Raw genomic sequence first — 56,321 nt, 5'->3', positions numbered from 1 at the left:
GCCACGGCTACTCGGTGGAGGGCCGCATCCGCAGCACCGACGACGACCCGCCCGACAGCCAGACGCTGCACGTCGCGCTGGTCGCCATGGCGCTGTGCACCGACGCGGTGGTACGCGCCGCCGACGACGTGGTCGGCGACCCCACCGAGCTGGCCATGGTGGTGCTGGCCGAGAAGGGCGGGGTCGACGTCGCCGCCCTGCGGCGCAGGCACCCGCGGATCGCCGAGGTGCCCTTCGACTCCGACGACAAGTTCATGGCCACCTTCCACCGGGAGGACGGCCGGGTGCGCTGCTTCGTCAAGGGCGCGCCCGACGTGCTGGCCGCCCGCGCCGACCGCTATCTGACCGCCGACGGCCGCCGGCCGTTCGACGCGGCGGCCCGCGCGGAATACGCCGCCGCCAACGGCGAGCTGGCCGAGCAGGGGCTGCGCGTGCTGGCCGTCGGCGTGAAGGACTTTCCGGCCCTGCCCGACGACGCCGACCTGAAGTCCTCGCTCGACGGCATCGTGCTGATGGCGCTGGTCGGCATCGTCGACCCGCCCCGGCCGGAGGCGTCGGCCGCCATCGAGCAGTGCCACCGGGCGGGCGTCCAGGTACGGATGATCACCGGCGACCACGCGGTCACCGCCTCGGCCATCGCCCGCGAGCTGGACATCCCCGGCAAGGCGGTGACCGGCGCCGAGCTGGACGAGCTCTCCGACGAGGAGCTGGCCAGGCAGCTTCCGGACATCGGGGTCGTGGCCCGGGTCACTCCGCAGCACAAGATCCGGATCGTGCGCGCGCTGCAGGACAGCGGCGCCGTGGTGGCGATGACCGGTGACGGGGTCAACGACGCCCCGGCCCTGCGGCGGGCCGACATCGGCGTCGCCATGGGCGTCACCGGGACCGAGGTGAGCAAGGAAGCCGCCACGATGATCCTCACCGACGACAACTTCGCGACCGTGGTCGACGCGGTCCGCGAGGGACGCGGCATCTACGCCAACATCGTGAAGTTCACCCGCTTCCAGCTCTCGACCGCGTTCGGGTTCGTGCTCACGTTCCTGGCGGCGTCGATCACCGGGCTGGCGGGCGGCGCGCCGTTCACCGCCGTGCAGATCCTCTTCGTGAACCTCATCATGGACGGCCCGCCCGCGCTCTCGCTCGGCGTCGACCCGGCGGGGCCGGACGTCATGTCGCGCCCGCCGCGCCCGCGGGACGAGCGCATCCTCACCACCGCGCGGCTGCTGCGCATCCTGCTGGCCGGGACGGCGATGGCCGCGGGCACGCTGGCCGTGCTCGCGATGGCTCCCCCGCCGGTCGCCGCGACGATGGCCTTCGTCACCTTCGTCTTCTTCCAGGTCTTCAACCTGGTCAACGTCCGCAACGACCTGCGCAGCGCCTTCCACCGCGACACCTTCTCCAACCGCTCGACGTTCGTGGCGATCGGCGTCGTGCTCGTGCTGCTGGCGGCCATGGTGGAGTGGGACGGGCTGCACGCCTTCTTCTCCGTCACCAACCTCACCGCGGCGCAGTGGCTGACCTGCGCGGCTGTGGGCTCGGTGATCCTGTGGCTGGGCGAGCTGGTCAAGATGATCCTGCGCCGCGCCGGCGCCCGGCCCTAGCGCCTGAGTTCGACGATCACAGCCAGTTCTCGCGGGCGGCGTGCCAGGCCAGCTGCATCCGGGTCTGGGCGCCGGCCCGCTCCATCAGGTGGGTGATGCGGCGCTGGACGGTGCGCTGCGACACCTTCAGCTGCGTGGCGATCGACTTGTCGGGCACGCCGGCCAGCAGCAGCGACAGCAGGTAGAGGTGGTCGGCGTCGAGCGGGCTGCCCGGCGTGGTGAGGCTGACGGGGGTGGCCCGCTCCCACAGGCTCTCGAACAGCGCCTTGAGCGCGTCGAGGAGGCTGCTGGGCCGTACCAGGGCGGCGGTGAGCTGGGTCAGCCCGCCGGTGTGCTGGACCAGCGGGAGCACGCCCAGCTCGCCGTCGGCGATCATCATCCGCACCGGCAGCTCCGGGAACGCCCGCGCCTGCTCGCCGAGCGTGATCCCTTCGGCGAGGTTGACCAGCATGCCGGGTTCTTCGAGCAGCGCCCGCTCGTACAGCACCCGGAAGCCCACCCCGCGCCGCAGCGCGCCCAGCTCCTCGGTGTTCTCCTGCGAGGTCATCGCCACGTGCCCGGCCCGGCACAGGCTCACGACCTCGTGGCGGGCGTTGTCCTGCATCAGCCGCAGCTGCTCGCGCAGCACCGTCCTGCTGCTGATCACCTCGATCAGCTGCGCGGCCTCGCGCCGCCTGGAGTGGGCCAGGTACTCCCCCGTGAGCTGCTCCACGGCCTGCCGGGCCCGGTCCACCTCCTCCTGGCGCCGGTGCAGCCGCGCCGCGAGCGCGACGTCGGGGGCGACCGCGGTGAAGGTGTCGCTTTCTCCGGGTACGGCACGCGCCAGCCCCTTGGCCAGCAACGACCCGAGCGCCCGGCGCGCCGCCTCGTCCGCCACGCCCAGCTCCCCCGCCAGCTCGGCGACCTCGACCTCGGCGGTCCTGACGAGGAGCCGGTAGGCAGCCTCCTCCTCGGCGCCCAGGCCCGCGGCGCTCAGCACGTCGCCGGGGAGATCCGGCCGGTGATCTCCCACGTTCCAGCACGTCGCGCTTTATAGCCATATATCGGCAATATGCGGTTCACCTGGCCATTCTAGGGAGACGCCCGCTCCCGGGGAGGCATCCCGCTAGGTCGAGGTGTGACGCTGGCGGAAGACGCCGTACAGGCCGGCGGCCACGCACAGGCCGACGAGGGCGGCCAGCCGGATCGCGTCCAGGCCGCCCGACACCACCAGCTCACCGGCGGGGTCGATGAGGAAACCGGTGGCCATCGTCCAGGCCAGCGCCCCGGTCGCGGCGGAGGCGAGCAGGTCGGCGGTGAGGCCGGCGTAGAGGGCGGCGATCAGGCCCACGACGGCGAAGCGGATCTCGACCAGGGCGTGCGGGACGAGTAAAGCGGCGAGCGCGCAGGCGGCGATCACCACGAAGAACCCGATGGCGATCAGCAGACCGGTCGGTCGCGAGGAGGGAAGGCGGGGGCTGCGGAGAAACATGGGCCTCTCAGACGGCGACGGAGAAACGGCGTTGATGTTCATCAAAGTACGCCGGAATCACCATGTTGGCATCCGCCCCCTCTTGACATTGGGTCTTGCGCGTTTCCTCATCAGGAGTTAACTATTAGGAAACTTTCCTAAGCATTACACCCCCCAAGGAAGTGATCACGTGCGAAAACTCCTGGCCCCGTTAGCGGCGCTGCTGATGGCGATGGGCGTGCTGGCGGTCGTCCTGCCGTCCGCCGCCAGCGCCGCGGCCTGCGCCACGGCATGGAGCTCCTCAGCCGTTTACAACGGAGGCGCCGTCGTGTCCCACAACGGGCGCAACTGGTCCGCCAAGTGGTGGACCCAGAACGAGAGTCCGGGCAGCGCCGCCGTCTGGGCCGACCAGGGCACCTGCTCCGGCGGCGGCGGTGGCACCCAGTGCAACTACCCGAACTGGGCCGCCGGCACGTTCTACGCGGTGGGCAGCATCGTCCGCTACACCGATGGCAACCACTACATCGCCGTCCACGAGAACCCCGGATACGACCCGGTGATCAGCCACTGGTACTGGGACCCCTACACCTGCAGCGGCGGCCCCGGCCCGACCGACCCGCCGGACCCGTCAGGGTTCGTGGTGAGCCAGGCGCAGTTCAACCAGATGTTCCCGAGCCGGAACTCCTTCTACACCTACAGCGGCCTGACCGCCGCGCTCAGCGCCTACCCCGCCTTCGCCAAGACGGGCAGCGACACCATCAAGAAGCAGGAGGCCGCGGCCTTCCTGGCCAACGTCAACCACGAGACCGGCGGCCTCGTCCACATCGTGGAGCAGAACACCGCCAACTACCCGCACTACTGCGACAGGAACCAGCCGTACGGCTGCCCCGCCGGTCAGGCCGCCTACTACGGCCGCGGCCCCATCCAGCTGAGCTGGAACTTCAACTACAAGGCGGCCGGTGACGCGCTGGGCCTGCCGCTGCTGACCAACCCGTGGCTGGTCCAGCAGGACGCGTCCGTGGCCTGGAAGACCGCGATCTGGTACTGGATGACCCAGAACGGCCCCGGCACCATGACCCCGCACAACGCGATGGTCAACAGCCGCGGCTTCGGCGAGACCATCCGCAGCATCAACGGCAGCCTGGAGTGCAACGGCGGCAACCCCGGCCAGGTGCAGAGCCGGATCAACGCCTACCAGCGCTTCACCCAGATCCTCGGCGTCGCCCCCGGCGGCAACCTGTCCTGCTGAGGGTTCCCTCACCCCGCCTCCGCGCCGTCCGTTCCCCCCGGCGGGACGGCGCGGAGGCTATGGCCCGGGTGAGGGTCCCGGCCTCTACTGCTCGTACGGCGCCGGCGGCTGCAGCGACGCGCACCCGGCGAAGACCCGCTTCTCCGCTGCCGAGCCCGGCTTGACCTGCTTGAACCCGGCCGGCTTGGCCTCCTTGCCGAGCGGCTGCCAGACCCCGCCCTTCTGCAGGCACGTCGCCCAGGCCGCGAACTTGGCCTCCTCCTCGGGCGAGGCGGGCTCACTGCCGCCGAGGATGACCGAGTCCCACTCCTTGCACGCCTTCATGGCGGCGTCGAGCTTGGCCTGGGTGACCTTGGAGACCGCGCTGGTGTCGAGGTCCTGGCCCTTGACCGGGTCGGGGACGTCGATGCCGTTGTCCCGCATGCACGCCGCGAACTTCAGCGCGGTCTCGTGCCAGCTCGGCTTGGCGGACACGCTCGCCGCGGGGTCCGGGCTCGCCGCGCTGGCGAAGCTCTGCGCTCCGCAGGCCGCGCTCAGGGCCAGCGCGGGCAGGGCGGCCATGACGGCCAGACGTCGCCTGCTGATGATCACAAGTTCCTCCAATGAGTGGCTGCTGACTGCCCCTGAGACTCTGGCCCGTCCCTGTGCACAACCCGTCCGCACGATGTCATGAACGTGTAATAGCTCTTCAGACCGGACAAAGCGCACGTCAGCGCCGTCGATACTGGGACGCATGGCTCGCGTGTTGCTGATCGAGGACGACCCGGCCGTCAGGGACGGTCTGACGCTCGCCCTGAAGGGCCGCGACCACGAGGTCGAGGCGGCGGCCTCCGGCGAGGAGGGCCTCGACCGGCTGGCCGAGTTCGCCGCGGACGTGGTCGTGCTCGACCTGATGCTGCCGGGCATCGACGGCTTCGAGGTCTGCCGGAGGATCCGCGCGAGCGCCGCCACCTCGATCGTGATGCTGAGCGCGCGGGGCGACGACTTCGACGTGGTCGGCGGGCTGGAGGCGGGGGCCGACGACTACGTGGTCAAGCCGGTGCGCCCGCAGGTGCTGGAGGCCCGGATCAGGGCGGTGCTGCGCCGTACCGAGAGTGTGCAGTCGCCGGTCGAGACCTACGGCGCGCTCCGCGTGGACCGCGCCTCCCTCACCGTGAGCAGGGACGGGCGGAAGGTCGCGCTGCCGCCGATGGAGCTGCGGCTGCTGTTGCACCTGTCGGCCACGCCCGGCCGGGTGTTCAACAGGCAGCAGCTGCTGGAGTCGGTGTGGGAGCACGACTACCTGGGCGACTCCCGGCTGGTGGACGCGTGCGTGCAGCGGCTGCGCGCCAAGATCGAGGACGTGCCGGCCGAGCCCCGGTACGTGCAGACCGTCCGCGGGTTCGGTTACCGGTTCGGGCCGGTATGACCTGGCTGCGGGGCCTGCGGGCCCGGCTGGTGATCACGTTCGTGCTGGTCGGCGGGGTGTGCGCGGTGGCCGCGGCCGGGCTGACCTATCTCCAGGCGCGCAAGGACCTGGTGGCCGGGGTGCAGGACCGGCTGCTCGACGACTTCAGGAACCGGGTGCTGCTGCTGTCGCGCGACGTCGCGCTGCCCGCCGACGACAGCGAGCTGGCCCTGCTCGCCGAGGACCTCGAGGTGGGCGACCGCCAGGTGTACGTGGTCAGGGACGCCGCCGTCCCCAGCGACGCCCGCATCACCGCCGGGCTGCGGCAGGCCGTGGCGAGCCGGCCCGAACTGGCCTGGCAGCGGGTCAGCCGGGACGGCGTGCCGTACCTGGTGGGCGGGAGCAGGGTCATGCTGCGCGCGGGCGGCACGCCGTCCGGGATCACCGTCTAGCTCGTGGAGTCGCTCGCGCAGGCCGCGGCCGACGAGGCCGCCGTGCTGCGCGCGGCGCAGACGGCCGCGGCGCCGGTCGTGCTGGTGGCGGTGCTGGCCGGGCTGCTGGCCGCGCGCGGGGTGCTGCGCCCGGTCGCCGACCTGGACCGGGCCGCGCGCCGCCTGGGCGAGGGGCGGCTGGAGACGCGGCTGCCGGTACGCGGCGGCGACGAGCTGGCCCGGCTGGCCGGGCGGTTCAACGAGACCGCCGCCGCGCTCGAACGTTCGGTCGGCGAGCTGCGCGAGATGGAGGCCAGGTCGCGCCGGTTCGTCGCCGACGTCTCGCACGAACTGCGCACCCCGCTGGCCGCCGCGACCGCCGTCACCGACGTGCTCGAAGCCGGGGCCGACCGGCTGGACGCCGACGCGGGCACCGCCGCCCGCATGGTCAGCGCCGAGGTCGCCAGGCTCACCCGGCTCGTGGACGACCTGATGGAGATCTCCCGGTTCGACGCGGGCGCGGCGGTGCTCAACCTCAACGAGATGGACGTGGGCACGGCGGTCGCCGCCTGCCTGCGCACCCGCGGCTGGACCGGCGCGGTCACCGCCGACCTGCCGGAGGGCATCCACCTCCCGCTGGACCCGCGCCGCCTGGACGTCATCGTCGCCAACCTCGTCGGCAACGCGCTGCGCCACGGCGCGCCGCCGGTCACGCTCACACTGCGCGCCGGCGAACGGGAGCTCACGCTCGCGGTCGCCGACCACGGCCCCGGCCTGCCCGCCGACGTCCTGCCGCACGTCTTCGAACGCTTCTACAAGGCCGACGCCGCCCGTGCCCGCTCCGAGGGCAGCGGCCTGGGCCTGGCCATCGCCCGCGAGAACGCCCTGCTGCACGGCGGCGACCTCACCGTCGCCCCCGGCCCCGGCGCTGTCTTCACCCTCACACTGCCCAGGACCCGCCCGTGACCGGCCGCTCCCTGCTCCTGCTGCTCCTGCTCGCCGCCACGGCCTGCGGGACCGGGCCCACCGGCGTGGTCGGCGCCGGTGAACCGGCCCGCGGGTTCACCCAGGGCACCCGGCTGTACTTCGTGCAGAGCGGCGGCCTGGCCTCCGTCGGCCGGCCCGAGGGCCCGCTGGACGCCGCCGCCGCGGTCGAACTGCTGACCGGCGGCCCCACCGCCAAGGAACGCGAGCGCGACTTCGACACGGTCCTGCCCAGGAACCTGGCCGTCCGGGTGAGCGACGACGGCTTCGCGCTGGAGAAGGGCTCGTCGATGCTGGTCGGCGGCAAGTGGCTGCCGCCGGTCGAGCGGCTGTCGCGCCTGGCCACCGGCCAGCTCGTCTGCACGATCGCCGCCGCCACGGCCGCCGGGCGCGGCGTGGACGTGGACGAGGTGCGGGTGGCCGTACCGGAGAAGGGCGCGGTGCGCTGCGAGGACTACCGCTGAGACCAGCGGTGCTGGACAAAGGCCCGCGTTCATGGTCATCGTTGGCGGCATGCGACAGGAAGAGATCTGGGACGAGGACGCCGCGCGCGGCTATGACACGCCGGGCACCGGCATGTTCGCGCCCGAGGTCCTGAAGCCGGCCGTGGACCGGCTGGCGGAGCTGGCGGGCGGCGGGCGGGCGCTGGAGTTCGCGATCGGGACGGGCCGCGTCGCCCTGCCGCTGGCCGAGCGGGGGGTGGCGGTCACCGGCATCGAGCTGTCGAGGCCGATGATCGAGCAGTTGCGGACGAAGGCGGACGAGGCGGCGATCCCGGTGATCGCCGGTGACATGTCGGCCGCGACGGCGCCCGGGGAGTTCTCGCTCGTCTACCTCGTCTACAACACGATCTCCAACCTGCTCACCCAGGCCGGGCAGGTGGCGTGCTTCCGCAACGCCGCCCGCCACCTCGCGCCCGGCGGCCGGTTCGTGATCGAGCTGTGGGTGCCCGAGCTGCGCACGCTGCCACCGGGCAAGCAGGCCACCGTCTGGCACCACGAGCCCGGCTACATCGGCCTGGACACCTACGACGTGCTGGGGCAGCAGATCGTCTCCCACCACTTCAGGTTCGGCGAGGACGGGCAGGGCCGGGTCTTCCGCAGCCCGCACCGCTACATCTGGCCGAGCGAGCTCGACCTGATGGGGCAGCTCGCCGGGTTCGAGCTGGAGAGCAGGCACGCCGACTGGTCGGGGGCCGAGTTCACCGCCGAGTCGCGTTCGCACGTTTCGGTGTACCGCCTCCCGCCGCAGGCGTGAGCCGCGCCCGCCCGGCGGGCGGGCGCGGCCCCGGAGCCTAAGGCCGCCGTGCCACCAGGAGCAGCCTCGGGCTGCCCAGCCGGTACGGCGTGCCGTCAGGTCCGCCATACAACTCGGCGCCGGTGAACCCGGCCTCGGTGACCAGCCGGACGACCTCGGCCGTGGTGTACACGTGCTGCACCGAGGTCCCGCGGTGCTCCTGCTCGCCCCTGCGGAAGGTGAACGAGGTGAGCCAGCGGCTGCGGGCCACGTCGTACTCGTTGACCGAGACCGCCTCGACGCCGCCGAACGTCATCGGCTCCTCCTCCAGGCTCAGGCCGGGAAGCAGCGACTCGGCCACGAACCCGTAGTCCAGGACGAGCGCGCCACCGGGCACGACGAGCGCGGCCAGCCCGGACAGGAACTCCCGCGTGGCGTCGTGATCCAGGTAGCCGAAGGCGTTGCCCATGCAGATGGCCGCCTCGGCCACGACGTCGGCGGGCAGCGCCCGCATGTCGCCCCGGCGCAGGTCGAGGTCGAGCCCTTCGGCCCCGGCGGCGACGCGGGCGTACGCAACGGCCTCGGCCGAGACGTCGAGCCCGGTGACCAGGCAGCCGCGCCTGGCCAGTTCGAGCGCGTGCCGCCCGCTGCCGCAGGCCACGTCCAGCACCCGGGAGCCGGGCCGCAGCCCGGCCGCGCGGACGACGAAGCCGACCTCGTCGCCGGTCAGTTCCTCGGGTACGGCCGCGCGCCAGAAGGCGTTGGGCAGCTCGGTGAAGAAGTCTGCGTACCACGCGGACAACGAATCGTGTGACATTTCAGAATGCTCCAGATCAGGCGTATACGAGAACGTCTGGGTGACCCGGGGGCATGGCGAGGACACCTGTCCGTCCGCCCCGGGGTGTCCGGGGGGCGACCATGGCATCGCCTTCTCGTGATCGGCCGGGGTCTGGCCCCGGCGGGAGCATCTTCCATTCCAGGCTACAGGGCGCGGCCGTACGCTGGACAGGTGGAGACCGGTCGCTGTTACGGGTGCAAGCGGGAGTTCACCTTCGATCCGGCGGAGGTCGAGACCTTCCTGGTCGATCCGGAGACCGGCCTGCCGCCGGGCCTCACCGTCCTGGCCTCCCTGCGCCCGGCCACCCCGGAGGCCGTCGCCCGCTCGGTGGACCTGCCCGTCTGCCCCGACTGCATAGAGCGGGCGAAGCGGTTCCAGTTCTAGTGGCTCCCCCGTGAGGGGGAGGTGGATCGCCCGGCGGGGTGATCACCGGGCCGCTCGTGGGCGACGCCGTGGCCGTTGTTCGGGTTCGACCCGGTCAGCGACCGGGTGGTGGTGCTCATCTCCGGGATGGACGCGGCGACCAGGCTGCAGGGCTTCCTGATCGGCCTGGGCTCCGTGGCGGCGGTGGTGCTGACGTTCGGGCTGATCAGCCGGTGGGGTGAGGTGTTCCCGAGGTGGCTGCCCGTGGTGGGCGGGCGTGCGGTGCCGGTGATGATGGCGGTCGTGCCGGGCGTGGCCGGGGCGGCGGTGCTGTGCGTGTCGGCGCCGGGGGTGCTGGCGGGCGCGGTCCAGCACAGCGCGTGGCCGGACGGGCTGCTGTTCGTGGTGCTGTTCCCCTGTCCGGTCTGGGGGCCGCTGCCGGCCGCCGCCGTCTACGCCTACTGGGCGCGCCGCCGTACCGTAACTAAATCGCTTTAGCGGCGGGCGCGGTGCTCTCGCGGACGGTCAGGCGCGGCGTCGGCGTCTTGACGTCGCGCGGCCGCGACGGCTCCTCCAGCGTCTCCAGCAGGGTCTCGGCGACCTTCTCCCCCAGCGTGAACGTGTCGCGCGAGAGCGCCGTCAGCGCGGGGTGCACGATGCGGTTGAGCACCGAGTCGTCGAAGGCCACGATGGACAGCTCAGTCGGCACCTTGACGCCCATCTCGGCGGCCACGCCGAGGCCGGCCACGGCCATCACGTCGGAGTCGTAGACGATCGCCGACGGGCGCGTGGCGCGCGACAGCAGCGAGCGGGTGGCCGCGGCGCCCTCGGCGTCGCTGAAGTCGGTCGGCACCGACAGCACCTCGGCCAGCCCCAGCCGCCTGGAGGCGTCGCGCAGGGCGCGGATGCGGCGCTGGGTGTGGCGGAAGCCGGGCAGCCCGGCCACGTGCGCGACGCGGGTGTGGCCGAGGGCGGCCAGGTAGTCGGCGATCGACAGCATGGCCTCGCGGTCGTCGGCCCACACGCTGGACAGCGTGCCGTGCTTGCCGGGGCCGCCCAGCACCACCGCGGGCACGCCGAGCTCCTCGATGACCGCGATGCGCGGGTCGGACACCTGCAGGTCGACCAGGATGAAGCCGTCGACCCGGTGCTCGCGGGCCCAGCCCCGGTAGACCTCGATCTCGGCGGCGGTGTCCTCCACGACGAGCAGGTGCAGCGCCACGCTCCGCGCCGACAGGCCCGCCTGCAGGCCCGACAGCAGGTGGGCGAAGAACGGCTCGACGCCGATGGTGCGCGCGGGCCGGGCGATCACCAGGCCGGCCGCCTGCGCCCGCGCGCCGCCGAGCGCCCTGGCGGCGCTGTGCGGGCTCCAGTTCATCTCCTCCGCCGCCGCCAGGATGCGGGCGCGGGTCTCCTCGCTGACGCCGGGACGCCCATTGAGCGCGAACGACACCGCGCCCCTGGACACCCCGACCTTGCGCGCGATGTCGTCGATCGTCGGCCGTCCCACGGCCCCTCCCCTTGACACGATAAGTACACCGGGTAGATAGTCCCGAAAACTGAAGCGGTTTAGCAACCCGGCAGGAGAGTGCACGATGCGCTTCCCCTTAACAGCGCTGACCACGGCGGCGGTCCTGATGCTCGCGGGCTGCGGGCTCGGTGACGCCGAGACCCCCGCGAACAGCCCCGCGGCGAGCGCGAGCGGCGGAGTCACGGGGAAGGTCTCGCTGCAGACCTGGTCGTTGAAGCCGAAGTTCACCGACTACGTCCAGGGTGTCATCGATTCCTTCGAGAAGAAGTATCCCGGCGTCGAAGTGGAGTGGCTGGACCAGCCCGGCGAAGGATACGCCGACAAGGTGCTCAGCCAGGCCGCGAGCGGCACGCTGCCCGACGTGACGAACCTGCCGCCGGACTTCGCGCTGCCACTGGCCCGCCAGGGCATGCTGGCCGACATCGGCAGGTCCGACACCGCCGCGCTGGCCGACTACGTCGAGGGCGGCCTGGCCGCGTATCGCTTCGCCGGGCTCGACGGCGTCTACGGCTACCCGTGGTACCTCAACACCGACGTCAACTACTGGAACGCCGAGCTGATGAAGAAGCACGGCCTCGACCCGGCCAAGCCGCCGGCGAACCTGGACGAGCTCATCGAGCAGGCCCGCACCCTCAGGGACAAGTCCGGCGGCAAGGTCTATCTGATGAGCCGCAAGCCGGAGCTGGGCGACCTGACCAACGCCGGCGTGAAGGTCATGAGCGACGACGGCAAGAGCTTCACCTTCAACACGCCCGAGGCCGTGGCGGTACTCGACCGCTACCGGGAGGCGTTCAAGGAGGGGCTGATGCCCAAGGACGTGCTGACCGACGACTACGCCGGCAACGCCAAGCTGTTCACCGAGGGCAAGGTGGCCTGGACGACGGCCGGCGGCAACTTCATCTCCTCCCTGGCCGTGGACAACCCGTCGATGGCGCCCAAGGTGGTCTCCAGCAAGGCGTTCGGCACCCCGCCCCTGTACGTGCAGGGCGTGTCGGTCTCGGCCAGGAGCAAGAACCCGGCGGCGGCGACGGCGCTGGCCCGCTGGGTGACCAGCCCGGACAACCAAGCCGCCTTCGCGCACCTGACCGCCATCTTCCCGAGCACCAAGGCCTCGGCCGGCGACCCGTTCTTCAGCAAGAGCGACGGCACCAACGGCGGCGACGCCAAGGTGACGGCGTTCGCGTCGCTGCCCGAGGCCAAGATGCTGCAGCCGGTCGAGGTCGGCGAGGCGATCTCCAAGGTCGTCAAGCAGCAGTTCTCGCTGGCGATCAGCGGAGGCGCCACCTCCAAGGAGGCCCTGGACACCGCCGTGGCCAAGGCCGACGAGCTGCTCCAGCAGTGACCAGGACCTTCCAGGGCCGGTTCACCCCGTGGTTGTTCGCCGCGCCCGGCCTGGTGTGGCTGGTGGTGTTCAACCTGTGGCCGGCGTTCAACACCGTGGTGCTGGCCTTCACCAACGCCAAGCCGCTGGGCGGCGGCCACTTCACCGGGCTGGCCAACCTCGGCCGGGCGCTGAACGACGACCAGCTCGCCACCGCCCTGCTCAACAGCGTGATCTACATGCTGGTCTGCCTGCCGGTGCTGACCCTGCTGCCGTTGCTGCTGGCCGTACTGGTGGAGAAGAAGCTGCCCGGGATCACGTTCTTCCGCACCACGTTCTACACGCCGGTGGTGGCCTCGGCGGTGGTGGTGGCGCTCATCTGGGAGTGGCTGCTGGAGGACCGCGGGCTGATCAACGGCTTCGCGCAGTGGCTCGGGGTGATCGCCGAGCCGCTGCCGTTCCTGACCGACCGGTGGCTGCTGCTGCTCAGCGCGATCAGCCTGACGATCTGGAAGGGCATGGGCTACTACATGGTCATCTACCTGTCGGCGCTGGGGAACGTGCGGCGCGAGCTGCACGAGGCCGCGGCGGTCGACGGGGCGGGGGCGGTGCGCCGGTTCCGGTCGATCACGGTGCCGGGCGTGCGCAACACGATGCTGCTGGTGTCGGTGCTGATCTCGGTCTCGGCGCTGCGGGTCTTCTCCGAGCTCTACGTGCTCTCGAACGGCACCGGCGGCCCCGGCGGCCAGGACATGTCGGTCGTGATGCTCATCCAGATGTACTCGCGCGGCTTCACCGGCCATCTGGGGTACGCCTCGATGCTCAGCCTCGTGCTGTTCGTGGTGACGGTGGGCCCGATGCTCCTGCTGCTGCGGCTCAACAGGAAGGGGGCGTAGATGCGCGGCTTCACCGGCGAGAACGTGCTGCGTTACGCGCTGCTCCTGCTGGTGCTCGTGCTGACCGTGGGCCCGTTCGCGTGGATGCTGTCCACCTCGCTCAAGGGCAGCGGCGAGGACATCTTCACCGAGATCCCGGCCTTCCTGCCGCAGCAGCCCACGCTGAACAACTACGCGCGGGTCGCCGACAGCATCCCCGTGTGGTCCTACATCGCCAACTCGCTGATCGTGGCCGCCATGGCGGTGACCGGCAACGCCGTCGGCGCCACGCTGGCCGGGTACGCGCTGGCCAGGCTCCGCTTCCGCGGCATGAAGCTGCTGCTCGGGCTCACGCTGGGCACGCTCATCCTGCCGGGCGAGGTGACGATCATCTCCCAGTACGTCACCGTGCGCGGCATGGGCCTGGCCGACACCCTGCTCGGCGTGGCGCTGCCCGGCGCGATCGCGATGCTCAACGTGCTGCTCATGCGGACCGCGTTCGCCGCGATCCCGGACGAGATGGACGAGGCGGCGATCATCGACGGCGCCGACGCGTGGCAGCGTTTCGTCCGCATCGGGCTGCCGAACGTCAAGGGCATGCTGAGCGTGGTGGTGATCTTCTCGTTCATCGGCGCCTGGGACGACTTCCTGTGGCCGCTGATCGTGCTGACCAATCCGGAGAAGTACACGCTGACGGTCGGCCTGCAGTACCTGAGCGGCGCTTTCAGCTCCGACCCGCGGCTCATCGCGGCCGGAACCATGATCGCGTTCCTGCCGATCGCGGTCGTCTTCGGCGTGGCGCAGCGCTTCTTCTTCCGCGGTGTCGAGGAGGGCGCCATCAAGGGCTGAGGGTAGGTTTGCCCTGTGACGACCAAGATTCGCGTGCAAGGCGAGGTCCCGGCCCGGCTGGACGAGGGGTTCGAGCGGATCAGGCGGGAGCTGAAGCTGCCGGAGACGTTCGCGCCGGCCGCGCTCCGCGAGGCCGAGCGCGCCGCGGACGCGGACCACGGTGAGCGCAAGGACCTCACGGACCTGCCGTTCGTCACCATCGACCCGCCCGGGTCGATGGACCTCGACCAGGCCGTCCACCTGGAGCGCCGGCGCGCCGGTTTCCGCGTGTGGTACGCGATCGCCGACGTCGCCTCCTTCGTACGGCCCGGCGGCGCGCTCGACACCGAGGCCCACGCCAGGGGCGAGACCGTCTACCTGCCCGACGGCAAGGTCCCGCTGCATCCGCCGGTGCTGTCGGAGGGCGCCGCCAGCCTGCTGCCCGGCACCACCCGCCCCGCCGCCGTGTGGCAGATCGACCTGGACGCCGAGGGCCGCATGGTCGGCGCCGACGTCCAGCGGGCCCTGGTCCGCAGCCGCGAGCGCCTCGACTACGCCTACGTGCAGGCCGCCGCCGACACCGGCACCGCCGACGGCACCCTCGCGCTCCTGGAGGAGATCGGCAAGCTGCGCCTGCAGCTGGAACGCGAACGCGGCGGCGTCACCCTGCCGACGCCCGAGCAGGAGGTGGTCGCCGACGGCGACGGCTACCGCCTGGAGTTCCGCATCCCGCTGCCCGCCGAGGCGTGGAACGCCCAGATCTCCCTGCTGACCGGCATGGCGGCCGCCACCATGATGCTGGACGCCGAGGTCGGCGTGCTCCGGGTGCTGCCGCCGCCGCGGCCCGGCGACCTGGCCAAGGTGCGCCGGGTGGCGCAGGCGCTGGACGTGCCCTGGCCCGACGGCGCCTCCTACGGCTCGGTCGTGCACGGCCTCGACCCCAAGAACCCGCAGCAGGCGGCGTTCCTGCAGGAGTCGAAGGTGCTGCTGCGCGGGTCCGGCTACGTGGCCTTCGACGGCGAGCCGCCCGCGCTGGCCGAGCACTCCGCGGTGGCGGCGCCCTACGCGCACGTGACCGCGCCGCTGCGGCGCCTGGTGGACCGCTACGCCACCGAGGTGTGCCTGGCGGTGGCGGCAGGCGAGCCGATCCCCGCCGAGATCCGCGAAGCGCTGCCAGCGCTGCCCGAGGTCATGTCGGCGACCGGGCGGCGCGCGGGTGGGGTGGAGCGGGCCTGCGTGGACCTGGTCGAGGCGTTCCTGCTGCGCGAGCGCATCGGCCAGGACTTCCCGGCGGCGGTGATCGACGTGGACGAGCGCGGCACCGGCGGTCAGGTCCAGCTCGTGGAACCCGCCGTGATCGCACGCTGCGACGGCGCCCTGCCGTTGGGCGAGCGTGTCACGGTACGGCTCGCCAAAGCCGACCCGGCAACCCGGGAAATCCGCTTCACCCTCCCCTGACCCCCATCACCTCCAAGGCCACCAACCCCCGGAGACCGCCACCACCCCAAGTCCAGCGCCCCCGGAGACCGTCGCCACCCCCGACCAACGCCAGCCCGGAGACCACCACCACCTCTGAGGCGGCCGCCACCCCGAGGCCACCACGACCCAAGAGACCGCCACCCCGAGGCCCCCGGAGACCGTCGCCGCCTCTTGAGGCGGCCGCCCGAAGCCCGCTGGCGAAGATCCCCGCCAAGCCGTGCGTCTCGATCTCCCCCAGACCATGGGACTGGGCGTGAGAAGGGTGCTGGTGGCGCCCTGGCTCGGGTGTTGGGGCCTGAAACGGGGGCTCAGCCGGTGAGGGCTTGGGTGATCTGGCGGGTGGTCTGCTCGGCGACCCGGGGGTTGACCGCGGCGTAGGCGTTGTAGGCGTTCAGCCCGGTGGTGAGCGCCCAGCCCCGCCCCCGCAGCCAGGTGGCCTCGTCGACTCCGAGGGCCGTGCGGAAGGCGGCGCGGCTGCCGGGCGACATCAGGGTGTAGGCGATGGTCAGGTCGCAGGCCGGGTCGCCCGCGCCGAGGCCGCCGAAGTCGATGACCGCGCTGAGCCGGCCGCCGACGGTCAGCAGGTTTCCGGTGTGGAAGTCGCCGTGGAACCACACCGGGTCGCGTCCCCACTCCGGCGCCGCCAGCGCGTCCTCCCACAACGCGGTCATGGCCGCGCCGTCGAAGGCGCCGTCGGCCTGGGCGATCGCCGCGCGGGTCGAGCGGTCGCGGGCTTGCAGCGGCTGCCCGGACAGCTCGCCACCGGGGGCGGCGGCGAAGCCCTGGAGCGCCAGCAGGAACGCGGCCAGTTCCGTCGCCGCCTCGCCGGAGTCGGCCAGTGCCTCCACGGTGGCGACCTCGCCCTCCAGCCAGCGCGATACCGCCCACGGCCAGGGGTAGCCGAAGTCCGGCCGGCCCACCGCGACCGGCACCGGGATGGCCAGCGGCAGGTGGGGGGCGAGGCGGGGCAGCCACTCCAGTTCCTTGGCCGCCTGCTCGATGGCGCCGGAATGGCGCGGCAGCCGGACCGCGAGCTCCTCGCCCAGCCGGTAGATCATGTGGTCGGAGCCGCCCGGGTCCACGAGGTCGAGCGGAAGCCCGGCCCACTGCGGGAACTGGCTGTCCACCAGCCGCCTGCCCAGCGCGGCGTCGATGTGGGGTCTGAGCGACAAGAGCCCTCCTGGCGGTCACGGGATGCTGCCCGTGATTCTCGCCGCAAACCGGGCGAGCCGCACACCGGGACGTGTGCGGCTCGCCGTGAGAGGGCCGGGGTCACTTCTTCATGGGGCTCCAGCCGGCGCCGACGCCCATGAGGTGCAGGGCGACGCAGAGCAGGCCGGCGGTGCCGAGCGTGGCGACGGTGATCACGCCGCCGACGGCCACGTTGGCGATCTCGAAGATCAGGGCGAGGAGGAACAGCAGGGCGGCGACGAGGGCGAACATCTCAACCTCCTGGCAAGGAGCCGGACACCGCGTGGGGAGCGGGCCTCAGCGGGTGCGTCCGAGGGGCTGACGGGCTTCTGAGATGGGGATGTCCGCCGAGATCGCCAAGGAAACTGGCCCGGAGGTTACGAAGGGTGAACCATTGACGACAGCACCTTGACCGGGCGGTCAGTTTGCGGCGCGGGCCCGACATCGTGGTGGGAGAAGAGGCCGCGGTCAGGCGAGGTCGACGTCGTGGTCGGAGAAGAGGCGCCGCTGCTCGGCCGCCTTGCGCAGCCGTACCAGCGCGACTCTGCGCACGCCGGCGTCCTCGGGCTGCTCCTGACCCAGGAGTACGGCCAGCCGACGCAGGCACAGCAGCAGCCAGCCCCCGCACATGTGGTAGCCGTCCCTGCCCCGCGCCCGCATCCACGCGGCGGCACACGCGGCGGCGGCCTCGGCGTGCGCGCAGCCGGAGCGGCGGGCGCGGAAGAAGCCGAGCAGTTCCAGCAGCCGGGGCGCGTGCGGCCCCGGCAGCCCGTCCTCGCCGATCACCCGGGCCGCGGCGGCCAGGCCGTTCTCGCGCGGTGGCGGTGCGGCAGGCGGCGGCCCGAGCCAGGACAGTTCCGGCGGCACCGGCACGAACGGGTCCGGCGGCAGGTCGTCCTCGGGCACCGCGGGAGGCAGCTGGTCGTCGGCCAGCGCGCCCGCCACGGCGCTGTCGCGGCGCATCTTCTCCACGATGCCGACCCGGTACCCCGGCCCGCCGAGCGCGCCCGCCAGCGTCTCGACGGCATCCCCCGCCAGCCCCGCCGCCAGGCAGGCGAGCCGGGCGCTGGCGGCGGCGAAGGCATGCGGGTCCTCACGCGCGGTACGGCACAACTCGTGACAGACCGCCTCCCCGATCAGCAGATCGGCATAGGCATCCGCGAGCCGCCGCCCAAGCACGACCTCCCCTGCCACGGCGGGCTCCCCTTGGCGCGACGTGCCGGGCTCAAGCGTCCCCTCCGCGTACGGCAGTGCCGCCCGCAGGCAGGTGTCGAGGGCCCCGAGGGCCAGTGCAGCGACCAGCAGCCGTGCCACCGGCAACGTGCGTCCGGCCGTGGCCAGTCCCTGCCCGAGCCCGCCGACCACCTGCGCGTCCCCGGCGGGCACCCCGGCCAGGGTGAGCCGGCTGAGCGCGCCGCCGCGCAGGCCGTGCGCCTCGTGCGCGGGCTGGAACCACCAGTGCTCGCCGTCCCCGCGCAGCAGCAGAAAGGTCGTGGGCCCGTCACCCGTACGGGCCAGCACCGTCGTCCCGGCGGCGTGGCTGCCGTTGTCGATCAGCGACGTACGCCCGTCCAGCCGCCAAGCGTGCCGGTCGCCGAAGGCGGCGATCTCGCGGGCCAGGATGTCCACGCCCTGCTCGGCCTCGCCCACCGGCAGTCCCATCAGCTCGTGCTCACGCAGCAGCCCGGCCACGGCCCTGCGCTGCGACTGGCTGCCGTCGCGCCAGACGGGCAGCGCCGACAGGAAACTGGCCGCGATCGTGGTGGCGGCGGTGAGGTCGCGCCTGGCCAGCACCCTGAACAGGGCGAAGGCCTCCTCCAGCGAGGTGAGCCTGCCGCCGGAGACCGCCGGGATCAGGTACTCGGCCAGCCCCCACGCCAGCGCCGACCCGCACAGGTGCCGGGGGAAGCGGGCGTCGCGGTCGGCGCGGACGGCGGCGTGGAAGGAGGCGGGGTTGCGCTCGTCCATGGGGTCGGCCAGCGCCCGGTCGAGCTGGGCGGCGACCGCCAGCGCGCGGGTGATCGCCTCGTCCATGCGCTCTCCTCAGGGTCAGGCCGGCCGCGACAGTGACAGCGCGGACCGGCCGGCGTACTCCATGGCCAGCTCCAGGAACAGGCTCTCGACGTTCTCGGCGGGCAGCGGCGTGCCGGGGCGCAGCACGGCGGTGAGCGCGGGCGCCAGCCAGTGCAGCCGTTCTCCGGCCAGGTGCCGTCTGGCCAGGCAGAGCGCGGCGAAGACCCGGGCGTAGCGTTCCCCGGCGCGCTGGCCCCGCTCGCTGCCGGGATCGGCGGGCTCGCGGGCGTCGGCGCGCAGCCGGGCGCCTTCGGCCTGCAGCGAGGCCGCCGCTCCGGCCAGGGCGGGCTCGTGAGTGCGCAGCGCCGTACACACCTCGTCGAGTGCCGCCGTGACGGGGTCGTTTCCGCTCGCGACGGCGAGCGCGCGCAGCCCCGAGGGGTACGGCGGCGCCACGCACACGGGCAGGAAGGCCGGATCGGCGCGGCGCGGGTCGGCGGCCGGCCCGTCGAGGCAGGACAGCTGGGCGGCGAGCGTGCCGAGCATGTCGTGGGCGGCGCCGTGCAGCAGGACGAACAGCCGCGCGTCGCGCAGCAGCTTGTCGAAGATGCCCGACCAGTGGTCCTGGCGCAGCAGGTAGCGGGGGCCGAGGACGCCGGCCAACCGGCGCAGCCGCTGTTCGGCCAGGTGCGGGACCAGGTATTTGGCGACGGCGGAGGAGACGGGCGCGATCGCGGGCAGGCGCTGCAGGAGGCGGGCGCAGGTGCTCGCCACGGTCTCGGCGACGCGCAGGTCGAGGTAGGCGGCGGCCAGTTCGGCGCGTACGGGCGGCAGGTCGACGGCGCGGCCGCGGTGCACCCGCTGGTGGCGCAGGAAGTCGAAGGCGCAGCGCAGGCCGGTGTCGAGGGCGCCGAGGCCGAAGGCGGGCAGGACGGTCCTGATCGTGGCGAGCGAACGGCCGGTGAGGTCGGCGCCGCCGCCGGGACGGCCGAGCACCGCCGAGGCGGGCACGAACGCGCCGTGGAAGCGGATGCCGGCCACGTCGGCGCCGCGCACTCCGTGCGTGGACACGCGGGGCAGCAGCTCGTACCCGGCGGTGGGCAGCTGCTCCAGGTCGGTGAGCAGCATCGTGTCGGCGCCGGTCTCGGGCTCGCGGGCCTGCAGGCAGGCGAAGCGGGCCATGCGCACGTCGCTGACCATGGTCGCGGTGCCCTCAAGGCGGTAGCCGCCGTCGGCGCGGCAGGCGGTGAGCGTGTCGGCGACGTTCTCCTGCGGCCCGTGCGAGCCCGGCTCCCGCAGGGACAGCGCCGACCACTGGCCGCGCAGGGCTGCGTCGGCGTAGGCGCGCTGCTGGGCGGGGGTGCCGGCCTGCCAGACGGGGACGCCGGCCATCCAGGGCGAGGTGGCGATCAGGGCGGCGGTGGGGTCGCGTCTGGCGACGACGCGGGCCAGCGCGAGCAGTTCCTCCAGCGAGGTGAGGCGGCCGCCGAGCGCGGCGGGCACCAGGAACGCCGGGTAGCCCCAGCCGCGCAGGCGGTCCAGGGAGGCGTGCGGACGGCGTTCCGCGCGGTCACCGGCCATGGCGGCGGCGTAGGTGAGCGGGCCGTTCGGCAGATGGGGGTCGCCGAGGGTGTGCTCAAGGGCCTCGGCGGACGGGAAGGTGTTCAATGCCGCTCTCCTGACCCGCTCGGTGTTCTCAGGCGGCCTGCTCCTGCTCGCGCAGGCACAGCCGGTGGACCTCGTCGGCGAGCTCGCTCAGCGTGGCGGTGCGGAAGAGCACCTCGTTGTCGAGCTCGATGCCGAAGACGCGCTCGATGCGGCCGCCGATGCGCAGCAGCTTGATCGATTCGACGAGGCTGAGGTCGGTGATGCGCGAGCCGGACATGATGCCGCCCTCCTCGACCTGGAGGACGCGGGCCACGATGCCCTTCATCGTGTTGCACACGGCCTGCTGGGTGAGCTGGTCGCCCATTTCGGGTACACCTCCGCCTTCTTTTTCGCCTATATAGGCAGTAAAGCCAGGCGGACGGGGTGATCCAACCCCTGCCGTGCCGGGGCGACCCCTATCCACAGGGGGTCGCCCCGGAGCGGGCTTATCTGAGGCCGGCGTCGAGGGCGGTGGTCAGGGTGCCGGTGTCACCGGACATCTCCCAGATCATCGCGCCCAGCAGGCCCTTGCTCTTGATCCATGCGGTCTTCTTGCCGATCGACCAGGTGTCGTCGAAGCTCCACCACTGGCCTCCCGGCCCGGTGTAGCAGTAGGTGGCGACGGCGGCCTCGTCGTGCTTGACCGCGCAACCTGGCACGCCGGCGATGAGGTTGCTGTAGCCGCGGGTGCCGGCCTCCTCGGCGAACTGGCCGGGCGCGGCGCCGTTGGCCGACTGCCACTCGCCGGCCTTGCCGCCCTCGGCGACCTCCTTCCAGCCCCGGCCGTAGTAGGCCAGGCCGATGGTCAGCTTGCGTGGGTTGATTCCGGCGTTGAGGTAGACGTTGACCGCCTTCTCCACGCTGAAGTCGGGGTTGTAGGGGCTGTCGGCGTCCAGGTAGAGGTTGCCCTGGTGACCGGTGCGGAAGGGCTCCCACGAGTTGTCGCTGCCGGCGCCGTGGAAGTCGTAGCCCTGGATGTTGAAGATGTCGAGGTTCGGGGCGATGTTGGGCAGGTCCCAGCCGGCCGCGATCTTGGCCGGGTCGGCGGGGGTGAACGCGGTCAGCTGGTAGCGCTTGCCCGTGGTGGTGGTCAGGGCGTCCAGCTGGCGGCGGAACTCGGCGATGAGCAGCGTGTTGTTGGCCTTGTCGTTGGGGCTGACGTGGTTGCCGGCGTGTCCTTCGGCGCCGGGCCACTCCCAGTCGAGGTCGATGCCGTCGAAGACGCCCGCCGCCGCGCCGGGGCCGCCCGCGGCGTTGACCACCGGCAGGTTGCCCTTGATGTAGATGTCGATGCAGGAGGAGACGAACTTCTTGCGGGCGGCGTCGGTGGCGGCCACGTCGGAGAAGTACTTGGAGTAGGTCCAGCCGCCGAGCGAGATGAGCACCTTTAGGTGCGGGTGCTTGGCCTTGAGCTTCTTGATCTGGTTGAAGTTGCCGCGCAGCTTCTCCCAGCCGGTGTCGGCCACGCCGTCCACGGACTGGCCGGCGCTGAAGGGCCGGCCGTAGTCGGCCTCGGCGTCACCGGCGCCGTCGCCCTGGTTGGGGTCCTGCGGGTTGGGCGTGGTGCCCCTGGTGACACCCTGCAGGCAGGTCAGGTTGACCGGGTCGATGTTGGCGAAGGCGTAGTTGATGTGGGTGAGCTTGGCGGCGGCGCCGGTGGTGTCCAGGTTGCGGACGAAGTACTGGCGGCCGTAGATGCCCCACTGCACGAAGTAGCCGACGCGGGCGTAACCGGTCTCGACGATGTCGAGCGTGGTCACCGCGACGGGGGCGGTGGCGGCCGAGAGGTTGTCGTACAGGTCGCGGGCGCGCACGGTGAAGTTGTAGGCGGTGGACGGCGACAGCCCGGTGACCGTCGTGGTGGTGCCGGTGACGGTGGCGGCCAGCGTGGAGCCGGCGTAGACGTCGTAGTTGGCCACGCCGGTGTTGTCGGTGGCGGCGTTCCAGGCGAGCGTCACGCTGGAGGAGGTACGCGCGGTGCTGCGCAGGTTGCCGGGCACCGTCGGCGCCTGGGTGTCGTCGGCGGGGTTGTTGGTCGTGACCGTGACCGGGGCGCTGGCCGCCGAGAGCGTGCCCTTGCGGTCCTTGGTCTTGACGGTGAAGGTGTAGGACGTGTTCGGGGTCAGGCCGGTGACGGTGGCCTCGGTGCCGGTGACGCTGGTGGCCAGGGCGCTGCCGTTGTAGACCTCGTAGCCGACGATGGGCAGGCTGCCGGGGGTGGCGGCGTTCCAGGCGAGTGAGACGGTCTTGGTGGTCTTCACCGGCGAGCGTGGGTTGCCGGGCGCGCCGGGCGGGGCGTCGGCCGAGCCGTCGCAGTTGACGTCGTTGACGCGGCAGCTGGTGGGCTCGGCGTTGGCGCTGCTGACCGTGAACGTGGGGCTGTAGGGCTCGGTCGTGCGGCCGGCCGCGATGGTGGTGTTGTAGTGGGCGGGCGAGAGCGTCACCGTGCGCCCGCTCTGGCTGATGGAGCCGTGCTGGGCGTTGCTCGCGGTGACGCCGGCGGGCAGGTCGAAGACGACGCTCCAGCCGTTGAGCGCGGCGGTGCCGTTGTTGGCCACGACGATCTTGGCGGAGGTGCCGTTCACGTCGTAGGTGGCGGTGACGGGCGCGGGGGCCGGTGGCTCCGGTCCGGTGCCGTCGCAGTTCGCGCCGTTGACCTTACAACTCGTCGGCTGTACGGCGGAGCTGAGCGTGACCTTGGGGCTGAACGGCTCGGTGCTCTTGCCCGCCTGGAGGGTGTCGATGTAGTAGGCCGGGGTGAGCGTCACCTTGGTGCCGTTCTGGCGGATGGTGGCGTTCTGCGGATTGCTCGCGGTGACGCCCGAGGGTAACTCGAACACGATCGACCAGCCCGTGACGGCGCTTGTGCCGGGGTTGCTGACCACGAACGTGCCGGTCGTCCCCGACAGGCTGAACGCGGCCAGAAGCCGGCCGGCGGCGTTGGCGGGCAGGGTCGACAGGGCGAGAACCACGAGGACGGCGATCAGGGGGGTGAGTGATCGGCGCACGTGCCAGGCCTTTCTTTAAAGAAAGTTTCCTAAGAATTACGCGGATCGTAAGCCCGTCGGGACGGCCATGCAAGGGAATGACTGGCAATCCTCACCAGAACGGACCAGCATGGTCGTTAGGAATCTTTCCTAATAAACTCGGAAGGAGCATGGCATGGGCCGCTTATCGGTGCTTTCCTTATGCGTCCTGCTGCTGTCCCTGGTCGCGGTCCTCCCCGCCCAGGCCGCCACCACCCGCTACGAGGCCGAGAACGCCACCAACGTCCAGGGCGTGGTCGAGGCCAACCACCCGGGCTTCTCCGGCACCGGATTCGTCAACAGCGACAACGCGGCGGGGCCGTACACGGAATGGATCGTGCGCGCGCCCGCGGCGGGGACCGCGACCCTCGCCCTGCGCTTCGCCAACGGCACCGCCACGGCCCGCACCGCCGACGTCGCCGTCAACGGCACGCTCGTCTCGGCCGGGCGTTCCTTCGGCCCGACCGGGGCGTGGAGCACCTGGGCCACCTCCACCCTGACCGCGACGCTGCGCGCGGGCGACAACACCGTCCGCGTCACCTCGACCGGCGCGGGCGGCAACCCCAACCTCGACTTCCTCGAGGCCACCACCGCCGACGCGCCGGCCACCGAGTACCAGGCGGAGAGCGCCGTCCTGTCGCAGGCGAGCGTGGCCACCAACCACGCCGGGTACACCGGCTCCGGCTTCGTCGACTACGTCAATGCGCCCGGCGGGTACATCGAGTGGAGCGTCAACGTCGCCGAGGCCGGCGTGCACACGCTGACCGTCCGCTACGCCAACGGCACCGCCGCCGCCCGGCCCATGGACCTCGCCGTCAACGGCGTCACCGCCGCGGCCGGGGTGACCTTCCCCGGCACCGGCGCCTGGAGCACCTGGGCCGACAAGCAGGTCGCGGTGACGCTGGCCGCGGGCGTCAACACCGTCCGGGCGACCGGGACCACCGCCAACGGCGGCCCGAACGTCGACCGGATCACCGTCAGTGGCGCGGGCGGCCCCGACGGCCAGGCGCCCACCGCGCCCACCGGCGCGCGCGTCACCGGCACCTCGGCCACCAGCATCTCGCTGGCCTGGACCGAGTCGAGCGACAACGTCGGCGTCACCGGCTACCGCGTCTACGAGGGCACGGCGGTCGTGGCCACCTCGCCGACGCCCGCCGCCACCGTCGGCGGCCTGGTCACCGGCTCCACCCACACCTACACCGTCACCGCGCTCGACGCCGCGGGCAATGAGTCGGCCGCCAGCGCGCCGGTGACCGGCCGGGCCGACACCGGGACCGGCGGGCCCACGGCCGAGCAGCTGCTGTCCAAGGTCACCACCTGCCAGCAGATCTCCAACGGCCGCTACAAGACCGACGCCGACGTCGCCACCGGCACCATCCCGGTCTGCGCCAAGACCGGCGCGGTCCACTGGACCGGCGACATGGACATCGACTGCGACGGTGTGCGCACCGCGCAGTGCAACGAGGACACCGACTGCTGCTTCCAGCCCCAGACCTTCTGCCCCGCCAGCGGCGGCGGCTACCTCAACGCGGCGCGCCTGCCGTTCATGGTGGTTCCGAGCCCCAGCGGCACCTGGGACTACCGCACCAGGGGCATCGGCTGCGGCACCGTGGTCGCGATCGTCCACAACGGCCAGGTGGAGTACACGGTGATGGGCGACACCGGCCCGGCGGCGATCATCGGCGAGGCCTCGTACGCGGCCGCGGCGAACCTGGGCATCAACCCCGACCCCAAGAACGGCGGCACCGACGGCCCGGTGACCTACATCGTCTTCACCGGCACCGGGACCAAGGTCCAGACCATCGACAACCACGACCAGGCGATCACGCTGGGCAGGCAGCTGGCCCAGCAGTTCGTGCAGAACAACTAGGAACGAACCCGGCCCCCGCGGCTGCGCACGCACGGGGGCCGGGGGCTCGATGCTCGAATTTACAGGAAAGTTTCCTGCAAATTCGGGAGCGTAGGGTTCCGTCATTCATCCGTCAATCCCTTGCGTCAAACCGTACCTTCGGCGATAGTTGAACTCTTAGGAAAGTTTCCTAAAAGATACATCGGCTGCTGCGCGCTCCTCACCCCCCGTTCTCCAGGAGAGACAGTTGCGAACCCGAAACAAGGTGGCCCTCGCGACCACCGCCAGCCTGCCCCTGGCCCTGCTGGCCTCCGTCCTCACCAGCACCCCGGCCCTCGCCCACGGCACCATGTCCAACCCGCCCAGCCGCGTCTACACCTGCAAGAACGAAGGCCCCGAGACGCCCAAGTCCGACGCCTGCAAGGCGGCCGTCGCCGCCGGCGGGACCCAGGCCTTCTACGACTGGAACGAGGTCTCCCTGCTGGAGGCCGGCGGGCGCCACCGGCAGCTCATCCCCGACGGCAAGCTCTGCAGCGCGGGCCGCGACAAGTACCGCGGCCTGGACCTGCAGCGCGCCGACTGGCCCGCCACGCAGTTCAGCGCCGGCCCGCGCACCATCACCTACCACGCCTCCGCGCCGCACTCGAACAGCAACTTCGAGTTCTACATCACCCGCGAAGGCTGGAACCCGACGCAGCCGCTGCGCTGGTCGGACCTGGTGCACATCAAGACGTTCAACAACTTCAACCCGACGACGTTCACGAACTGGACGATCGACATCCCGCAGCGCACCGGGCGGCACATCCTGTACTCGATCTGGCAGCGGGTCGTAGGCAGCAACGAGGCCTTCTACACCTGCTCCGACGTGCAGTTCGGCGGCTCGAACCCGACGCCGACGCCGACCCCCACGCCTACGCCGACCCCCACCCCGACACCGACGCCCACACCGACCCCCACTCCCACGCAGCCTGGCGGTACGTGGGCTTCGGGCACCGCCTACCGCCCAGGCGACCGGGTCACCTACAACGGCGTCACCTACCAGTGCCTGCAGGCGCACACCGCCCTGCCCGGCTGGGAGCCGCCGAACGTCGCCGCCCTCTGGCAGCGCGTCTAGACAGCAGTCGGGCGCGCTCCTCGTCGGAGCGCGCCCGACCGGCTCAGGTCAGTGACGAGTAGGCCACCACGCCACGGCGCATCGCGTCCATCGCCTTGCCGGCGGTCGCCTTGACCTTGCTGTCCTTCGGCGCCGCCGCGCCGAGCTGGCTGAGCAGGTCCATGAGCTGCTTGATCCACCGTACGAAGTCGCCCGCGGCCAGCTCGCCGCCGTTGACGCCGTCGGCCAGCACCGCGTCCAGGCTGTGCCCCTTGGTCCAGCGGAAGGCCGCCCAGGCGAAGCCCAGGTCGGGCTCGCGGATCGTCTGCAGGGCGTGGTCGTTCTCGATCGCCTCCAGCTCGCCCCACAGCCGCACCATCTTGGTCAGCGCGTCCTGGGCGCGGCCCGCCGGGATCTTGGGACGGCGGGCGTCGTCGGCCTGGCGCGACTCGAAGACCAGCGCGGACACGCACGCCGCCAGCTCGGCCGGGTCGAGCTCCTCCCACAGCCCCTGGCGCAGGCACTCGGCCGTCAGCAGGTCGAGCTCGGTGTAGAGCCGGCCCAGGCGGCGGCCCTCCTCGGTGACGCTCTCGTCCTCCAGGTAGCCGAGCTGCTCCAGCACCGCGCAGATGCGGTCGAAGGTGCGCGAGATGACGTGCGAGCGCCCCTCGACCCTGCGGCGCAGGCCCTCGGTCTCGCGCAGCAGCTTGTAGTAGCGCTCGGCCCAGCGCGCGTGGTCCTCGCGCTCGTCGCAGCCGTGGCAAGGATGCTGGCGGATACGGCGCCGCAGCTCGTTGATCTCCTCGTCCTCCACCGCGTGGTCGCGGGCGCGCTGCGGCTTGCCCAGATCCCGGTCGCCGATCTTGGCCAGCAGCGTGGAGACGAGGTTGGCACGCTCCTTGGGCGCGCGCGGGTTGAAGTTCTTCGGGATGCGCAGCTTCTCGATCGGCTCGACCGGCACCGGGAAGTCGGCCGGGTCGAGCTTCTTGACCTGCTTGCCGATGGTCAGGACCAGCGGGCTCGGGCCGTGGCCGCGCGGGTTGCGCCCCGGGTCGAGCACGATCGCCAGCCCCGCCCGGCGCCCGCCGGGCACCCGGATGACGTCACCGGGCTGCAGGGCCTCCAGCGACTTGACCGCCGCCGCCCGCCGCGCCGCGCCGCGTTCCTTCGACAGCTCGGCCTCGCGGTCGGACAGCCGCCGGCGCAGCGCCGCGTACTCGGGGAAGTCGCCCAGGTGGCAGGTCATGGCCTCCTGGTAGCCGTCGAGCGCCTCCTCCTGCTTGCGCAGCTGCTTGGCCAGCCCGACCACCGCCCGGTCGGCCTGGAACTGGGCGAAGGAGGCCTCCAGCAGCGTCTTGGTGCGCTCCCTGCCGAACTGGCCGACGAGGTTGACGGCCATGTTGTAGGAGGGCTGGAAGCTGGAGCGCAGCGGGTACGTGCGGGTGCCCGCCAATCCCGCCACGGCCAGCGGGTCCATGCCCGGCTGCCACAACACGACGGCGTGGCCCTCGACGTCGATGCCGCGCCGTCCGGCCCGGCCGGTCAGCTGTGTGTACTCGCCCGGTGTGAGGTCGGCGTGGGTCTCGCCGTTCCACTTGTCGAGCTTCTCGATGACCACGCTGCGGGCCGGCATGTTGATGCCCAGCGCCAGCGTCTCGGTGGCGAAGACCGCCTTGACCAGGCCGCGGGTGAACAGCTCCTCGACGACCTCCTTGAAGGCCGGCAGCATGCCCGCGTGGTGGGCGGCCAGGCCGCGCTCCAGGCAGTCGCGCCACTCCAGGTAGCCGAGGACGGCGAGGTCCTCGTCGGGCAGGTGGGCGGTGCGCTCGTCGACGATCTGGCGGATCTCGTGCTGCTCGCGCTCGGTCGTCAGCCGTATGCCGGCGTAAAGGCACTGCATGACCGCGGCGTCGCAGCCGGCCCGGGAGAAGATGAAGCTGATCGAGGGCAGCAGGCCCTCGCTGTCGAGCTTCTCGATGACCTGGGCGCGGTCCGGCGGCCGGGAGCGCTGGGGACGGCCGTAGCCGCGCCGGCCCTTGCCCTGGGTGAGGCGCTCGGCGTCGCGGGTGACCCGCATGAGCGTGGGGTTGATGCGCGGGGTCAGCTCGTCGGTGATGAACAGGTCGTAGATCCTGTTGCCGATCATCATGTGCTGCCACAGCGGCACCGGGCGGTGCTCGTCGACGATCACCGTGGTGTCGCCGCGCACCTCGCCCATCCACTCGCCGAACTCCTCGGCGTTGGAGACCGTCGCCGACAGCGCCACCAGCCTGACCGACTCCGGCAGGTGGATGATGACCTCTTCCCACACCGCGCCGCGGAAGCGGTCGGCCAGGTAGTGCACCTCGTCCATGACGACGAAGCCGAGGCCCGACAGCGTGGACGAGCCCGCGTACAGCATGTTGCGCAGGACCTCGGTGGTCATGACCACGATCGGGGCCTCGCCGTTGACGCTGTTGTCGCCGGTGAGCAGGCCTACCTTGGCGGTGCCGTACCTCTTGACCAGGTCGTTGTACTTCTGGTTGGACAACGCCTTGATCGGGGTGGTGTAGAAGCACTTCATGCCCATTTCCAGGGCGATGTGCACGGCGAACTCGCCGACGACCGTCTTGCCCGATCCGGTGGGGGCGGCCACCAGAACCCCGTCGCCGGCCTCCAGCGCCCGGCAGGCGTCGAGCTGGAACTCGTCGAGCTCGAAGTCGTAAAGTCCACGGAACGACCTGAGGGCCGTGCCGTCGTCCCCGAATTTCTCGCGGAAGGCCGCGTAGCGCTCCGCTGGCGTCGTCATACCGATCAGCCTACCGAAACCGCCTTTCCGGTCAGGCCAGGTAGCCGGGGTGGACTCTCCCATGGGCGGAGAGCCCATGCTGGTCCTCATGATGCTCCACGACATTTCCCCGTACGGCACCGCCCACTGCGAGACCAGCGCCCTGGGCGTGCTGCTCCGCCACCAGGGCGCAGGGCTGTCCGAGCCCATGCTCTTCGGCCTGGGCTCCGGGCTCGGCTTCATCTACTGGCAGGGCTTCGTCGGCGGCCGGGTCAAGCCCATGGAGCTGACCAGGAACCTGGCCCAGAGGCTCGGCCTCGACCTGGTGGTGCGCGAGACCGGATCGGCCCGCAAAGGTTGGGAGAACGTGCGGGCGGCGCTGGAGTCCGGGCTGCCGGTGGGCCTGCAGCTCGACAGCTACCACCTGGAGTACTTCACCACCAAGGTGCGCTTCGGGGGCCACGTGGTGGCCATGTACGGCCACGACGACGAGCGCGCGTACCTGGTGGACACCGCGCAGCAGGGCGGCGCGGTGACGACCAGCCTGGAGAGCCTGGCGGCGGCGCGGGCCGAGCGGGGGCCGATGACCGCCCGCCACCTGTCCTTCACCCTCACCGGCCGGCCCGCCGACCTCGCGGCCGTGATCGGCCCGGCCATCCGCGCCAACGCGGCCGAGTTCCTGGCGGCGCCCATCGCCAACTTCGGCCACCGCGGGATCGCCAAGACGGCCTCGCTGGTGGAGGAACTGCCGCCGGAGACCGGGATGATGATGGAGCGGGCGGGCACCGGGGGAGCGTTGTTCCGCAACCTCTACCGGGACTTCCTGGCCGAGTGCCTGACGATCGCCGAGGACCCGGCGCTGCGGCGGGCGCACACGATGTACGCCGAGATCGCGCCGATGTGGACCGCGGTGGCCGAGCTGCTGACGGACGGCAAGGCGCAGGACGCGGCGGCGATCCTGCGTGAGCTGTCCGAACGGGAGCGCACCGCCATGGAGACCCTCGCCACCGTGGCGATCTGAGGGCACCGCCTTTACAAAGTAGATCAGGTGAGGACGTGGAGGGCGCCGGGCTCGATCCGGCAGGTGACCGGGGCCGGGCCGACGCGCTCGCCGTCGGCGTAGGCGACCACGTCCGGCGCCTCCAGCGTGACCGTGCGGACCCGGTGGATCGAGACGGCCGGATGCCGCACGTGCGTGCCCCGGTACACGCTGGGGAACACCCGCAGGAACTCCCCCTTCGACACCGCACGCAGCACCATCACGTCCAGCAGCCCGTCGTCGGGCCGCGCGTCCGGGCAGACCCGCATGCCGGCGCCGTAGGAGCTGGTGTTGGCCACCGACACCAGCATCGCCTCCCGCTCGATCACCTCGCCGCCGTCCAGCGTCACCCGGAACGGGATCGGCCGGAACGTGCGCAGCTCCTCCACCAGCGCCACCAGGTACTTGGCCATGCCCGGCGGCCACGTCAGCCGGTTGGCCCGCTCGTTCACCCGGGAGTCGAACCCGCAGCACACCACCCCGGCGAACCACTCCCCCACGCCGTCCCCGGCGGAGATCCAGGCGGCGTCCGCCCGCCGGGGGCGCATGCGCAGCACCACGTCGGCGGCGGCCAGCGGGTCCTTGCGCGGCAGGCCGAAGGCGGTGGCGATGTCGTTGCCCGTGCCCGCGGGGATGATGCCCAGCGGCACACCGGTCCCCGCCACCGCCTGGACCGCCAGGTGCACCAGCCCGTCGCCGCCGAAGGCGACCAGGGCGTCGGGGCGTTCGGCGGCAGCCGTACAGGCTCGGGCGAGGGCGTCGGCGGCGTCGTCGCCGACGATCACCGACACGTCGGCGCCCCCGTCACGCAGGCGGCGCACCACCGGCTCCAGCAGGCGCACGGTACGGCCGCCGCGCGCGGCCGGGTTCACAAGGAGGGCGAGTTGCACGGACACGCCCGGAACCTACCGGGGATTCGGGAAGGACACCAGATCAGCCTGCCTCCCGGCTTGAGACTGTCCGGCGCCCGACCTGCGCAAAGCGGCGAGAAGCCTCCGGGCCGCGTTCAACGACAGGCTGGAAGACATGGCAAACACCCCTGTTTTCCCCATGCCCCGCGCCGCGGGCTGCCCCTTCGACCCGCCGCCGGGACTGACCGAGCACGGCCCGGTCGCCCGCGTACGCCTCTGGGACGGCACGACGGCCTGGATGGTCACCCGGCACGCCGACGCCAGAGCCCTGCTGGCCGACCCGCGTGTCAGCGTCGACGTCGCCGCGCCCGGCTTCCCGCACACCAACGCCGTCAGCAAGGCCCGCGACGCCCGGATGAAGACGCTGATGCAGATGGACGCGCCCGAGCACGTCACCCACCGGCGGCTGCTGACCGCCGACTTCACGGTCAGGAGGATGGAGGCGCTGCGGCCCAGGATTCAGCAGATCGTGGACGGGCTCATCGACGCCCTGCTCGACGGCCCGAAGCCGGCCGACCTGTTCGAGGCGTTCGCGATGCCGGTGCCCTCGCTGGTGATCTGCGAGCTGCTGGGCGTGCCGTACGCCGAACGCGGCTTCTTCCAGCGTGTGGCCGGCGAGCTCGTCATGGACGAGGGCGACCCCGCGCGTGCCCTGGCGGCCAGCGAGGAGCTCCACGCCTACCTGGAACGCCTGGTGGACCGCAGACGGGCCGAGCCGGGCGAGGACGTGCTCAGCCGACTCGCCGTCGAAGGCGTGCTGAGCCGCGCGGAGATCGCGACGACCGGCCAGCTCCTGCTGGTGGCCGGGCACGACACGACCGCGAACATGATCGCCCTCGGCACCGCCGCGCTGCTGTCGAACCCCGCGCAGCTGGCCGCGGTCCGCGACGGCTCCGTTCCCCCGGCCGTCGCGGTCGAGGAGCTGCTGCGCTACCTGTCGATCACCCACACCGAGGCGCGCCGCGTGGCCCGCGAGGACATCGTGGTCGGCGGGCAGCCGATCCGCGCGGGCGAGGGGATCATCGTGGTGAAGAGCACCGCCAACCGGGACCCGTCGGCCTTTCCCGCGCCGGACGCCCTGGACGTGGGCAGGGAGAGCCGCCACCACATCGCGTTCGGCTTCGGCCCGCACCAGTGCCTGGGCCAGCCGCTGGCCCGCGTGGAGCTGCAGGTCGTCTTCGGCACGTTGTTCGGCCGCGTGCCGACGCTGGCGCTCGCCGTACCGCTGGAGCTGCTCGAGTTCAAGGAGCAGGCGGTCTTCTACGGCGTGCGTGAGCTGCCGGTCACCTGGTGAGGACCACGGTCACCGGGAGTCGGGGCCGGTCTCCAGGTCGGTGTCCGCGCTGACGTCGGCGGGCGTGGTGTCCAGCGGCGAGGCCTGGTCGTCGTCCAGCCCGGAGTAGTCCTCGGTCGCGGGCAGGCGCCGCTCGCGGATGTACATCACGAGCTCAGCCAGGGCGAACAGGACCAGCATCGGCACCGTCAGGGCGAGCATGGTGAAGACGTCGCCGCCCGGCGTGATGATCGCGCTGAAGACGAAAAGCAGGAAGACGATCAGCCGGCGGTGCTTGGCCAGCGTCGCCCGGGGCAGCACCCCGATGATGTTCAGGAAGACCATGAGCAGCGGCACCTCGAACGAGACGCCGAACACCAGCAGCATGATCACCCAGTAGCTGAGGTATTCGTCCATCTCGATCAGCGGCAGTGCGCTGTCGGGCATGAACCCCAGCAGGAAGCCGAGACCGGTGTCCATCACGAGGTAGGCGAAGGCGGCGCCGACGAGGAACAGCGGGACGGCGATCGCCAGGAACGTGACGGTGTACTTCTTCTCGTTGCGGTAGAGGGCCGGCGTCACGAACCGCCAGACCTGGTAGAGCCACACCGGGGAGGCGGCCACCACACCGGCCAGCGCCGCGACCTTCAGGTTGACGAAGAAGGACTCGAAGACGCCGCGCACGGCGAACGTGCACTCGGGCCGCAGCTGCTGGGAGATCTTCAGCGAGCAGTACGGCTCCGCCATGAACTTCCAGATCGGATCGAAGAAGATCAACCCGACGATGGTGGTCACGGCCAGGGCGAGGACGGAGATGACGACGCGGTTGCGCAGCTCACGGAGGTGATCCATGAGCGGCATGCGACCCTCGGAGTCCTGGGGTGCCTCCGAGCCCTCGGAGCCCTCGGAGCTCGTCCGTTTGAGCAGCGCCATGTGCGGTCCTCGTCCGTGTGGTGGGGGGGTCAGGCCTGCTTGTCGGCTTTGGCGTTGGCGCGCAGCCGGGCGGCCTCCTCCTCAAGGCGGCGAGCCTGCTCCTCCGGCGTCAGCGGGGGCACGGCCGGCGGGATCTGCTGCGGGCTGACGGGCGCCGGCGGCTGCTGCACGGTCTGCCCCTGTACCACCGTGGTCTTGGAGTCGTCGTCGTCTTCCTTGCGCAGGTCGCTGGTCTCAGCCTTGAAGATGCGCAGGGACCGGCCCACACCGCGGGCGAGGTCAGGGAGCTTCTTGCCGCCGAACAGCAGGAGAAGCACCACGATGATGACGATCCACTCAGGTCCGAAGGACATGGAAAACTTCCTTTAGTGCGAGCGAGAGGCTTTCTCAGCCACGATCGTACGCTGCTCGGGGCCCAGACTCATCCCTCCACGGCCTTGTTCATCCCGATTTGACCCCGGAGGCGTCCCTCCGCGGGCGAAATCCGGGCCTCGGCCAGCGTGAGTTCCCTGCTCAGCTCGCGTGCCGCGGACAGGACCCGCACCCCGGCGGCCACCAGGACGGCGATGCCCGCGACCCCGAGCCCGATCGCCACGAAGATCCACGTCATGACCGGTGAGCGTACAGGGCCAGGGCGCGCTCGGCCTCCTCGCGCACCCGCTCGGCCATCGCCTCGGGGGCGACCACGCGGCCGGTGTCGCCCAGCCGCAGCGCCAGCTTGAGCACCCAGTCCTCGTCACGGGCGCGCAGCGCGATGCGCAGCCTGCCCTCGCCCAGCTCGGTGACGCCTTCGACCGGGTAGTACTCGGCCACCCACCGCCCGGCCGCGCTGACCTCCAGCTCGACCAGCTCGTCGGTCGGCGAGGGCCGGAAGACGCCCTGGGTGACGTCGATCGGCTCGGCGTCGGCGGGCGGGTCGGCGGGCACGTCCAGCACGTCGACGCCCACGACCCGGTCGAGCCGGAACAGCCGCATCGCCTCGGCGCGGTAGCACCAGCCCTCCATGTAGGTGCGGCCGTCGACGACCATGACCCGGGTGGGGTCGACCTCGCGCGGGGTCACCTCGTCGCGGCCCGGCACGTAGTAGCGCAGCGACAGGCGGCGCTTCCTGTTGAGCGCGTCGCGCACCCGGGGCAGCGCGTCCGGGGCGGCGTCGACGTCCACGGCGACCTGGCTGCTGACGGCGGCGGCGCCCTCGCCCGCCGCGCGCTCCAGCTTGGCCACCACGCGCGGCAGCGCGTCGCCCGGCACCTCGGCGAACTCCGGCATCGCGCCGAGCATCCGCAGCGCCACCAGCAGGGCGCTGGCCTCGTCGATGCCCAGGCGCAGCGGCCTGGCGATGGTGTCGGCGTTGTCGATGACGATCTCGCCGCCGTCCCAGGAGACGTCGATGAGGTCGCCGGGGGTGTGGCCGGGCAGGCCGCACATCCACACCAGCTGCAGGTCGTCGATGAGCTGCTTCTCGCTGAGGCCGAACACCTCGGCCACCTCGCCGACCTGCGCACCCGGGTGCGACATCAGGTACGGCACCAGCGCCAGCAACCTCGGCAGCCGATCCGCGCTTCCGCTCACGCCCACGCCCCCTTCACCACGACCGACCCGACCACGCGGCTCACGCCCCCGCCCTCTTCACCACGGCCCAACGCCACCTCGCGGCTCACGCCAGCGCCCCCTTCAACCGCCGGATGACCGCCTCGCGCGCGTCGGGCGGGTCGAGCAGCTCCACGTCGGAGCCCATGCTGGCGATCCAGCCCGCCAGCCGCTCGGGGTCGGAGAAGCCCAGCTCCACCTCGTCCCATCCGCCGCCGCCCGCGCGGGTGACGGAGGCGAGCTGGCGCAGGCCCTCGCCCGCGCCCTGCCGTACGCGCAGGGTGGCCACGCGCTCCTCCATCGGCTCCTCGGGGAAGCCGATCATCTCGCGCACGTCGACGCCCGGCGGCACCTCGACCACGCCCGGCCTGCCCACGGCGGCGACCTGCCCGATGATGCGGCTGAGCCGGAAGGCGCGCGGCGCGTCGCGGTCGCGGTCGAAGCCCGCCAGATACCAGCGGCCGCGGCGGCTGACCACTCCCCACGGCTCCACGGTGCGGGTGCGCACGTTCTCGCTGCCGGCGCTGCGGTAGTCGAAACGGACCACGCGCCGGTCGCGCACGGCGTCCCAGAGCGCGGGGAAGGCCGGGTCGCGGGTGTCGACGCGCAGCTCCAGCGCGCCGCCGCCGGCCGGGTCGGTGGCCACGCCGCCCGCGCGCAGCTTCAGCAGCGCCCCCGAGGCCGCCTCGGCCAGGCTGGCGCGCTGCCACACCTGCGCGGCCAGGCCGAGCACCGCGGCCTCGTCGGCCTCCAGCGTGATCTCGGGCAGCTCGTAGGACTGGCGCTCGATGCGGTAGCCGGGCTCGTCCTCCCACGGGTCGCGCACGACGTCGATGGGGATGCCGATCTCGCGCAGCTCGTTCTTGTCGCGCTCGAACATGCGCTGGAACGCCTCGTCGCCGTCGCGGTCATAACCCGGCACGGCCTGGCGGATCTGCTCGGCCGACAGCGGCCGGCGCGTGGCGAGCAGGCAGATCACAAGATTGAGCAACCGCTCGGTCTTACGGCGCGACATCTGCCCTCACTCCTCCTGTGTTCGACGCTACCCTGCCCTGGTGATCAGATGGCGCATGGGCGAGGTGACGCGGATCCGGCGCGAGTGGCCTGGGGCGGTGGAGCTCGACGTCGCCGTTCCCGAGGGTGAGTGCCGGGCGCTGGCCTACCCTCCCCTGGTGGGCCGCCCGGAACCCGGCGACGAGGTGCTGCTCAACACGACGGCACTCGCGATGGGTCTCGGTACGGGAGGTTACGCCATGGTGGTGGCCGTCCCGAACAGATTGCCGGAAGATCCCACCGGTCCCGGTCACCTGGTGAAGGCTCGCTACACCCCGCTGCAGGCCACGGTGCTGGGCGCGGACGAGCAGGATTCGCCCTATCACGAGCTTCTGCGCGAGGCCGACTCGCTGGACGGCATGCCGGTCGTGGTGGCCGACCTGCACTCGGCGCTGGCCCCGATCCTGTGCGGCCTGTACGCCGCGCGCCCCGGCGTGCGCGTGGCCTACGTGATGCTGGACGGCGGCGCGCTGCCCGCCTGGTTCTCCATGTCGTGCGCGAAACTGCGCGAGATCGGCTGGCTGAGCGGGGTCGTGACCGTGGGCCAGGCCTTCGGCGGCGACGTCGAGGCGGTCACCACGCACACCGGGCTGCTGGCGGCCAGGCACGTGCTGGAGGCGGACGTGGCCATCGTGACCCAGGGCCCCGGCAACCTCGGCACGGGCACCCGGTGGGGTTTCTCCGGGGTGTCGGCGGGCGAGGCGGTCAACGCGGCGGCCGTGCTGCGCGGGCGGCCGGTGGCGGCGCTGCGGGTCAGCGAGGGCGACAAGCGCGAGCGGCACGTGGGGGTCTCCCACCACTCGCTGACCGCCTATGGACGGGTGGCGCTGGCCCCGGCGCAGGTGCCGGTGCCGGAGCTGCCGGGGGCGTTCGGGGAGCGGGTCAGGGACCAGGCCGAGGTGCTGGCCGTACGGCATGAGCTGGTGGCGGTGCCGGTCGACGGCCTGCGCGAGGCGCTGAGCGCCGCGCCGGTGAAGCTGTCGACGATGGGGCGCGGGCTTGAGGAGGATCTGGCCTATTTCCTCACCTCGGCGGCGGCGGGGCGGCATGTGGCAGGCCTTCTGGGGTAGGCGCGGGCTCCGACCTAAGGCGTAGACAGATCAGCCCTGAGTGTGATGACGCTCACGCCCTGACGCGAGAGCGTAAAGGTATGACACGCACACGCATCGGGGCGGGCGTTGTGCTGGCCGCCGCGGCAATGTTGCTGGCGGCCTGCGGGAGCGGACCGGCCCGGGGATCTGGCACCACCGCGACACCGTCGCCGCCGCCGTCGGCGACGGCTTCGCATGGAGGGCACGGACTTCACGGTTCTGCCACCCCGGCGCCGGCCGCCCCGCTGCGTGCGGGTGAACGCTTCGTGACGGCGACCATGCCGAAGCCCTACACGCCGAAGCCGCCCGCGGGCGGCACCGACGTCTACCGCTGTTTCCTGGTCGATCCGGGCCTGGGCGGCGCCGACGCGTTCCTGACCGGCACCCAGTTCGCCGCCCAGAACTCCGACGTGGTCCATCACGCGATCCTGTTCTCGGTGGCGCCGGAGGCGCTGGCGGAGGTGAAGCAGGTCGACGCCAAGGACGACGGCGAGGGCTGGACCTGCTTCGGCGACGCCGGCGTGGACAACGCGGCCTGGATCGGCCACTGGGCGCCGGGCACCAACGAGGTGCTGCTGGATCCGAAGCTCGGCTACCCGATGGCCAAGGGCGGCGCGCTGGTCATGCAGGTGCACTACAGCACGCTGGCGCTGGACGGGAAGCCGGCCGGCACCGACCAGTCGAGCGTGCGGCTGCGCCTGGCGTCAGGCAAGCGCACGCCGCTGGTGACGGCGCTGTTCCCCGCGCCGACCGAGCTGCCGTGCACCGCGAGTGAGAAGGGCCCGCTGTGCGAGCGCGAGGCGGCGATCCAGGACATCGGCAAGCGTCTCGGGCGCGCCTCGGCCACGCAGGCGGGGGCGCTGCTGGAGCAGTGCGCCAAGGGCAAGGTCAAGCCCGGCCCCACCCAGCACTGCGACCTGACCTCGCCTGCGGCCTTCACGCTGCACGCGCTGGCCGGGCACATGCACCTGCTGGGCCGTTCGATCAAGGTGGAGCTCAACCCGGGCAAGGCCGACGGGCGCACGCTGCTCGACGTGCCCGAGTACAACTTCGACAACCAGGCGCTGCAGCCGCTGCCCGAGCCGGTGGCGGTCAAGAAGGGCGACACGATCCGGGTGACGTGCACGCACGACGCCTCGCTGCGCGCCCAGCTGCCGCTGCTGCAGAAGCTGCCGCCGCGCTACGTGGTCTGGGGCGAGGGCACCCAGGACGAGATGTGCCTGGGCATCGCGGTCGCCTCGTAGAACTCCTTGAACGTGAACGCCTCGGGGCCGGGTCCCTCGGTCCTGAGGCGCTGTAGTCGTGCGAAGCCGTCCGCCGTCGTGGGCAGCTCCCCTTCGGGGATCCACCACATCACCGCGTACGGCTCCGCGATGTGCTCGAACCACTCCCGGCGCCGCCGCAGGTATTCCAAGTGGGCGGAGCGGTAGACGAAGTTCCACAACGTCTCGCGTGACTCCCACACCGACAGCGTGGTGGCCAGGTAGTCGTCGTGGTCGTAGCTCAGCAGTTCCCTGGGGTCGTCTTCGTTGGCCTGCATCCGCCAGACGAAGCCGGGCGCGGCGTCGGCGAGGGCGTTGATGGGCTCGAGTCCGTCGATGAAGTCGGCGATGCGGGGGTCGTCGGCGGGGGCGAGCAGGCGGGCGACGTTCATCTGTGCCAGGTGCATGGGCTTCACCTCACCATGCCCCACCTTCTATGTCAATCTTCATTTGTTTTAGAAGGTTCGGCGATGGTGACGCAGCACTCCCCCGGCCGGGGATCGAGCGCGGCCAGGCCGGGATCGCCGCCCATGCCTTCCAGCAGCCCCTGGCACAGGGCCAGGTTCATCGCGCACACCAGCACCGGCTGCTCCTGCGACAACGTGTGGAACGGGCAGTTGCGCATGCGCAGGACGCCGCCCTCGGCGTAAGGCTCGTAGCCCCGCTCGCGCAGCACGCCGGTGACCGGCGCGTCCCGGCGGTCCCGGCCCAGGCGCTCGCCCGCCCGGCGCGCGACCGTCTCGGCCCGGTCCTCGGCGCCCAGCGTGTCGACCACCTCGGCCAGCAGGCCGGCCAGCACGCCGTAGTCGCGCGGCGGCAGGCTCACCGAACGCTCGGTCTTGGCCCGCCGGTAGACCTTGGCCGGGCGGCCGCTGCCGGGACCCTTCCTCTCCGGGGCGCGGAAACCCGCCTCCAGCAGGCCGGCCTCGACCAGCTTGTCGAGGTGGTGGGCCGCCAGCGTGCGGGAGACTCCCGCGGCCTCGGCCGCCTCTCCCCTGCCGACCTCGCCGCCGCCGGCCACGACGTGGTCGTACAGGGCCCGCCGTACCGGGTCCTGCAGGTTGGCCAGCGCGTCGAGGTCGTCGTTCACGCCCGCGAGTCTAGGTCCCCGCGCTCAGCGGTAGGCGGCCAGCACGTCCACGACGAAGACCAGGGTGTCGGCGCCGCGGATGCCGAAGGCGGGCAGGCCCGCACTGCCGTACGCCATCCGCGGCGGGGCGACGACCAGCACGCGGCTGCCGACCGGCACGCCGGTCAGCGCGCGCTCCCACGCCTTGATGACGCCGCCGTCGCCGACCGTGAAAGCGCGCGGCCGCCCGCTCTTCCAGGTGGAGTCGAACACACTCCGCCGCGCCCACACCGCGCCCTCGTACTGCGTGACCACGAGCTGCCCCCGCTCCACCCTCGGCCCGTCACCCCTGACCAGGACCTTGGCGGAGTAGCGTGCGGGCGGCGGGGCGACCGGCAGCGACAGCTCCGGCCGCGCGCCGCCGCCCACCCTGATCCCCGCGTACGCGCTCGCGCGCCCCTTGACCGACTCGCCCTTGGCGTGCGCGCCCAGGATGTCGATCACGTAGAAGAGTCCGTCGGAAGGGCCGACGCCCTGCGGCGGGTTGGCGCCGAAGCCCTCCGACGGCGGGATGGCGGCGATCACCCGGCTGCCGACCGTCCGCCCGCGCAGCGCCTTGTCCAGCCCGGGAACGAGCTGCCCGACGGGGAAGGCGGCCGGAGCGCCGCGGGTGAAGCTGGAGTCGACCCGGCGGTTCTCCCGGCCGTCCCACACGTGCGCGGTGTAGTGGACGATCGCCACGTCCCCCGCGCCCAGCCGGGCGCCCTTTCCCGCGGTCAGCTGGTCGATCTGCAGAGCGCCCGAGGGCTTGCCCTCGGGGAAGACGACCGACGGCCTGGCGCCGAACGCGCCGCCGACCTTCAGCCCGGGGTCCTGGGCGGCGGGGGCGGTGCACGCGGTCAGCGCGAGGGCCGGGATCAGGAGCAGGATCGGCCGCATCGACGTCCTTCCGCAAAAACGTCCTTCCGCAAAACGTCCTTCCGCACAACGCCAGTGGCCCGGGGCGATGCCCCGGGCCACGAGATGCTACCGCGCTGTCAGACCAGGTGTCAGTAAGCCGCGAGGACGTCCACGACGAACACCAGCGTGCTGTTGGCGGGGATGCCGTTCTGCTCCTGGGCGCCGTAGCCCATGGCGGGCGGGATGCTCATCACGACGCGGCTGCCGACCGGCACGCCGACCAGGCCCTTCTGCCAGCCCTGGATGACGCCGCTCAGCGGGAAGTTGGCCGGCTGGCCCCGCTCCCAGCTGGAGTCGAACTGCTTGTCGGTGCCCCAGATCTTGCCGGTGTAGTGCACGTCGAGGGTCTGGTTGGCCGCGACGGGCTTGCCGGTGCCCTTGATCACGGTCTTGACGACCAGGTCCTTGGGCGCCTTGTCACCGGTCTTGGTGGTCAGCGTGGGCGCCTTCTCGCCGCCCGGGTTGACGACCTTGACGCCCTTGATGGACTCCTTGGTCTCCTCCCCGCTGGCGGACTTGAGCGCGACGGGCGCGCCGCCGACCACGTCCAGCACGAACACCTTGGTCGGCTGGGCGGCCTGCGTTTGCTGCTGCTGCGGGGCGGCGTCGGCGGCCATGACGGCCAGCAGCCTGCCGCCGTGCTTGACCTTGGCGAAGCCGTCCTGCAGGACCTTGGGCAGCTGCTGGTCGACCGCGATGGTCTCCGGCTGCTTGGAGTCGTAGGAGGAGCCCTGGAAGGCGTTGCCCTTGCCGTCCCAGTCGTAGACGGTCAGGTTGACGATCAGCTTGTCACCACTCTTGATCGCGGGGCCGGTGCCCGCGTTGATCACCTCGTAGGAGGACTTGGCGGCGGGCGTACCCGAGGGGAAGGTCACCGTCGGCTTGGCGTTGAGGTTGCCCGCGACCTTCACCCCCGACGACGCGGTGGCCGATGTGGAGCCGGTCGGCTCGGCGGTTCCGCACGCGGCGGCGGTGAAGATCAAAGGCACGGCGGCCAGTACGGCCAGGCGGCGGCGCATGGACTTCCCTCGGGACAGACGTCTAGGTTTCGCGCCACACTATCCGAGACTGATGTAGGCCCGGGGTAAACGACCCACTACATTCCGGCGATGAGCTTGTCCACCCTCTCGTCCACACTGCGGAACGGGTCTTTGCACAGCACGGTCCGCTGCGCCTGGTCGTTGAGCTTGAGGTGCACCCAGTCGACGGTGAAGTCGCGGCGCTTCTCCTGCGCCTTGCGGATGAACTCGCCCCGCAGCCGCGCCCTGGTCGTCTGCGGCGGCACCGACTTGGCCTCGAAGATCTTCAGGTCGGAGGCCACCCGCTCCACCGCGCCGCGCTTCTGCAGCAGGTAGAACAGGCCGCGCTTGCGGTGCACGTCGTGGTAGGCCAGGTCCAGCTGCGCCACGCGCGGCGAGGACAGCGGCAGGTCGTACTTCTTGCGGTAGCGCTCGATCAGCTGGTATTTGGTCACCCAGTCGATCTCGCGCGAGACCAGGTCGAGGTTGCCCGTCTCGACCGCGCGCAGCGTGCGCTCCCACAGCTCCAGCACCCGGTGGGCGATCGGGTCGCCGCCGCGGCGCTCGACGAAGTCCCTGGCCTTGGAGAGGTATTCCTGCTGGATCTCCAGGCTGGAGGCCTCGCGGCCGTTGGCCAGGCGCACCCGTCGGCGGCCGGTCATGTCGTGGGAGACCTCGCGGATGGCCCTGATCGGGTTCTCCAGCGACAGGTCGCGCATCACCGTGCCCGCCTCGATCATGCGCAGCACCAGGTCGGTGGCGCCGACCTTGAGCAGCATCGTGGACTCGCTCATGTTGGAGTCGCCCACGATGACGTGCAGGCGGCGGAAGCGCTCGGCGTCGGCGTGGGGCTCGTCACGGGTGTTGATGATCGGCCGGGACCTCGTGGTGGCGCTGGAGACGCCCTCCCAGATGTGCTCGGCGCGCTGCGAGACGCAGTAGACGGCCCCGCGCGGCGTCTGCAGCACCTTGCCGGCGCCGCAGATGATCTGCCGGGTGACCAGGAACGGGATGAGCACGTCGGCCAGGCGGCCGAACTCCCCGTGCCGGCCGACCAGGTAGTTCTCGTGGCAGCCGTAGGAGTTGCCGGCGGAGTCGGTGTTGTTCTTGAAGAGGTAGATGTCGCCGGCGATGCCCTCCTCGCGCAGGCGTTTCTCGGCGTCGACGAGAAGGCCTTCGAGGATGCGTTCGCCCGCCTTGTCGTGCGTCACGAGCTCGACGACGTTGTCGCACTCGGGGGTGGCGTATTCGGGGTGGCTGCCCACGTCGAGGTAAAGGCGTGCGCCGTTGCGGAGGAAGACGTTGCTCGATCGGCCCCAGGACACGACTCGGCGGAAGAGGTAGCGCGCGACCTCGTCCGGTGACAGCCTGCGCTGTCCCCTGAACGTGCAGGTCACGCCGTACTCGTTCTCGAGTCCGAAGATGCGACGATCCATCACCTCACACTATGCCCACGGATCGGCGAGCGGGAGGGATCTTGCCTGGCGTTTTTGCGCCGCCCGCGCCGCATGTCCCGACATATCACTCTTTGTTCGATACGGCGCGCGGTACGCCGTGTGCTGACCCACCCAGCATGCGGCTCTTGCCGGCCAGGATGTGCTCCTCCATCAGGCGGCCGACCGTGACCGCGTCACCGGCGGCGATGCGCTCGACGATCTCCCCGTGCTGGGCGTTGGAGATCTCCCGGGCGGCGTCGGTCTCCAGGCCGTGGCGGCGGAACAGGTGCAGTTCCTTGGAAATATCGTCATAAAGCTCGACCAGGCGGGGATTGCCGGACAACGCCACCAGGCGCCGGTGCAGATCCACGTTGAGCGGATAGTAGTGATCCATGTCGGCGCAGTCCCGGAGCCGCTCGACCACGTCCAGCAGCCCGGCCACGTCGTCCTCGCCGGCCCGCTCGGCGGCCAGCCGCCCGGCCAGCCCGAACAGGCTCGCCCTGATGTCGTAGAGCTGGGCCGCCTGCTCGACCGAGATCTCCCTGACGAACATGCCGCGATTGGCGCGGAACTCGGCCAGCCTGCTGCGTTCGAGCTGGCGGCAGGCCTCGCGGACCGGCCCGCGGCTGACGCCCAGCCGCATGGCCAGCGCCGACTCGTTGATCCGGTCACCGCCCTTCAGCGCGCCGTTGATGATCATGTTTTCGAGTTCTTCGACGATCAGCTGGGGAAGTGAGGTGGCCTGCCGCTCGGCCACCCGGCGCCGGAGCGCGTCGGTGTAGTCGCCCACTCGATCTTCCCTATCCCAGCACTCCGCAAATTGCAAATCGTTGACAGTTGACGATTTTCGGGGAGAAGCTCCTTCCACCACCCCCCGAACGAAGGAACAGCATGAAGATCAAGGACATCCGGGCCAGCGTGCACACCACCTCGATCGAGGTGCCGCTGCTGGAGGGCCGGGTCGCCGGGTACGGCAGAGCCGAGCAGAAGGAGTTCGTCTTCTGCGAGGTCGAGACCGACGAGGGCCTGACCGGCGTGGCCGTCACCGGCCACTTCCTGGCCCGCTCCGTCGTCGCCGCCCTGGAGCACCACTTCCTGCCCGTCGTCGCCGACCTCGACCCGCGCGAGGTCGAGGCCGTCCACCAGCGCGTCTGGCAGAAGCTCAACCCCCGCACGATGACCGGCGTGGTCTCCAGCGCCCTGTCCCTGCTGGACATCGCCCTGTGGGACATCGCCGGCAAGCACGAGGGCCGCCCGGTGGCCTCCCTGCTCGGCGGCGCCCGTACACAATTGCCGGTCTATGTGACGTTCGGCTTCCCGCAGTACGACAGGGACCAGCTCGCCGAGGCCGCCCGTCTGCAGGTGGCGGCCGGGTTCACCGCGCTGAAGATGGTCGTCGGCGTGGACGGGGGCGGCTGGCGCGAGGACGCCCGCCGGATCCGGGCCGTGCGTGAGGCGGTCGGCGGCGACGTGGACCTCATGATCGACGCCAACTACCTGTTCACCCCCACCGAGGCCAAGTACCTGGCCCGCGCCGTCGAGGACTGCGACCTGACCTGGTTCGAGGAACCGCTGCACCAGAACGACGCCCGCGCCCTGGCCGACCTGCGCGAGCACACCTCGATCCCGCTGGCCGCCGGGCAGATGGAAGGCCACCGCTGGCGGCTGCGCGAACTGGTCGAGCGCCGCGCCGTGGACATCCTGCAGCCCAACCCCTGCTACTGCGGCGGCTTCACCGAGGCGCGCAAGGCCGCCCACCTGGCCCAGATCTACAACCTGCCGGTCGCGCACGGCGGAGGCTGGCCGCTGTTCAGCATGCACACCCTCGCGGGCATGATGAACGGCTGGATCCTCGAATGGCACCTCGGCATGGGCCAGGTCGGCCTGCAGCTGTTCCCCGGCTCCCCCGTTCCCGAGGCCGGGAAGATCTCGCTCTCCGGCCGGCCCGGGCTCGGCCTCGACGTCGACCGCGGGGCGCTCCGCGACACCCTGGTGCGGTGAGCCATGCGGGCGTTAGCGCGTAACACCAGCATGCAGGTGCTCGTCGCGGCCATCGCCGCCGCGATCTTCGGGTTGGTGTGGCCGGAGACCGGCGCCCAGCTCAAGCCCCTGGCCGACGTCTTCATCGCGCTCATCAAGCTGGTGATCGCGCCGGTGGTGTTCCTGGTCGTGGTCAGCGGCATCGTCTCGGCCGGCAACCTGAAGTCGGTCGGCAGGATCGCTCTGAAGGCGATCATCTACTTCGAGATCGTCACCACGCTCGGCATGCTCATCGGCCTGGCCGCGGTCAACCTCCTGCGGCCCGGCGCGGGAGTGGCCCCGCCCGCCGGCGCCTCGGAGGAGCTGACGGACTACGTCAAGGGCGGCACCGAGCGCACCTTCGCCGACTGGCTCACCCACATGATCCCCGACAACGCCGTCGGCTCCTTCGCCACCGGCGAGGTCCTGCAGGTGCTGATCTTCGCCGTGCTGTTCGCCCTGGCCCTGCTCGCGCTGCCGCCCGAGGTGGGCGAGCCCATCGCCCGCGGCTGCACGCGCCTGGCCGAGGTGTTCTTCAGCATGATCCGCTTCATCATGTACCTGGCGCCGATCGGCACCTTCGGCGCCGTCGCGTACACCGTCGGGAAGTACGGCCCGGAGACGCTCACCGCGCTCATGAAGCTCGTCGGCGTCTCCGTCCTCGCGCTGGCCGTCTTCATGCTGGTCGTCCTGGTCCCGATCTGCCGCATGGCCGGCTTCTCCTACCTGCGCCTGGTCCTCGCCCTGCGCCGCGAGCTGTACATCGTGCTGGGAACCTCCTCGTCCGAGTCGGTCATGCCGCAGCTCATGGCGCGCCTGGAGGAGTTCGGCTGCAAGCGCTCGGTGGTCGGCCTGGTCGTCCCGACCGGCTACTCCTTCAACCTCGACGGCGTCGCCGTCGTCATCCCCATCTGCGTCGTCTTCATCGGTCAGGTGTACGGCGTGCCGCTCAGCCTCGGCGACCAGCTCCTGCTGTTCCTGGTCTTCCTGGTGCTGTCCAAGGGCACCGCCGGGGTCACCGGATCGGCGTTCGTGACGCTGGCCAACACCGTGGCGGCGGTGCGGCTGGTGCCCATCGCCGGCCTCGCGCTGGTGTTGTCGGTCGACCGCTTCCTCTCCCTGATCAGGGCCGTCACGAACGTGCTCGGCAACGCGGTGGCCGCCGTGGTCGTGGCCCGGTGGGAGGACGGCGGCCTGGACCGCGAACTGTTCGAGAAGACCATCGGCGGCCCACGCAAGGAGAAGGCCCATGCCGCGGATCATCGCCATCCATGAGGGAACGATCCCGATCAGCTCGTCCATCGCCAACGCCTACATCGACTTCGGCCGCATGGACTGCTCCATCGTGGCGATCGTCAGCGACGTCATCAGGAACGGCCGCCCGCTGACCGGCTACGGCTTCAGCTCCAACGGCCGCTACAGCGCGGGCGAGATCATCCGCCGCCGTATCGCGCCCCGCCTGCTCGAAGCCGACCCGGACAGCCTGCTGACCGACGACGGCGTCACCTTCGACCCGGTCAAGGCGCTGCCCGTCATGACCGGCGACGAGAAGCCCGGCGGCCACGGCGAACGCTCCGTCGCGGTCGGCGTGCTCGACATGGCCCTGCACGACCTGGCCGCCAAGATCGAGGACAAGCCGCTCTACCGCTGGCTGTGCGACCGCCACGCCCTGGGCGAGCCGGACGGGTCCGTCTTCGTCTACGCCGCCGGCGGCTACTACGCCCCCGGCAGGACGCTCAAGGACCTCCAGGCGGAGATGCGGCGCTTCCTCGGCCTCGGCTACACCACCGTCAAGATGAAGATCGGCGGGGCGTCCCTGCGCGAGGACCTGCGCCGCGTCGAAGCCGTCCTCGACGTCGTGGACGGCGCCCACCTCGCCGTGGACGCCAACGGCCGCTTCGACCTGGCCACCGCCCTGGCCTACGGCGCCGCGCTGGAGCCCTACGGCCTCGCCTGGTACGAGGAACCCGGCGACCCCCTCGACCATGCCCTGCACGCCACGCTGTCCGAGCAGTACCCGGGACCGCTGGCCACCGGCGAGAACCTCTTCTCCCTCCCCGACGCCCGCAACCTCCTCCGGTACGCCGGCATGCGCCCCGACCGCGACCTCATCCAGATCGACCCGGTCCTGAGTTACGGCCTGGCCGAATACCTGCGCATCCAGGCCATGCTGCAGCGGCACGGCTGGTCGGCCCGCCGCTGCATCCCGCACGGCGGCCACCAGTTCGCCCTGCACATCGCCGCCGCCCTGAAGCTCGGCGGCAACGAGTCCTACCCGGGCGAGTTCGAGCCGACGGGCGGCTTCGCCGACAACGCCACCATCGAAAACGGCCACCTCCGCCTCCCAGACCACCCGGGCATAGGCCTAGAGAACAAGGCAAAACTCCACCAAATCCTCCAATCCCTACACACCTAACCCACACCCCTCCACCCCTCCACCCCTCCGCCCCTCTGGCTCTCCGCCCCTCTGGCTCTCCGGCTCTCCGGCTCTCCGGCTCTCCGGCTCTCCGGCTCTCCGGCTCTCCGGCTCTCCGGCCAAGGCATCGTCCCGGGGGCCGATTGGGTTATGGGTGCGCCGGTAACGGGCTGGCGGGGCGGGCGTCGCGGCGGCCCGCCACGCGCGCCGGCCTGCCGTCTCCCTGGACGGAGGCCGGGCACGTGCGGCGGGTGGGGGTGGGCGTGGCTAGGCCGTAACGGATGGGCGCGTTTCTACTGAAACACCCACGGATGCGTCACCGAAGCAAGAGACGGGGCCAATCAGCGGCATCACGGAGCAACTGCCGGTCGTGGGTGGCCATGACGACGGCGGCGGCTGTCACACACAAGGCATGGGTGAGTTCCTCGACCAGCGCCATCGACAGGTGGTTGGTCGGCTCGTCCAGCAGGACCACCTGCGGGCGGGCCGCCAGCAGCAACGCCAGGTCGAGGCGGCGCTGCTGCCCGATCGACAGTTCCGACACCGGCCGGTGCGCGGCCTGTGAGGGCAGCAGGCCGAGGCTCGACAGGCCCAGCCGCTCCCCCTCCGCCAGCACGCCGGTGCTGACCAGCCGCGCCATCGCCGCGTCGAACACCTCGTGGGCCGGCCGCCGCGACGGCTCCGGGGACTCCTGCGACAGCAGTCCCACCCGCCCGCCGCGCTGCACCGTGCCCGCGTCGGGTTCGAGCCTCTGCGCGAGTACGGCCAGCAGCGTCGATTTGCCCGCGCCGTTCGGACCGGTGACCACGAGGCGGTCGCCGGCGCGCAGGTGCACCGACTGGGGACCGCGCATCCGCCCGGCCACCTCCACCCCGTCGGCGCGCAGCAGCGTCACGCCGGGCGGGGCGGGCAGCGGCGGCGCCTGGAAGCGCATCGGCGGCTTCGGCACGTCCAGCACCTGGGCCTCGAGCGCCTCCTGCCGCCGGTGTACGGCCCGCACCAGCGCGGGCGCCCGGGTGGCACGCGTGTGTTTGCCGGTGCCCTTCTCGGGACGCCAGCCGGTGCTGAGCCGGTTCTGCGCGGCCGACAGGTCGTCGGCCAGGCGGCGGCGTTCGCTCTGCTGGTCGCGGTAGTCGGTCTCCCAGCGTTCGCGCTCGGCGGCGCGGCCCTCGCGGTAGCCCTCGTAGCCGCCGCCGTAGGTACGGGGACGGCCGTCGCGGGTCGGGTCGAGGTCGAGCACGGTGGTGACGACGTCGCTGAGCAGCGCCCGGTCGTGGCTGACCAGCACCACGCCGCCCGGGTGCTCGCGCAGCCGGGCGGTCAGGTAGTCCAGGCCGGCGGCGTCGAGATGGTTGGTCGGCTCGTCGAGCAGCAGCATGTCGTGCCCGGCGCCGAGCAGGCAGGCCAGCCGGATCCGGTAGCGCTGCCCGACCGAAAGCCCCGCCAGCGGCCGGGCACGGTCGTCGACGGCCCCGAGCGCGGCCAGCGAGACGTCCACGCGCCGGTCGGCCTCCCACGCGCCGATCGACTCGGCGTCGGCCAGCGCGCGTTCGTACTCCTGCTCGGCGCCCGGCAGCCCCTCGGCCAGCGCCGCCGTGGACTCGTCGAACGCCGTCAGCACCCGCCGTACCTCGGCGAGCTCGACGTCGATGAGGTCGCCGACGGTGCGGTCGTCGCCGACGGGCATCTCCTGATCGGCCACGCCGATGGTGCCGGCCCGGCTGACCTCGCCCGCGTCCGGAGCCAGAACCCCGGCCAGGACCTGCAGCAACGTGGTCTTGCCCCGGCCGTTCTCACCGACGACGCCCAGGCGTTCGCCCGGGGAGACGGTGAGGCTCACACCGAGCAGAACCGGCTGCCCGCCACGCGTGACGCGAAGATCGGTGGCGCTCAGGTGGGCGCGGGCGCGCAGGGAAAGAGCGGTAGACACACTTCCTCCAAGAACGGGGCCAAGCCCCGCGAAAAGAAACGGACGGCGGATACGCCTCGCCGCGCCCGGGGCCACTCATGGGGCCGCGTCGGACGTAGTCGGGGGCTTGGCGCCGTCCCTCTTAGAGGAAGTAGTAATAGTGCATGTAATCAGCGTATCGGACAGGCCGCCGAGGTCGCTCCTCATTTTCCGGTACGGCCGGCGAGCCCGGCGAAGACGACCACGTTGTCGGCGTACTCGCGCTTGACCGGGTCGAACGTGCCGCCACAGGTGATCAGGCGCAGTTCCGGGCGGTCGGTGTCGCTGTAGACGCGCTCGGACGGGAAGTCCCGCTTGGGGAAGGCCTCGACCGAGCGGACCCGGAACATGGCCGTCGAGGCGTCGGCCCTGACCACCTTGATCAACGCGTCGGGCCGTAGGGTGGCGACGCTGTGGAAGACGGCCGGGCCGGTGGTGGAGTCCACGTGGCCGAACAGTGCGGCGGCGCCGGGCTCACCTGGCGCGGGGCCGTGCTTGTACCAGCTGACCAGGTGCGCCTGGCTTGCGCTCGGGACGCGGGCGGTGCCGTCCTTGTTGAGGCCGCGCGGGGTGATCCCGGCCTTGAGCTTGAGCCCGGGGATCTCCAGACGAACAGGCTCAGACCTGGACATAGGCGCGACGGCCGCGGAAGGAACCAGATCGGTGAGCCCCTCAAGGACCTTCTCCAGCCCGGGCTTCCCCACCACCACGAGAACGGCCCCGACCAGCACAACCCCGATGGCCCCGGCCCTCACAAGACCACCCCGACCGAAACCCCCTTCGGCCCGAACCCGCAACGGCGCATCTCAGCCCCTGCGGCGGGACCGGCGGCGCATCGCGGCGACTCCGCCCAGCGCCAGCGCTCCGATTCCGGCCCACAGGAGCGCGCCTCCCGGGGCTCCTCGCTGCAGCCCGCTCTCCGCGCCCTGATCTGCTGGGCTGGGCCGGGATGCGAGGGCCGGGGCCGTACCGCCGAAGCCGGTGTAGGCGCCGCCGTGCGGCCTGCCCCCCACCACGGTGAACGAGGCCCTGCTGGTGGGCTCGTCCTCGTCGTCGCAGTACCCGTAGACCGGCTGCCGCCCCCGCGGAGTGCCGATGGGTACGCGGATGTCGTCCTCGAAGCGGCCGTCGCCCAGGTCGTCGATCGGGATCTCCCCGAACGAGGTGGGCCCGTCGATCATCCCCGACTCGGCATCGGGGTCGCACAGCAGCCGGACCGTCACCCATCCGCCGGCCCGCACGGTCGACGGCCTGAGGCCCAGGTCCTCGTCGGCCCGGGCCGGGACCGCGGCCACCCCCAGCGCCACGGTGATACCGGTCAAAGCGGCGGCGATCCCACGCATCTGCTGCCTCCAGCGGTGATCCACTTTCTATGATCACCTACCGCCGCAAGCCCCAACGTAAGACCCACCTTGGAACTACGGGGTGTAAATCTCCTGCACTCGGACGATCTTCCCCTTGTAGACGGTGATAAGCGCCGGACGCTCGTACTGCTTGGCGCGCTTGATCAGCACCGACTGCGAGCACCGCTTGTTGCCGAGCCCGGTGTTGCGGTCGACGGTCATGTGCTGCATGGACGCCTTGCACCCGAACGCCGACAGGAACACCACGTTCTTCGCGATCGGCGAGGCATAGGCCCGCACGTCGCCCTCCGGCGGACCCACGAAGTGGCCCTCGGTCTGGGTGCCCTTCTTCCACTTGATCGGCTCGTACTCGGCCTTGACGCCGCTCACGTGGGTGATCCAGCCGCGCAGGATGCCGTCGCGCCGCGAGTGGACGCCCTTGGTGAAGTCGTGCCCGGGGTCCGCCTGGAAGGTGGTCCCGAAGACCTTGGGCGCCTTGAACTTGGGGATCGCCATGGACGTCACGGGCAGCGTGATGGTGCTCTGCGTGCCGGCGTAGGCGGTGCTGACGAAGGACATGGTCAAGGCGGCCACAGCGCTGCCGGCCAGGATGTATCGGGTCGAAGTCTTCACACGATCTACGATCCCCGCACACGCGCCCTGGTTCGCACACCACCACGTGACACACGTCACACCCACTACCCCCGGCAGCCCCGGCCCACACGGCACCCGAACGGCATCCGGGACTGCGCCTCCTCGCCGGAATGGCGTGGCGACACGGCAGGCAGTACCCGAAAAGCGGCGTGGGTGGAACCACAAGCAAGCCGCAGACGAGCCGCAACCGACCGGCAGACGCGGGGCGCGAGGGCTCGGAGCGCCGAGCGCGAGGGGCGCGTGGCTCCGGGCCGACAGCCGGGCCGCCGAGGCTCGGACAGGGCGGCAGGAGCGCGTGAGTCGGGATGTGCGTGGCTACGGGCCGACAGGCGGGCGTGGGTGGGCCCGGCCGGCGGGGCAGCGAGGCGGGGCGGGAGAGGGTTGGGTTGGGATGTGCGTGGGCGCCGCGGCGGTTTGCCGCGGCGCCCAGGTGTCGCTTCGGCCCGGAAGCCGACGAGCCCTCAGGCCCGGTTCGCTACAGGGGTGAGGAGCCGTCGTCTATGTCGCCGTCCGGGCCCGTGGGTGGGCCTGTGGGGGCGTCGTCGGGCTCGGTCGTGGTGGTGGGTGAGGGCGGCGGGGCGGCGGGGAGGATGCGCTCCAGGCGTGCCCCCGTCAGCCGCTGGAACTTGCGATGCTCGCGGTTGCGGTCCAGCACCGCCACTTCGAGCTGGGCCACCGGCGGCCGTTCGCCACCTGGCTCCGTCAACGCCACCAGCGCGACCTCAAGGGCGTCGGCCAGCGGCATCGCCTCGCGGTAGCGCTCCTTCAGGCGGCCGGAGACGGCCTCGGCCTGGCCGCCCATCACGGTGAAGCCGTGCTCGTCGAAGACCGAGCCGTCGAAGGTGAGCCGGTAGATGGCGTCGCCGTCGGGCGTGTCGCCGACCTCGGCCACCACGACCTCGACCTCCAGCGACTTGATCGACTCGGTGAAGATCCGGCCGAGGTTGGAGGCGTAGAGGTTGGCCAGGCCGCGGCCGGTCACGTCGGAGCGGTCGTAGGTGTAGCCGTTGATGTCGGCGTAGCGGATGCCGCCCAGCCGTAGTTCCTCGAACTCGTTGTAGCGCCCGACGGCGGCGAAGCCGATCTTGTCGTAGATCTCACTGATCTTGTGCAACGCCCGCGACGGGTTGGGCGCGACGAACAGGATGCCGTCCTCGTACTGCAGTACGACGACCGAGCGGCCCCGCGCGATGCCCTTGCGCGCGTAGTCCGCCTTGTCCCGCATGATCTGCTCTGGGGAGGCATATCCAAAAGGCATGGACACCGCAGGTGTTCCTTTCTAGCGCAGCGGGGCGATGGGACCGTCAGGCGAGATCAACCGGGCTTCGAGCATCTGCTCGACATATCCGGAGACCTCCTCGTCGGTGAGCCGGCGGAACCCGTTGGCGTCGATCACCGACACGAGCGGCCAGATCTTCCTGGTCACGTCGGGTCCGCCCGTCGCCGAGTCGTCGTCGGCCGCGTCGTAGAGCGCCTGGATGAGCGTCATCACGGTGTCGTCGGCGCCGGCGCCGTCGCGGTAGAGCTTCTTCAGCGAGCCGCGGGCGAAGATGGAGCCGGAGCCGATCGCGTCGAAACGCTCCCGCTCGTACGGCCCGCCCGCCACGTCATAGCTGAAGATGCGCCCCTCGTCCTTGTCGGGGTCGTAGGCGGCGAACAGCGGCACCACCACCAGACCCTGCATCGCCATGCCGAGGTTGCCGCGGATCATCGTGGCCAGGCGGTTGGCCTTGCCGTTGACCGACAGCGTGCGGCCTTCCATCTTCTCGTAGTGCTCCAGCTCCACGCGGTAGAGCCGGGCCATCTCGATGCCGGTGCTGGCGGTGCCCGCGATGCCCATGACGGAGTAGTCGTCGGTGCGGAACACCTTCTGCACGTCACGCTGCGAGATCATGTTCCCCGATGTGGCCCGCCGGTCTCCGGCCATGACCACGCCGCCCGCGAAGGTGGCCGCCACGATCGTCGTGGCGTGCGGAACCTGGTCGCCGATGGGGGTGGCCAGGATCTCGCCGCGTACCGGGAGCAACTCCGGCGCGTGCGAGCTGACGAACTCGGTGAACGACGAACTCCCCGAGTTCACGAAAAATCGGTCAACCAAGCCGGCGGGCAGATCCCTGTGCGATGCCACGCGACTCCCTCCCCAATCGTCACTACCTTTAGCCAGACCCTACTCATGTTGCGTTGCCCCATGCACTTCCCACGATCAGCTCAGGGCGAACCGTTCATCAGATCGTTTCTTTACGCCCGAGTCGGGTCGTGCGATTGTCGGTATGTCTGCACGTCCTCAACTGGAGGCCGACATGCGACCTGTGCTCATCGGCGCCGCCCTCCTCCTGGCCCTCGCCGCCTGCGGCACCGGACAGCCGTCGAGCCCGGGGAGCGTGACCCTCACGATCGCCGCCAACTCGATCTCCGGCGGCAAGAACTCCGAGAGCGCCGACTGGATCAGGACCTGGGTGATCCCGGAGTTCGAGCGGAGTCATCAGAACGTCAAGGTGCTGTTCCAGCCGAGCGGCGTCGAGGACGAGCAGTACAAGACGAAGCTCTCCCTGGACCTCAAGTCGAAGACCGGCGCCGACGTGATCGACGTGGACGGCATCTGGGTGGGCGAGTTCGCGCAGGCCGGTTACATCAAGCCGCTGGCGGAGGTGGGCGGGCCCACGGTGGACGGCTGGGAGGGCTGGTCGCAGATCCCGCAGGCCGTACAGGGGCTCGGCATCTTCGACGGCAAGAAGTACGGCCTGCCGCAGGGCACCGACGGCCGCGTGCTGTTCTACAACCGGACGCTGTTCAAGAAGGCCGGGCTGCCGGAGCCGTGGCAGCCGGCGAGCTGGCAGGAGATCATCGACGCCGGGACCAAGCTGAAGGCGGCCGGGGTGCCGGTGCCGATCCAGATCAACGCGGGCACCGCGATGGGCGAGGCCACCACGATGCAGGGCGCGCTGCCGCTGCTGACCGGCGCCGGCTCGGAGATCTACACCACCGGCAAGTGGACCGGCGCCTCCCAGGCCATGAAGGACGTGCTCGGCTTCTACCAGCAGATCTACTCCAAGGGCCTGGGCGATCCGAAGCTGCAGCAGGAGGCCAAGGGCCGCGACAAGTCCTTCGCCCAGTTCGCCGAGGGCAAGATCGCGATCCTGGCGGAGAGCGACTACTTCTGGCGCTCGGTCATCGAGCCGAAGGCGGGCGTGGCGCCCATGGCCGAGCGTGACGCGGTCGTCGGCTACGCGAAGATCCCGGCCAAGCAGCCGGGCGGCGGCATCCGGGGCCAGGACTTCGTCTCGATGTCCGGCGGCGCGGTACGCGTGCTGAACCCCTTCTCCAAGAACCCGAAGCTGGCCTGGGAGCTGCTGGCGTTCATGCACTCGGCGGCGGCCACCAAGTCGCAGCTGGCCGGGCAGGTGCGCATCAGCGCCCGTGACGACGTCAACGCCGAGGTGCTGACGGCGGATCCGATGCTCAAGTACATCGCCGAGGAGGTCCTGCCGATCACCGCCTACCGGCCGCCGCTGGGGGTCTATCCGCAGGTGTCGGTCGCGCTTCAGGAGGCCACGGCGGCGGTCGTGTCGGGCGCCTCGCCCGAGGAGGCGGCGGTCGCGTACCAGACCAAGCTGGAGCGGCTGGTCGGCGGCGCGGCCAACATCGCGGGATGATCACCGATGCCGCCGGGCTCGGGCGCGCCAGGGCCACCGCGTTCGTGCTGCCCGCGCTGGTGCTCATCGCGGTCTTCCTCGTCTTCCCCGCGCTCTGGACGATCTACCTGGGGCTCACCGACTACCGGCTGACCGGGCTCCAGGCGGCGAACCCGCAGGTGGTGGGGCTGGACAACTACACCTCCGCGCTCGGCGACCCGCGCTTCCTGTCCTCGCTGTGGCTGACCGTCGCCTACGTGGGCGGCTCGGCCGTGATCGGCCAGGCGGGGCTCGGGTTCGCGCTGGCGTGGGTGCTGCGCACCCGGCGCGGGACGGTGCGGCGGCTGGTCGAGGGCGTGGTGCTGCTGTCGTGGATCCTGCCTTCGACGGTGGTGGGGTTCCTGTGGTTCGCGCTGCTCGACCGCGACGGCGGCACGCTCAACGCGCTGCTCGGCACACCGGGGTTCGCGTGGCTGCTGGACCACCCGCTGCTGTCGATCATCGTCTTCAACACCTGGCGGGGCACCGCGTTCTCGATGATGCTCTACTCGGCGGCGCTGGAGAACGTGCCGCCCTCCCACCTGGAGACCGCCCGCCTGGCCGGCGCCAACGTCTTCCAGCAGCTGCGCGACGTGGTCTTCCCGCTCATCCGCCGGCACGTGCTGACGAACCTGCTGCTGATCAGCCTGTGGACGTTCAACGACTTCACGCCGTTCGTGCTGACCGGCGGCGGGCCCGAGGGCCGCTCGGAGATCCTGCCGATCTACGTCTACAACATCGCGCTGCGCGGCGGCGAACTCGGCCTGGGCGCCGCGGTCTCCTTCCTCATCCTGCTCATCAACCTCGTCTTCGCGCTGGCGTACCTGCGGCTGCTGCGCGGACGGCGGCGGCAGGAGGCCACGGCCGCCGCGGGAGGGCCGCCGGCATGATCAGGCACACGGTCGGCAGGCTCGTCTCCACGGTCTTCGTCGCCGTCGTGCTGGCCTTGTTCGCGCTGCCGATGTTGTGGCTGGCGGCGGCGCCGTTCGACGCCTCCCCCACGATCACCACGTCGGTGCCGGAGTTCACGCTCGCCAACTTCGCCGCCATCCTCGACAACCCCTACGCGCTGGGCTCCATCGGCAACTCGCTGATCCAGGGCGGGGGCGCGGCGGTGCTGGTCGTGGTGCTGGCCGCGCTCGCCGCGTACGCGCTGTCGCGGGTGTCCGTGCCCGGCCGGGACGTGCTCCTGTATCTGCTTCTGCTGCTGTCGTCGGTGGTCACCGGGACGGCAGCCATGGTCCCGATCTTCGAGCTGGCAACCCGGCTCAACCTCATCGACACCCATCTGGGCGTCATCCTGGTCGTCTCCGGCGGCCTGCTGCCGGCGGCGATCTTCATTCTCAAGGACTTCATGGACGAGACGCCCACGTCGTACGAGGAGTCGGCGCGGGTCTTCGGCGCATCGCCGCTGCAGATCCTGCGGCACATCACGGTCCCGCTCGTACGCCCCGGCCTGGCCACGATCGGAGTCT

General features: G+C 71.4%; 55 protein-coding genes (2 of these 55 cut by a window edge). 25 read left to right on the top strand and 30 right to left on the bottom strand.

Annotated features, from left to right (window positions below; all coding sequences use genetic code 11):
• Positions 1-1,601 carry the 3' portion of a calcium-translocating P-type ATPase, PMCA-type gene (locus HNR40_RS33050; RefSeq protein WP_184968354.1) on the top strand. Its footprint begins 1,060 nt before the window's first position, so only the last 1,601 of its 2,661 coding nucleotides appear in the window; the start codon falls outside the window, past its left edge; the stop codon is at positions 1,599-1,601.
• Positions 1,602-1,617: 16 nt separating this feature from the next.
• On the opposite strand, the gene HNR40_RS33045 is transcribed toward HNR40_RS33050, so the two are convergent.
• Together HNR40_RS33045 and HNR40_RS33040 are read right to left on the bottom strand one after the other, a co-directional pair.
• Positions 1,618-2,613, bottom strand: a complete 996-nt coding sequence (locus tag HNR40_RS33045; RefSeq protein ID WP_221341157.1) for a helix-turn-helix domain-containing protein — start codon at positions 2,611-2,613, stop codon at positions 1,618-1,620.
• A gap of 93 nt (positions 2,614-2,706) precedes the next feature.
• A complete protein-coding gene (locus tag HNR40_RS33040) occupies positions 2,707-3,072 on the bottom strand; it encodes a hypothetical protein (RefSeq protein WP_184968352.1) in 366 nt (121 codons plus the stop codon).
• Between the two features lie 169 nt (positions 3,073-3,241).
• Here HNR40_RS33040 and HNR40_RS33035 point away from each other — a divergent pair, with 169 nt between their 5' ends.
• Positions 3,242-4,300, top strand: a complete 1,059-nt coding sequence (locus tag HNR40_RS33035; RefSeq protein ID WP_312896614.1) for a glycoside hydrolase family 19 protein — start codon at positions 3,242-3,244, stop codon at positions 4,298-4,300.
• 84 nt (positions 4,301-4,384) lie between these two features.
• Here HNR40_RS33035 and HNR40_RS33030 read toward each other — a convergent pair whose 3' ends face one another.
• The gene (locus tag HNR40_RS33030) at positions 4,385-4,891 is read right to left on the bottom strand and encodes a hypothetical protein (protein ID WP_184968350.1); all 507 of its coding nucleotides are present in this window, start codon (positions 4,889-4,891) and stop codon (positions 4,385-4,387) included.
• Positions 4,892-5,033: 142 nt separating this feature from the next.
• Between HNR40_RS33030 and HNR40_RS33025 the strand changes: the two genes are divergently transcribed.
• From HNR40_RS33025 to HNR40_RS33010, 5 genes are read left to right on the top strand one after another with little or no spacing between them, the layout of a single operon-like run.
• Positions 5,034-5,708 carry a response regulator gene (locus HNR40_RS33025; protein WP_184968348.1) on the top strand — a complete coding sequence of 225 codons (675 nt, stop codon included), beginning with the start codon at positions 5,034-5,036 and terminating at the stop codon, positions 5,706-5,708.
• The gene (locus HNR40_RS55205) at positions 5,705-6,139 is read left to right on the top strand and encodes a hypothetical protein (RefSeq protein ID WP_246509728.1); all 435 of its coding nucleotides are present in this window, start codon (positions 5,705-5,707) and stop codon (positions 6,137-6,139) included. The genes HNR40_RS33025 and HNR40_RS55205 overlap by 4 nt, the downstream gene beginning before the upstream one ends.
• Before the next feature lie 3 nt (positions 6,140-6,142).
• A complete protein-coding gene (locus HNR40_RS55200) occupies positions 6,143-7,084 on the top strand; it encodes an ATP-binding protein (protein WP_312896613.1) in 942 nt (313 codons plus the stop codon).
• A complete protein-coding gene (locus tag HNR40_RS33015; RefSeq protein WP_184968346.1) occupies positions 7,081-7,566 on the top strand; it encodes a hypothetical protein in 486 nt (161 codons plus the stop codon). The genes HNR40_RS55200 and HNR40_RS33015 overlap by 4 nt, the downstream gene beginning before the upstream one ends.
• 49 nt (positions 7,567-7,615) lie before the next feature.
• Entirely contained in the window at positions 7,616-8,359 is a 744-nt protein-coding gene (locus HNR40_RS33010) for a class I SAM-dependent methyltransferase (RefSeq protein WP_184968344.1), read from the top strand.
• A 37-nt stretch (positions 8,360-8,396) separates the two neighbouring features.
• On the opposite strand, the gene HNR40_RS33005 is transcribed toward HNR40_RS33010, so the two are convergent.
• Positions 8,397-9,155, bottom strand: coding sequence for an SAM-dependent methyltransferase (locus tag HNR40_RS33005; RefSeq protein ID WP_184968342.1), 759 nt, complete (start codon positions 9,153-9,155; stop codon positions 8,397-8,399).
• Positions 9,156-9,347: 192 nt separating this feature from the next.
• Between HNR40_RS33005 and HNR40_RS33000 the strand changes: the two genes are divergently transcribed.
• Positions 9,348-9,560: a hypothetical protein gene (locus HNR40_RS33000; protein WP_184968340.1), complete on the top strand. Its 213-nt coding sequence runs from the start codon at positions 9,348-9,350 to the stop codon at positions 9,558-9,560.
• 75 nt (positions 9,561-9,635) lie between these two features.
• Positions 9,636-10,037, top strand: coding sequence for a hypothetical protein (locus HNR40_RS32995; protein ID WP_184968338.1), 402 nt, complete (start codon positions 9,636-9,638; stop codon positions 10,035-10,037).
• Here the strand turns inward: HNR40_RS32995 and HNR40_RS32990 are convergent.
• Positions 10,024-11,049 (bottom strand): LacI family DNA-binding transcriptional regulator, encoded by a 1,026-nt coding sequence (locus tag HNR40_RS32990; protein WP_184968336.1) that lies wholly within the window; start codon positions 11,047-11,049, stop codon positions 10,024-10,026. The two genes, HNR40_RS32995 and HNR40_RS32990, sit on opposite strands and share 14 nt — an antisense overlap.
• Before the next feature lie 85 nt (positions 11,050-11,134).
• Between HNR40_RS32990 and HNR40_RS32985 the strand changes: the two genes are divergently transcribed.
• Genes HNR40_RS32985 through HNR40_RS32970 form a run of 4 tightly spaced genes read left to right on the top strand, consistent with a single transcriptional unit; the run spans position 11,135 to position 15,552 of the window.
• Positions 11,135-12,412 (top strand): ABC transporter substrate-binding protein, encoded by a 1,278-nt coding sequence (locus HNR40_RS32985; protein WP_184968334.1) that lies wholly within the window; start codon positions 11,135-11,137, stop codon positions 12,410-12,412.
• Positions 12,409-13,287 (top strand): carbohydrate ABC transporter permease, encoded by an 879-nt coding sequence (locus HNR40_RS32980; RefSeq protein WP_184968332.1) that lies wholly within the window; start codon positions 12,409-12,411, stop codon positions 13,285-13,287. Before HNR40_RS32985 ends, HNR40_RS32980 begins: the two co-directional genes overlap by 4 nt.
• Positions 13,288-14,115: a carbohydrate ABC transporter permease gene (locus tag HNR40_RS32975; protein WP_184968330.1), complete on the top strand. Its 828-nt coding sequence runs from the start codon at positions 13,288-13,290 to the stop codon at positions 14,113-14,115.
• 15 nt (positions 14,116-14,130) lie between these two features.
• Positions 14,131-15,552: an RNB domain-containing ribonuclease gene (locus HNR40_RS32970; RefSeq protein ID WP_312896612.1), complete on the top strand. Its 1,422-nt coding sequence runs from the start codon at positions 14,131-14,133 to the stop codon at positions 15,550-15,552.
• A 329-nt stretch (positions 15,553-15,881) separates the two neighbouring features.
• On the opposite strand, the gene HNR40_RS32965 is transcribed toward HNR40_RS32970, so the two are convergent.
• The 6 genes from HNR40_RS32965 to HNR40_RS32940 form a co-directional block, all read right to left on the bottom strand.
• Entirely contained in the window at positions 15,882-16,745 is an 864-nt protein-coding gene (locus tag HNR40_RS32965; RefSeq protein WP_184968328.1) for an aminoglycoside phosphotransferase family protein, read from the bottom strand.
• A 100-nt stretch (positions 16,746-16,845) separates the two neighbouring features.
• Positions 16,846-17,016 (bottom strand): hypothetical protein, encoded by a 171-nt coding sequence (locus tag HNR40_RS32960; RefSeq protein WP_184968326.1) that lies wholly within the window; start codon positions 17,014-17,016, stop codon positions 16,846-16,848.
• A gap of 216 nt (positions 17,017-17,232) precedes the next feature.
• Complete coding sequence (locus tag HNR40_RS32955) at positions 17,233-18,798, bottom strand: acyl-CoA dehydrogenase family protein (RefSeq protein WP_184968324.1); 1,566 nt, start codon at positions 18,796-18,798, stop codon at positions 17,233-17,235.
• 15 nt (positions 18,799-18,813) lie between these two features.
• Positions 18,814-20,445: an acyl-CoA dehydrogenase family protein gene (locus HNR40_RS32950; protein ID WP_184968322.1), complete on the bottom strand. Its 1,632-nt coding sequence runs from the start codon at positions 20,443-20,445 to the stop codon at positions 18,814-18,816.
• Positions 20,446-20,473: 28 nt separating this feature from the next.
• On the bottom strand, positions 20,474-20,749 hold the full coding sequence (locus HNR40_RS32945; RefSeq protein WP_184968320.1) for an acyl carrier protein: 276 nt from the start codon (positions 20,747-20,749) through the stop codon (positions 20,474-20,476).
• Between the two features lie 121 nt (positions 20,750-20,870).
• Positions 20,871-23,432, bottom strand: a complete 2,562-nt coding sequence (locus HNR40_RS32940) for a glycosyl hydrolase family 18 protein (protein WP_184968318.1) — start codon at positions 23,430-23,432, stop codon at positions 20,871-20,873.
• A gap of 154 nt (positions 23,433-23,586) precedes the next feature.
• Between HNR40_RS32940 and HNR40_RS32935 the strand changes: the two genes are divergently transcribed.
• Both HNR40_RS32935 and HNR40_RS55195 read left to right on the top strand, forming a co-directional pair.
• Complete coding sequence (locus tag HNR40_RS32935) at positions 23,587-25,320, top strand: CBM35 domain-containing protein (RefSeq protein ID WP_184968316.1); 1,734 nt, start codon at positions 23,587-23,589, stop codon at positions 25,318-25,320.
• A 226-nt stretch (positions 25,321-25,546) separates the two neighbouring features.
• The gene (locus HNR40_RS55195) at positions 25,547-26,413 is read left to right on the top strand and encodes a lytic polysaccharide monooxygenase auxiliary activity family 9 protein (RefSeq protein ID WP_246509727.1); all 867 of its coding nucleotides are present in this window, start codon (positions 25,547-25,549) and stop codon (positions 26,411-26,413) included.
• A 43-nt stretch (positions 26,414-26,456) separates the two neighbouring features.
• Here the strand turns inward: HNR40_RS55195 and HNR40_RS32920 are convergent, their stop codons facing one another.
• Positions 26,457-29,180, bottom strand: a complete 2,724-nt coding sequence (locus HNR40_RS32920; protein ID WP_184968313.1) for a DEAD/DEAH box helicase — start codon at positions 29,178-29,180, stop codon at positions 26,457-26,459.
• A 76-nt stretch (positions 29,181-29,256) separates the two neighbouring features.
• Between HNR40_RS32920 and HNR40_RS32915 the strand changes: the two genes are divergently transcribed.
• Positions 29,257-30,180: a BtrH N-terminal domain-containing protein gene (locus HNR40_RS32915; RefSeq protein ID WP_221341155.1), complete on the top strand. Its 924-nt coding sequence runs from the start codon at positions 29,257-29,259 to the stop codon at positions 30,178-30,180.
• A gap of 23 nt (positions 30,181-30,203) precedes the next feature.
• On the opposite strand, the gene HNR40_RS32910 is transcribed toward HNR40_RS32915, so the two are convergent.
• Complete coding sequence (locus HNR40_RS32910) at positions 30,204-31,094, bottom strand: diacylglycerol kinase (RefSeq protein WP_184968311.1); 891 nt, start codon at positions 31,092-31,094, stop codon at positions 30,204-30,206.
• 130 nt (positions 31,095-31,224) lie between these two features.
• Here HNR40_RS32910 and HNR40_RS32905 point away from each other — a divergent pair, with 130 nt between their 5' ends.
• Complete coding sequence (locus tag HNR40_RS32905) at positions 31,225-32,403, top strand: cytochrome P450 (RefSeq protein ID WP_184968309.1); 1,179 nt, start codon at positions 31,225-31,227, stop codon at positions 32,401-32,403.
• A 9-nt stretch (positions 32,404-32,412) separates the two neighbouring features.
• On the opposite strand, the gene tatC is transcribed toward HNR40_RS32905, so the two are convergent.
• The 5 genes from tatC to HNR40_RS32880 all read right to left on the bottom strand — a co-directional run bounded on the left by tatC (position 32,413) and on the right by HNR40_RS32880 (position 35,920).
• Positions 32,413-33,234, bottom strand: coding sequence for a twin-arginine translocase subunit TatC (gene tatC / locus HNR40_RS32900; RefSeq protein ID WP_246509726.1), 822 nt, complete (start codon positions 33,232-33,234; stop codon positions 32,413-32,415).
• Between the two features lie 110 nt (positions 33,235-33,344).
• Complete coding sequence (tatA, locus tag HNR40_RS32895; RefSeq protein ID WP_184968305.1) at positions 33,345-33,668, bottom strand: Sec-independent protein translocase subunit TatA; 324 nt, start codon at positions 33,666-33,668, stop codon at positions 33,345-33,347.
• 68 nt (positions 33,669-33,736) lie between these two features.
• Entirely contained in the window at positions 33,737-33,925 is a 189-nt protein-coding gene (locus HNR40_RS32890; RefSeq protein WP_184968303.1) for a hypothetical protein, read from the bottom strand.
• A complete protein-coding gene (locus tag HNR40_RS32885; RefSeq protein ID WP_312896611.1) occupies positions 33,922-34,887 on the bottom strand; it encodes a helix-turn-helix transcriptional regulator in 966 nt (321 codons plus the stop codon). Before HNR40_RS32885 ends, HNR40_RS32890 begins: the two co-directional genes overlap by 4 nt.
• Positions 34,888-34,972: 85 nt before the next feature.
• On the bottom strand, positions 34,973-35,920 hold the full coding sequence (locus HNR40_RS32880) for a helix-turn-helix transcriptional regulator (RefSeq protein WP_184968301.1): 948 nt from the start codon (positions 35,918-35,920) through the stop codon (positions 34,973-34,975).
• 40 nt (positions 35,921-35,960) lie between these two features.
• Here HNR40_RS32880 and HNR40_RS32875 point away from each other — a divergent pair, with 40 nt between their 5' ends.
• Both HNR40_RS32875 and HNR40_RS57450 read left to right on the top strand, forming a co-directional pair.
• A complete protein-coding gene (locus HNR40_RS32875; protein ID WP_312896610.1) occupies positions 35,961-37,028 on the top strand; it encodes a DUF3866 family protein in 1,068 nt (355 codons plus the stop codon).
• A 287-nt stretch (positions 37,029-37,315) separates the two neighbouring features.
• Positions 37,316-38,293: a monooxygenase gene (locus HNR40_RS57450; protein WP_312896609.1), complete on the top strand. Its 978-nt coding sequence runs from the start codon at positions 37,316-37,318 to the stop codon at positions 38,291-38,293.
• On the opposite strand, the gene HNR40_RS32865 is transcribed toward HNR40_RS57450, so the two are convergent.
• The 6 genes from HNR40_RS32865 to HNR40_RS32840 form a co-directional block, all read right to left on the bottom strand.
• Positions 38,230-38,718: a DUF3291 domain-containing protein gene (locus tag HNR40_RS32865; protein ID WP_184968296.1), complete on the bottom strand. Its 489-nt coding sequence runs from the start codon at positions 38,716-38,718 to the stop codon at positions 38,230-38,232. The two genes, HNR40_RS57450 and HNR40_RS32865, sit on opposite strands and share 64 nt — an antisense overlap.
• Before the next feature lie 32 nt (positions 38,719-38,750).
• Positions 38,751-39,401: a helix-turn-helix transcriptional regulator gene (locus HNR40_RS32860; RefSeq protein ID WP_184968294.1), complete on the bottom strand. Its 651-nt coding sequence runs from the start codon at positions 39,399-39,401 to the stop codon at positions 38,751-38,753.
• Positions 39,402-39,425: 24 nt separating this feature from the next.
• Positions 39,426-40,319 (bottom strand): FKBP-type peptidyl-prolyl cis-trans isomerase, encoded by an 894-nt coding sequence (locus HNR40_RS32855; RefSeq protein ID WP_184968292.1) that lies wholly within the window; start codon positions 40,317-40,319, stop codon positions 39,426-39,428.
• A 110-nt stretch (positions 40,320-40,429) separates the two neighbouring features.
• A complete protein-coding gene (locus tag HNR40_RS32850; RefSeq protein WP_184968290.1) occupies positions 40,430-41,359 on the bottom strand; it encodes an FKBP-type peptidyl-prolyl cis-trans isomerase in 930 nt (309 codons plus the stop codon).
• Between the two features lie 77 nt (positions 41,360-41,436).
• Positions 41,437-42,795: a Pup--protein ligase gene (gene pafA / locus HNR40_RS32845; protein WP_184968288.1), complete on the bottom strand. Its 1,359-nt coding sequence runs from the start codon at positions 42,793-42,795 to the stop codon at positions 41,437-41,439.
• A gap of 85 nt (positions 42,796-42,880) precedes the next feature.
• Positions 42,881-43,585, bottom strand: coding sequence for an FCD domain-containing protein (locus HNR40_RS32840; RefSeq protein WP_221341154.1), 705 nt, complete (start codon positions 43,583-43,585; stop codon positions 42,881-42,883).
• Positions 43,586-43,686: 101 nt separating this feature from the next.
• Here HNR40_RS32840 and HNR40_RS32835 point away from each other — a divergent pair, with 101 nt between their 5' ends.
• From HNR40_RS32835 to HNR40_RS32825, 3 genes are read left to right on the top strand one after another with little or no spacing between them, the layout of a single operon-like run.
• Positions 43,687-44,796, top strand: a complete 1,110-nt coding sequence (locus HNR40_RS32835) for a mandelate racemase/muconate lactonizing enzyme family protein (RefSeq protein WP_184968285.1) — start codon at positions 43,687-43,689, stop codon at positions 44,794-44,796.
• 3 nt (positions 44,797-44,799) lie between these two features.
• Positions 44,800-46,089, top strand: coding sequence for a cation:dicarboxylate symporter family transporter (locus HNR40_RS32830; protein ID WP_184968283.1), 1,290 nt, complete (start codon positions 44,800-44,802; stop codon positions 46,087-46,089).
• Positions 46,064-47,230, top strand: coding sequence for a mandelate racemase/muconate lactonizing enzyme family protein (locus HNR40_RS32825; RefSeq protein WP_184968281.1), 1,167 nt, complete (start codon positions 46,064-46,066; stop codon positions 47,228-47,230). The genes HNR40_RS32830 and HNR40_RS32825 overlap by 26 nt, the downstream gene beginning before the upstream one ends.
• 316 nt (positions 47,231-47,546) lie before the next feature.
• Here the strand turns inward: HNR40_RS32825 and HNR40_RS32820 are convergent, their stop codons facing one another.
• From HNR40_RS32820 to prcB, 6 genes are all read right to left on the bottom strand, one after another.
• Entirely contained in the window at positions 47,547-49,160 is a 1,614-nt protein-coding gene (locus HNR40_RS32820) for an ATP-binding cassette domain-containing protein (RefSeq protein ID WP_184968279.1), read from the bottom strand.
• A 182-nt stretch (positions 49,161-49,342) separates the two neighbouring features.
• Positions 49,343-49,933 (bottom strand): class F sortase, encoded by a 591-nt coding sequence (locus HNR40_RS32815; protein ID WP_184968277.1) that lies wholly within the window; start codon positions 49,931-49,933, stop codon positions 49,343-49,345.
• Between the two features lie 51 nt (positions 49,934-49,984).
• A complete protein-coding gene (locus tag HNR40_RS32810; protein WP_184968275.1) occupies positions 49,985-50,521 on the bottom strand; it encodes a hypothetical protein in 537 nt (178 codons plus the stop codon).
• 75 nt (positions 50,522-50,596) lie between these two features.
• Positions 50,597-51,154 carry a hypothetical protein gene (locus HNR40_RS32805; protein WP_184968273.1) on the bottom strand — a complete coding sequence of 186 codons (558 nt, stop codon included), beginning with the start codon at positions 51,152-51,154 and terminating at the stop codon, positions 50,597-50,599.
• Positions 51,155-51,650: 496 nt separating this feature from the next.
• Positions 51,651-52,433 carry a proteasome subunit alpha gene (gene prcA, locus HNR40_RS32800; RefSeq protein ID WP_184968271.1) on the bottom strand — a complete coding sequence of 261 codons (783 nt, stop codon included), beginning with the start codon at positions 52,431-52,433 and terminating at the stop codon, positions 51,651-51,653.
• 21 nt (positions 52,434-52,454) lie between these two features.
• Positions 52,455-53,303: a proteasome subunit beta gene (gene prcB, locus HNR40_RS32795; protein WP_184968269.1), complete on the bottom strand. Its 849-nt coding sequence runs from the start codon at positions 53,301-53,303 to the stop codon at positions 52,455-52,457.
• 172 nt (positions 53,304-53,475) lie between these two features.
• Between prcB and HNR40_RS32790 the strand changes: the two genes are divergently transcribed.
• The 3 genes in view from HNR40_RS32790 to HNR40_RS32780 are tightly spaced (each overlapping or abutting the next) and all read left to right on the top strand, a layout consistent with a single transcriptional unit that may run on beyond the window.
• Complete coding sequence (locus HNR40_RS32790; RefSeq protein ID WP_184968267.1) at positions 53,476-54,828, top strand: extracellular solute-binding protein; 1,353 nt, start codon at positions 53,476-53,478, stop codon at positions 54,826-54,828.
• A complete protein-coding gene (locus HNR40_RS32785) occupies positions 54,825-55,736 on the top strand; it encodes a carbohydrate ABC transporter permease (RefSeq protein ID WP_184968265.1) in 912 nt (303 codons plus the stop codon). The genes HNR40_RS32790 and HNR40_RS32785 overlap by 4 nt, the downstream gene beginning before the upstream one ends.
• Positions 55,733-56,321 carry the 5' portion of a carbohydrate ABC transporter permease gene (locus tag HNR40_RS32780; protein WP_184968263.1) on the top strand. The gene runs 230 nt beyond the window's last position, so 589 of the gene's 819 nt are visible here — the first part of the coding sequence; its start codon is at positions 55,733-55,735; the stop codon falls past the right edge of the window. The genes HNR40_RS32785 and HNR40_RS32780 overlap by 4 nt, the downstream gene beginning before the upstream one ends.

It is taken from the genome of Nonomuraea endophytica (assembly GCF_014203235.1).
Classification (GTDB): domain Bacteria; phylum Actinomycetota; class Actinomycetes; order Streptosporangiales; family Streptosporangiaceae; genus Nonomuraea; species Nonomuraea endophytica.
The sequence above is the reverse complement of the archived record's forward strand: the minus strand, read 5'-3'. Positions and strand labels throughout refer to the sequence as shown.

Excerpts from the sequence above, each read along its gene's own strand:
- HNR40_RS33040 (WP_184968352.1), bottom strand. The coding sequence starts at position 3,072 with ATGTTTCTCCGCAGCCCCCGCCTTCCCTCCTCGCGACCGACCGGTCTG.
- HNR40_RS33025 (WP_184968348.1), top strand. The coding sequence starts at position 5,034 with ATGGCTCGCGTGTTGCTGATCGAGGACGACCCGGCCGTCAGGGACGGT.
- HNR40_RS55205 (WP_246509728.1), top strand. The coding sequence starts at position 5,705 with ATGACCTGGCTGCGGGGCCTGCGGGCCCGGCTGGTGATCACGTTCGTG.
- HNR40_RS33010 (WP_184968344.1), top strand. The coding sequence starts at position 7,616 with ATGCGACAGGAAGAGATCTGGGACGAGGACGCCGCGCGCGGCTATGAC.
- HNR40_RS33005 (WP_184968342.1), bottom strand. The coding sequence starts at position 9,155 with ATGTCACACGATTCGTTGTCCGCGTGGTACGCAGACTTCTTCACCGAG.
- HNR40_RS32985 (WP_184968334.1), top strand. The coding sequence starts at position 11,135 with ATGCGCTTCCCCTTAACAGCGCTGACCACGGCGGCGGTCCTGATGCTC.
- HNR40_RS32975 (WP_184968330.1), top strand. The coding sequence starts at position 13,288 with ATGCGCGGCTTCACCGGCGAGAACGTGCTGCGTTACGCGCTGCTCCTG.
- HNR40_RS32960 (WP_184968326.1), bottom strand. The coding sequence starts at position 17,016 with ATGTTCGCCCTCGTCGCCGCCCTGCTGTTCCTCCTCGCCCTGATCTTC.
- HNR40_RS32955 (WP_184968324.1), bottom strand. The coding sequence starts at position 18,798 with ATGGACGAGGCGATCACCCGCGCGCTGGCGGTCGCCGCCCAGCTCGAC.
- HNR40_RS32945 (WP_184968320.1), bottom strand. The coding sequence starts at position 20,749 with ATGGGCGACCAGCTCACCCAGCAGGCCGTGTGCAACACGATGAAGGGC.
- HNR40_RS32935 (WP_184968316.1), top strand. The coding sequence starts at position 23,587 with ATGGGCCGCTTATCGGTGCTTTCCTTATGCGTCCTGCTGCTGTCCCTG.
- HNR40_RS32920 (WP_184968313.1), bottom strand. The coding sequence starts at position 29,180 with ATGACGACGCCAGCGGAGCGCTACGCGGCCTTCCGCGAGAAATTCGGG.
- HNR40_RS32915 (WP_221341155.1), top strand. The coding sequence starts at position 29,257 with ATGCTGGTCCTCATGATGCTCCACGACATTTCCCCGTACGGCACCGCC.
- HNR40_RS32905 (WP_184968309.1), top strand. The coding sequence starts at position 31,225 with ATGGCAAACACCCCTGTTTTCCCCATGCCCCGCGCCGCGGGCTGCCCC.
- tatC (WP_246509726.1), bottom strand. The coding sequence starts at position 33,234 with ATGGATCACCTCCGTGAGCTGCGCAACCGCGTCGTCATCTCCGTCCTC.
- tatA (WP_184968305.1), bottom strand. The coding sequence starts at position 33,668 with ATGTCCTTCGGACCTGAGTGGATCGTCATCATCGTGGTGCTTCTCCTG.
- HNR40_RS32890 (WP_184968303.1), bottom strand. The coding sequence starts at position 33,925 with ATGACGTGGATCTTCGTGGCGATCGGGCTCGGGGTCGCGGGCATCGCC.
- HNR40_RS32880 (WP_184968301.1), bottom strand. The coding sequence starts at position 35,920 with ATGTCGCGCCGTAAGACCGAGCGGTTGCTCAATCTTGTGATCTGCCTG.
- HNR40_RS32865 (WP_184968296.1), bottom strand. The coding sequence starts at position 38,718 with ATGCACCTGGCACAGATGAACGTCGCCCGCCTGCTCGCCCCCGCCGAC.
- HNR40_RS32855 (WP_184968292.1), bottom strand. The coding sequence starts at position 40,319 with ATGCGGCCGATCCTGCTCCTGATCCCGGCCCTCGCGCTGACCGCGTGC.
- HNR40_RS32850 (WP_184968290.1), bottom strand. The coding sequence starts at position 41,359 with ATGCGCCGCCGCCTGGCCGTACTGGCCGCCGTGCCTTTGATCTTCACC.
- pafA (WP_184968288.1), bottom strand. The coding sequence starts at position 42,795 with ATGGATCGTCGCATCTTCGGACTCGAGAACGAGTACGGCGTGACCTGC.
- HNR40_RS32835 (WP_184968285.1), top strand. The coding sequence starts at position 43,687 with ATGAAGATCAAGGACATCCGGGCCAGCGTGCACACCACCTCGATCGAG.
- HNR40_RS32830 (WP_184968283.1), top strand. The coding sequence starts at position 44,800 with ATGCGGGCGTTAGCGCGTAACACCAGCATGCAGGTGCTCGTCGCGGCC.
- HNR40_RS32825 (WP_184968281.1), top strand. The coding sequence starts at position 46,064 with ATGCCGCGGATCATCGCCATCCATGAGGGAACGATCCCGATCAGCTCG.
- HNR40_RS32810 (WP_184968275.1), bottom strand. The coding sequence starts at position 50,521 with ATGCGTGGGATCGCCGCCGCTTTGACCGGTATCACCGTGGCGCTGGGG.
- prcA (WP_184968271.1), bottom strand. The coding sequence starts at position 52,433 with ATGCCTTTTGGATATGCCTCCCCAGAGCAGATCATGCGGGACAAGGCG.
- HNR40_RS32790 (WP_184968267.1), top strand. The coding sequence starts at position 53,476 with ATGCGACCTGTGCTCATCGGCGCCGCCCTCCTCCTGGCCCTCGCCGCC.
- HNR40_RS32785 (WP_184968265.1), top strand. The coding sequence starts at position 54,825 with ATGATCACCGATGCCGCCGGGCTCGGGCGCGCCAGGGCCACCGCGTTC.